We start from the raw sequence: 57,671 nt of genomic DNA on the forward strand, positions 1-57,671 counted from the left end.
ATGGCGCGGGCGAGGCCGGCTTCCCCATCGCCTCCAACGGTGATTTCGAGGCGGTGTCCGAGATCGCCCGCCGCGCCAAGCGCGCCACCATCGCCGGCCTCGCCCGCGCCATCCCCGCCGACATCGCCCGGGCCGGCGAGGCGGTGCGCCATGCCCAGCGGGGCCGCATCCACACCTTCGTCTCGACCTCCGAGATCCACCTCACCCACCAGATGCGTAAGACGCAGGACGAGGTGGTCGAGATCATCCTCAAGACCGTGGCCCAGGCCCGCGACCTCGTCGAGGACGTGGAGTGGTCGGCCATGGACGCGACCCGCACCGACATCGATTACCTCTGCCGCTGCGTCGAGGCGGCGATCCGCTCGGGCGCCACCACCATCAACCTGCCCGATACCGTCGGCTACGCCACGCCGCAGGAATACGGCGCGATGTTCCGCTCTGTCCGCGAGCGCGTGCCGAATTCGGACAAGGCGGTCTTCTCCGTGCATTGCCACAACGACCTCGGCCTCGCGGTGGCGAATTCGCTGGCCGGCCTGGACGGCGGCGCCCGGCAGATCGAGTGCACCATCAACGGCATCGGCGAGCGGGCCGGCAACGCCGCCCTCGAAGAGGTGGTGATGGCGATCCGCACCCGCAGCGACGTGATGCCCTACGAGACCGGCATCGACACCACGATGCTGACCCGCGCCTCGAAGCTCGTGAGCCACGCGGCGAACTTCCCCGTGCAGTACAACAAGGCCATCGTCGGCCGGAACGCCTTCGCCCACGAGAGCGGCATCCATCAGGACGGGATGCTCAAGCATTCCGAGACCTACGAGATCATGACCCCGGCCTCGGTCGGGCTCACCAAGACCTCGCTGGTGATGGGCAAGCATTCGGGCCGGGCCGCCTTCCGCTCGAAGCTGACCGAACTGGGCATCAGCTTGTCCGACAACCAGTTCCAGGACGTGTTCGAGCGCTTCAAGGATCTCGCCGACCGCAAGAAGAACGTCTACGACGAGGATATCGAGGCTCTGGTGGACGAGAAGCTCGCCACGGCGCACGACCGCATCAAGCTGGTCTCGCTCTCGGTCATCGCCGGGACGCGCGGGCCGCAGCGCGCGACCATGAAGATCGAGATGGACGGCCGCACCTTCACCGAGGAGGCGGACGGCAACGGCCCGGTGGATGCGGTGTTCAACGCGATCCACGGCATGGTGCCCCACGACGCGGTACTGGAACTCTATCAGGTCCACGCCGTGACCGAGGGGACCGATGCGCAGGCCGAGGTGTCGGTCCGTCTCAAGGCCGGCGAGCGCTCCGTCACCGCCCGCGGCGCCGACCCGGACACCCTGGTCGCCTCGGCCAAGGCCTATCTCTCGGCCCTCAACAAGCTGGCGGCGACCTCCGTCCGGCTGCACGCCCAGCACGCGGCGGTGGTGTGATTCACCACTGATCTGACCCGGCGCCTCATCCCGAGGTGCTTGCGCGTGAGCGCAAGCCTCGAAGGATCCTCCAGTTCACGCGCGAGATCTGGAGGATCCTTCGAGGCCCGCTGCGCGGGCACCTCAGGATGAGGGATAGATTTGGACGAACGGTCACGCGCCGGCGTCTCGCAACATCGCTGAAGAACCCAAGACATGCCCGCCTATCGCTCCCGCACCACCACCCATGGCCGCAACATGGCCGGCGCCCGCGGCCTCTGGCGCGCGACGGGCATGAAGGATTCCGATTTCGGTAAGCCGATCATCGCGGTGGTGAACTCGTTCACCCAGTTCGTGCCGGGCCACGTCCACCTGAAGGATCTCGGCCAGCTCGTCGCCCGCGAGATCGAGCAGGCGGGCGGCGTCGCCAAGGAGTTCAACACCATCGCGGTCGATGACGGCATCGCCATGGGCCATGACGGGATGCTCTACTCGCTGCCGTCGCGCGAACTGATCGCCGATTCCGTCGAGTACATGGTCAACGCGCATTGCGCCGACGCCATGGTCTGCATCTCGAATTGCGACAAGATCACCCCCGGGATGCTGATGGCCGCTTTGCGCCTCAACATTCCGGCGGTGTTCGTGTCCGGCGGGCCGATGGAGGCCGGCAAGGTCATCATGAACGGCGTCACCCGCAAGTTCGACCTCGTCGACGCGATGGTGGCCGCCGCCGACGACCGGGTGTCGGACGAGGACGTGGCGGTCATCGAGCGCTCGGCCTGCCCGACCTGCGGTTCGTGCTCCGGCATGTTCACGGCCAATTCCATGAACTGCCTCACCGAGGCGCTCGGCCTGTCGCTGCCCGGCAACGGCTCGGTCCTGGCGACGCATGCCGACCGCAAGCGCCTGTTCGTCGAGGCCGGTCACCTGATCGTCGATCTCGCCCGCCGCCACTACGAGCAGGACGATGCCAGCGTGCTGCCGCGCTCCATCGCCACGATGGCCGCCTTCGAGAACGCGATGACCCTCGACATCGCCATGGGCGGCTCGACCAACACGGTGCTGCACCTGCTCGCCGCCGCGCATGAGGGCGAAGTGCCCTTCACCATGGCCGATATCGACCGGCTCTCGCGCCGGGTGCCGGTGCTGTGCAAGGTCGCGCCCGCCGTCGCCGACATCCACATGGAGGACGTGCACCGGGCCGGCGGCATCATGGGCATCCTGGGCGAACTCGACCGCGCCGGCCTGATCGACTCCTCCGTTGGCAATGTCGGTTCGGGTACCCTCGGTGAGGCGCTCAACCGCTGGGATGTGAAGCGGACCCAGAGCCAGGCGGTCCAGACCTTCTTCAAGGCCGCGCCCGGCGGCGTGCCGACCCAGGTCGCGTTCAGCCAGGAATCGCGCTGGGACGACCTCGACCTCGACCGCGAGGCCGGCGTCATTCGCGACGCCGAGCACGCCTATTCCAAGGATGGCGGCCTCGCCGTGCTCTACGGCAACCTCGCCGAGGACGGCTGCATCGTGAAGACGGCCGGTGTCGATGCCTCGATCCTCACCTTCACCGGCACGGCCCATGTCTTCGAGAGCCAGGATGCGGCGGTCGACGGCATCCTCAACGGTCGGGTGAAGGCCGGCGAGGTGGTGCTGATCCGTTACGAGGGGCCCCGCGGCGGGCCGGGCATGCAGGAGATGCTCTACCCGACGAGCTACCTCAAATCGAAGGGGCTCGGCAAAGCCTGCGCGCTCGTCACCGACGGCCGCTTCTCCGGCGGCTCGTCGGGTCTCTCCATCGGCCACGTCTCCCCCGAGGCGGCCGAGGGCGGGCTGATTGGCCTCGTCGAGCAGGGCGACCGGATCGAGATCGATATTCCGAACCGGCGCATCCACCTCGCCGTGGACGAGGCGGTGCTGGCCGAGCGCCGCGCCGCCCGCGAGGCCGAGGGCTGGAAGCCGGCCGCCCCGCGCAAGCGCAAGGTCAGCACCGCGTTGCGCGCCTACGCGATGCTCGCCACCAGCGCGGCCAAGGGCGCCGTGCGGCGGATCGAGCCGTAAGGCGCGCTGGAAAGCGCGATCCTTCTCTTGCTGAGGCGATCGCGAAGCGGGCCTCGAAGCGATGACGGAATCCGTCCGGGATGCTTCGGGGCCCGCTTCTCTTGGCGCCTCACATGCGTGCATGGAACGTTGCCAGGAGAAGGGATCGAACGGTTCTAGAACCCATGCGTCAGCCAAGCGGCCGCCTGCGATAGCCCGACCAAGATCCGCTCCCGAACGGCGGGAGAGGTGCAGACATAGGTCGGGCTCGGATGCGGGATCGGCACCACCGGCAGATCCGGGCGCACCTCCTTCAGCGGCGCTGCCGCGGCCTGCGCGAAGCGCCCGGCCGGGACGACCACGGCGAGCTGCGGCAGCAGGACCAACAACGGCGCGAGATAGGGGGCCGCGGCCGCCGCCTCCGAGCGGCGCGGGGCGCGGTTGAGGGCGCCGGGGGTGTGGATGACCCAGGGCACGGCATTCCAGATCAGCGTGTCCCGCCGGGCGATGCCGGCTTCCCGCAGGAAGCGGAACAGGTTGGCGGCGGTGCCGGTGGCGTTGTCGCGGGAGACGAAGCCGGTCCGGCCGATGGAGGGCCCCGGCGTTTCCAAGAGCAGGAGCAGCCGCGCCTCCACGCCCCCGTCGAGGGGATCGGGATCCGGCACTTCGGCATGGCACTCCTCGGCGATGCGGCGGGCCAGGGCGCGCAGGGGCCGGATATGCGGCGCATCGGCCATCGCCCGGCGCGCCGCGAGGGCGGCGGGATCTCGCAGGCTCTTGGGCGCCTCAGGCGAATCCGGCATCGCGCAGATCGGTTGGCAGGCTTCCCAGCAAGCGGAAGCGTTCGATCCGCTTCTCCGCCGCTAGGCGGGCCTGCAGCCCTTCGAGGCCACCGAACTGGAAGCCGATCTGCGAGGCGTAGGCGGCGCAGGCCTCCTCCTTGCGCCGCTCGGCGTCCGAATCGAGATGGACGATCTGCTCCGGGAGACGCGCGAAGAGGGCCTTGAGCGGCTCCTTCGGCTCGGTGGTGCGCACCGTGTAGGGAAAGTCGCGCCACCACAGAACCGGCAGTGGCGGCTGGGCGCCGCGCAGGGCCCGCACCACCTGCAGGTGATCGACATGGCCGCCGACGCCCTGCGGCGCGAGGATCAGATCGGGGCGGGTATCGCGGATCAGCCGCTCGAACGCGTCGGCGAGGTTCGGGCCGATCCTGTCGTCGGGACTGAGCTCGGCGAAGAGTTCGGGCGCGGAGCCGTAGCCCCGGTGCGGTGCCTCGCGGAACGGCAGGTGGACCGGCTCGTCGATGCCCAGCGCCCGGGCGGCGGCCCGATCCTCCTCACGGCGCAGGGCCATGTAGTCGATCTCGGGGGCCAGCCCCTTGTCGAGCTGACAGGCCAGAGCGAAGCCTTGCGGATGGTCGACCGAGGCGGTGAAGATCGTCGCCATCACGACCTGCCACCCGCGCGCGGCCAGCCGGGCCAGGGTGCCGCCGGCCGAGAAGGCGGCGTCGTCGAGATGCGGCGAGAGGGCGAGCGCGGTTCGCGTCACAGCAGGTGCGGCTCCTTGCGGAAGCGGCACGTCGGATCGGCGGGCAGCGTCTCGGCGAAATCCGTGTGCGGTGGCTCCCCGGCGACCTGAGCATAGACCTCCATGATCTGCCGCCCGACGGCCGTCCACGAATAGACCCTGCGGCACTCCTCGAGGCCGCTCTCGGCGAGGCGGGTGCGCAACTCCTCATCCTCCACCACCCGGCGCAGGGCGCCGGTCAGGGCCCGGACGTCGCCGGGATCGACCAGCAGGCCGTTCTCGCCGTCACGCAGGCAATCCGACACGCCGACGGAATGGGTCGAGACGACCGCCAGCCCCGAGGCCATCGCCTCCAGGATCGTATTGGAAAAGCCCTCCGCGTAGGTCGGGGAGACGAACACGTCCGCCTCGCGGTAGAGATCCGGCACGGTGTCGTAATCGGCATAGCCGGTGAAGCGGACCTGCGCCGAGGTGAACCCGATCTCGTCGGCCCTGGCGCGAGCGGCCTCGACATCCGGCCCGATGCCGGAGATCACCGCGTCGAACGGCACGCCGGCCTCCCACAGGCGCTCCAGCGCGTCGAGGAAGTCGATCACGCCTTTCCGGCGGTCGACTCGGCCGTGATAGAGCAGCCGCACCGGCTCCTCGTCCTCCAGTTCCCGGCCGCCCGGCGTGAAGCGCGCGGTGTCGACCGCGCCGGGGACGATGGTGAAGCGGGCCGGATCGGAGCCGAGCCGGTCGCAGACCTCGCCGACGAAGGAGCGGCCGCCGATCAGCAAGGCGTTGGCATGGGCCAGCACCTCGACCATGGCGACGCGGTGGGTCTCGCAGCACGAGCCGACCCAGTGGCCGTCGCCACCCTGAATCGAGACCACGGTCGGCACGCCGAGGCGCTTGCCCGCCAGTAGCACCGCCCAGCCGGTCGGGTAGCCGTACTGCGCGTGCAGCACGTCGAAGGGCTTCTTCCCGTGCTCGGCGCAGATCGTCTCGACGATCTCGTCGATGTCGCGCTCGAAATCGCCGCCTTCCTGCTCGCCGCGTTGTTCGAGGCCGATCACCCGCACACCCGGCACCGGAGGCGGCGGCCCGCCGCCATAGACCCGCGTTCCGAACGCGTCGCCGCGATACTGCGAGATCATCGTGACGTCGTGGCCGGCGCCCACCACCTCCCGCAACAGGTTCTGGGCGTAGACGCTCATGCCGGAGATCGCCGGAAAGTAGCGGCGGCTGACGAAGCAGATTCTCATGGTGTCGGCAGCCCCGGAACGGCGGTCTCGCGCGGCGCGGTGTCCGGCGCCGGAAGGCCGGGACCGGGACGGCGGCAGGTGCGCAGGTAGTCGAGAGCTTGGCCCACCATCACGTCGGCGCGGTGCGAATCGCGCGACAGCTCCACGCAGACGAGTTTTTCGAAGTTCACCGCGTCGAGGGCGTCGAGCACGGCGGGCACGTCCATGTCGCCCTCGCCGAAGGGCAGGTGGATGTGCTCGCCCCGCTTCATGTCCTCGATGGCGACGGTGCCGAGGCGGGCGGCGAATTCGTGCACGGCCTGCGCCGGGTCGCGCTCCTGCGTCACGAGGCAATGGCCGGTATCGAGGGCCAGCGACAGGCCGGGTAGGTCGAGGCCGGCGAAATCGTCGAGGGTCTCGATCAGCATGCCGGGCTCGGGCTCGAGCGCCGCCACCACGCCCTTCTCCGCCGCGAAATCGGCGACCTCGCGCAGGCCCTCGATCAGCCAGCCGCGGGCCTCGTTCCGGTCCACTCCGGGCTTCGGCACGCCGGCCCAGAACGAGACGGCCTCCGCCTGGAGGATCTTCCCGATCTCGATGGACCGCTTGAGGAACCCGACACGCCGCGCCCGGCCCGACGCATCGGCGGTCACCAGCGTCGGCTCGTGCTTGGCGGTTGGATCGAGCAGGAAGCGGGCGCCGGTCTCGATGACGGAGCCGAGGTCGAGGCGGTCGAGGAGGCTGGCGATCCGGTCGGCCTCGACCACCCAGGTCTCGGCGAAGGGGTCGAGATGGTGGATGTCGAGCGTCAGCGCCACGCCGTCATAGCCGGCATCCTTGATGAGGCGGATCGCGTCCTCGATGCGGTGATGGGCGGTGCCGTTGGTGTTGTAGGCGAAGCGCAGGGTCACGGTTGCACCTCTCCGTTGGCTGTCCGTCCAGCCCCGCTCCTCATTCTGAGGTGCCGCGCAGCGGCCTCGAAGGATAGTCCAGTGCTCGCGCGGGATCTGGAAGATCCTTCGAGGCTTCGCTGCGCTCCGCACCTCAGGATGAGGGCGAGAGCGGGATAAGCCGGGATGGCGGACTCGATCATGCCGGCCTCCCCTGAGCGCGACGGCCCTGGCGCTCATAGCGGAACGGGGCGTGGTGCGATTCCGGCTCGCGGTAGAGCGGGTAATGCGAGCCGACGATCTCTTCCGCCAGCGCCACGTCGAAGAGCGGTTGTCCGCCGAAGCGCTCCAAGGCCTCCGGCGTCAGGCGCACGGGCAGGAGCGTCTCGGTCGGCGTGCCGAAGCGGATCAGCGGGTGGTCGCGCTCGATCAGCTTGCGGGTGTTGCGCTCGCCGATGCGGTAATAGCTCATGGTCTCGACCTCGAGCCCCGGCACGATGGCCTTGACGACGCCGACCCCGCCGCCCGGCGGCGAGCAATCGACGTAGAGCACGTCGAACCCCGCCTCTTCCAACCGCTCGCGGGCGATGCGGCCACGGGCATGCCCGTCGGGGGCTGGCGTGGTCGGCAGTTCGGAGAACGCCTTGGTGCTGCGCTCGGAATAGACGGTCGCGCGCAGCACGTCGCGCAACTCGGCCGGCGAGAGATCGATCCAGGCGAGCATGGCCTGAAGCGCGCGGCTCTCCTCCAGATCGAGACTCGGCAGCGCCTTCTGGATGAAGGCTTCGACGTAGCCGGGAGGCGCCACCGTATCGGCCAGGGCCAGCGGTCCGTGCCCGAAGGTCTTGCGCACCCGCGCCGCCTGGAACTCCAGCAGGGCCTTGCGCAGGGCCCGCTCGCGATCGGGATCGCAGGCCTCGCCGCAGGCCGAGAGCGCGATCGGGCAGGGCGTCCGGGCCGGATCCGTGTCGTAGCCGACGACGTAGAGGTTGGTGAGGCCGAACTGGTCGGTGGCGAATTTCGGCAGCGCTCGGATGCCGAGGCTCGCCAGCCGGTCGAGCATCGCGCGGTTCTCGGGGCCGATGCCGTCGAGATCGAGCATCACGCCCTGGTCGAGGGCGCGGAACAGCAGGCCGTTGCCGTCCCGCTGCAGCAATTCCAGCAGGCCGTGACCGAGGGCGAATTCCACGTCAGGCCCGGCGCCGAGCCCGTTGGTGATGAGGTTGGTGAAGGGCTGATAGCCCTTGTGCAGCTCGAAATAATCGGTGGCCGCGATGTCGAGCGGCATCCAGACGGATTCGCCCGTGCGGGCGCGGATCGCTTTGGTCCAGTCGAGGGGCGTGTCACGGCCGACCGGCGAACCGGCGGGCAGGCAGAGCGTCAGCGGATCGGCCACCGAGGCGGCGCCATGGACCCGCACGAGATCGTCGTAGGAGCGGGCGATCTCGTTCTCGCCCCGGCGCGGCAGCAGGGCGACGGAGGGCATCAGGTTCTCGGCGATCTCGGCCACGGCGCCGATCAGCGCCTCGTCGTCGGTGGCGCCGTAGCCGATGCCGGAGGGCATCGCGCCGACATAGAACGGATCGTCGAGGAACAGGGCGACGAACCAGACCGGAATGCCGGTGCGGTCGAGTCCGGCGAGGTTGAAGCCGACGACGCGGCCCTCCGGCAGCACGTCGAGATAGGCGCGCACCGCGTCGGGCAGCCGCTCGGGCAGGCCCTCGATGCGGCGAGACGAACCGCGACGATAGGGTCGCGGGGCCGCCAGGCTGTCGTGGCGGGCGCGGTCGTCCCGGTCGAGGGCATCGGTCGCTGTCATGGGTGTCCCGTTCGCGGCTGACCGGCTCTGTCCCAACCCAGAACCTCATCCTTGGGTGCCGTAACGCGGCACCTCAGGATGAGGCGTGGGGTGGATGATCCGGTCTCCTCCCAAATCGTCGTCAGGCCGCGTCGCGGCCGGCCGGTGCGCCTGCCGCCGCGTAGGCGCGGGCGATCAGGCGCATGGTGTGAAGATCCCGCTCGGCATCCCAGGCGGAACGGGCCTCGCGGTCCCGCAGGGCGCGGCCGAAGGCGCGCACCTGTTCGAGGAAGGGTGAGGCTTGGCGGTCGAAGGCGATGGTCTCGGTGCGGCCCTGCGCGCCCTCGGTCAGGGTGAGCGACCCGCCGGCGGTCTGACCCATCGTATCGATGGCAGTCAGCATCCCTCGGGTGCCGACCACTTCGAGCCGGCGGCGGGGGAGCGCGTCGGGGCAGTTATAGGCGACGTTGAGCTGGGCGAGCGCCCCCGACCCCGTCCGGCCGATCAGCAAGGCGCCGTCATCGACGGCGTAATCCTGGGCGCGGGCCTGAGTCATGGCGGCGATCTCGACGATGGGTTCGCCGAGCAGGAAATCGACGAGGTCGATGCCGTGGGGCGCGAGATCCATCAGCGCGCCGCCGCCGGCCTGGGCCGGATCGATGCGCCAATTGTCCTGGCCCTCGAACGAGGTCCAGCCCCGGTCGAGCCAGCAGGCATAGACGATGCGGATCGCTGTCACCGTGCCGATCCGGCCCTCTCGGATCAGGGCCCGCATGGCGCGGTGGCCGGGGTGATGGCGCTGGTCGAAGGCGGTGCCGTAGAAGGTGCCGGAGCGGCGCGCGGAAGCCGCCATCGCCTCGGCATCGGCGAGGGAGGCCGCCATCGGCTTCTCGCACAGAACCGCCTTCCCGGCGGCACAGAGCGCCTCGACGGCGCCGCGATGCAGGTGATTGGGGGTGGCGACGTAGACCGCCTCGACCTCGGGCTCGGCGATCAGCCCGGCGAGATCGGCATGCGCCTGGGCGCCCTCCTTCTCCGCCGCCGCTCGGGAGACCTCACCCGGATCGGCCACCGCCACGAGGCGGTGACCGGCGGCGCGAATCGCGGGTGCCATGTAATCGCGGGCGACCCAGCCGTAGCCGACGATGCCCCAGCCGATGTGTTCCTCCATCACCAGCGCTCCGGCAGATCGACATATTCGCGGCGGCGCACCCGCTCCGCCTCCGGCGCGTCAGGTTTGCCCGCCCAGGCGATGGCGTGCGGCCCCTCCGAATGCAGCGGGTAGGTCGCCAGGGGCGCGTATTCCGCCTCGTACCGTTCGGACGGCCAGCGGATCGCGAAGGCGCCATCATCGGGTTTGTAGAGCGGGTTGAGCCGCAAGGCCGCCTCGGCCGGCGGCAGGGTGATGCCGTCGACGATCCGGCGCGGCGCCGGGCGCATTCCCGGCCCGGCCACCACGGAGAAGGCCTCGCAGCCGCGCAGCTCACGCGGCTCGCGCGGCTGCGGCGCGCGCGCCTCCACCAGGGCGCGGGTCAGTTCGGCATCGTCGTAGACCAGCCCGTCGGGAAACAGCTCCTCGATCTCGGCCGCCGAGATCGCCTTGCCGGCGGAGAAGCCGGGCCGGCCGCTGTTGTGGATGTGGCTGATGGCGAGCCAACCCTCTTCCCCGGCGGTCTGGCGCAGGCAGGAGAGCACGCACGGCTTGTCGTCGAGGAAATAGAAGGCGTCGTTGCAGATCGCGAGATCGACCGGCGCCTCGGGAATCGGCCAATGCGGCGAGGTCGCATCGAAGCAGAAGAGCTGCGTGCCCTTGCCGACCACCCAGTGCCGGGCGACCCAGAGCTTGGCGAAGACCACATCCGCGCCGGCGACCTTCACCCCGTGCCGCTTCAGCTCGCGCAGGTACTGGCCGATGCCGCAGGCCAGCTCGAAGGCGCAGGCAGGGCTGTTCCAGTGGGCCTCCAGCAGGCTCAAGCCTGCCAGGAAGGTCGGATCGGTCCAGCGGTTGACGAAGTAATCCCCGACCCGGCCCCAGCCGAGCCAATCGACCGCCTGGCGCAGGGTGGCGTTCTGGCGCTCCCGGATCAGCCGCCGCAACGCCTCGGGATCGGCGGGCGGGCCCGTCCACCAATCGTCCTGATCGGCCAGCAGGAGAACCAGAGCCTCCTCCTCGCGGCCGGCATCGAGATGCCGGAGAACCGCCGTGACGAGGCTGTCGCGACCGGTGCGCAGATACGGGATGCCGTCGATGACCGGCCAGCGCGCCCCGGTCTCGACATCGCGCAGGGCATGCGCGCCGTCGGCCTTCAGCGGGTGGCCGGTCTCCGGCGAGAGGAGATCGAAGGGGATCATGATCCTGGATTCTGCCGGAAAGCGCGGGACGTCACGGGATGCGCATATCGGTCAGAACGCGATCCTGGAAAGCCTTGACCGGTCCGTCATGGACCAGCTCCATCTCGCCGAGCACCGTGTCCATGGTGAGCGTCGCCGCCCGCAGGTGCTGAGCGATCTGAAGCACCCGATCGATCGAGTCGGCGGCGTGGAAGGCCCTCCCCTCGGCGGTGGCATCGTCCGGCAGGACGAGCCGGGCGGCACGGACGCTGTCCCTCAAGGGAGGATCCAGTTCGTCGAGGGCCCATTCCGAGCAGCGCCCGACAATCGGCCAGAGATGGTCGCCGAGGAGCATCTCGCCGGTGAAGCCGGCATCCGGCATCGCCGCGTTGTGGAAGTGATGCGCCATGGCGGCGAGGAACACCGTGGTCGGATCCGCGCGGTAGAAGGGGCTGAGCAGGACGCCGTAGACCGCCACGACGAGGCAATGCTCGGCATGGTTCTCCGGCGGCTCCAGCAGGATGCGCGGCTTGCCGGGGCAGGTGACGCCCGCCCGCGGCTGCTGCGCCAGAGCCCCGACGAAGCCGGGAACCGGCCCCGCCGGCAGGGCGGCCGGCTCGCGCAGGCCGGCGCGCAGCCGCTCCCGAAGGTCGGGATCGACCGCGCCTGCCACGGCGTCGAGCCCGGCCACCAGCACGTCGGAGGCCTGCCCGGCCTCGAGACCGGCAGCGGCGAGGAACGCTGCGTCGAGATCGCAGAGCCGCGCCGCGGCCAAAGCCTTGGCGGTGATGTCCAGGGCGACCGTTTCCGGCGCGGCGCCCCCGGTGAGCGCCGACCATCCTTGTGCGAACAGGCGTTCGGCGATGGAGCCTTGGCGGCCCGCCGAGCGGACCCGCTTCAGGTCACCGAGTTCGACCAGCAGCTCCCGCAGGGCGACGGGAGCGGCCGGTTCCGTATGAGAGACGGTCGCCACGGAACCGGCGCCTCAGTGCTGCGCGCCCAGCCAGTCGAACAGCATCCGCTGCTGCTTGCCGAAATCGTGCTCCGGGCCGCGGCCGTTCTTCACCATCGGTGCCTTGAAGAAGGTCGAGAGCTGCTCCTGCACGCCACCGTCGCCGCGGCTCTTGGCGAGGTCGAGCACGCGGGCGATCTCGATGACGAGGGGCGCGGCCAGGATCGAGTCCTTGCAGAGGAAGTTCACCTTGATCTGCATGCGCTGGCCCATGAAGCCGGTGACGTCGATGTTGTCCCAGGCTTCCTTGTCGTCGCCGCGCGGGCGGTAATAGTGGATGTGCACGAGGTGATCCTCGACCGGGTAGCCGAGGATGGAGTCGAGCACCGTGCCCTTGGTGTTGAGCTTCGATTGAAGCGAGTTCGGGTCGTTCAGCGCCAAGCCGTCGCGGTTGCCGAGGATGTTGGTCGAGAACCAGCCGTCTACGTGGAGCGAGCGGGCCTTCAGGGCCGGGGCCAGCACCGTCTTCATCATGGTCTGGCCGGTCTTGCCGTCCTTGCCGGCCACCGGCACGTTCATCTCACGGGCGAGTTCGAGGAGAGCCGGCACATCGGCGGCGACGCTCGGCGTGAAGTTGGCGTAGGGCACACCGCTCTTGATGGCCGCATAGGCGTAGAGCATGGCCGGCGAGATCGACTCGTCGCTCGCATCCAGACCCTTCTCGAAGGCTTCCACCGAGTTCAGCACCGGGGCCGACAGATCGGGCCATCGCTCGGTCGAGGCGAGGTTGACGACGACGACCTCATCGAGATTGCTCTCCTTGCGGAAGCGGTTGAGATCGCTGGCGATGACCGAGACGGTCTCGCGGTGGTCCTTGGCGACGATGCGGTTGGCGCCATCGATGTTCTTGCAGAACTTGGCCGAGCCCACCGCTGGCCAGGGAGTGATGCCCTTGAGCGCCTGGGCCCCGTTCTCGATGTCCTCGCGGGAGAGGACGCCGTGTTCCGTGGCGGCCGAGGCCAAGTCGTCGCCATTCAGATCCCAGCCACCGAAGACGAGATCCTTGTAATCGGCCAAGCCTGCGACCGACACGTTGGCAAGAGGCAGCCCATCCAGACGGTTCGAGCCGGATTTGATGGTCTCGATACCGGCGATAGCGGTCGTCGCGACGGCTCCGCCCATGCCAACGAACGCCACTCCGACGCGTCGACCGGTCTGAATGCCCATGGGAACACGATCTTTCTGCTGTTGTGGCGCTGACGTCTTTGGATGAGCCCAAACTGGCCGCCGCGCGGCCCATGACAACTGTGACCATCCTGGACCGTTCCGGCTGCCCAGCCGCCATCTTTGCCGCAGGGGCACGCCGCACCCGCCCGGCGGTATTGGTTAATATCTCATTAAAACAGTGACTTAACGCCCCGTTAACGGGAACACGTTTGGATCACGGGGTGGTCCCATTGTGGTCACACCCGGCGGCGAAACCTCCGCCGGTCAAAACAAAGCCCGGCCCTCAAGAACGCCGCGGCATCAACAAGGAAGACCGATGGGGGTTTACCCGGAGCCGGCGCTCTGCGCCGACGACGTGAGCCGATTCGTGCCTTGCGGTTCGGCTGTCAGCAACGAGGCCTTCTCGCGGCGCTCGCTCGGCCGCTTCACCCGTGGCCTCGCGGCCGTGGCCGCGACCGTGACGCTGCTGATGGCCGCGCCGCACGGGGCCGCCGCCTACGAGAACACCGCCGTCACTCCGGCCTCGATCCCGCTGATGGTGCGCGCCGACCTGCGTCCGGCCGGTTCCGAGGCGGAATGGGGCGGCACCGCCCTGCTCGGCCAGGACGGTGGCCTCACGGCGCCAATCGAGCGGATGCAGGCCTCGCTGGCCAATCCGCGCCTCGACGGCGATGACGATATCCTGCGCTTCGGCGACATGAGCGTGTCGCGCCCCCTGGTGGAGACCATCCTGCGCGCCTCCGAGGTGACCGGCGTCGACCCCGTCTACATGATGGCGCTCGCCGACAAGGAATCGAGCTTCGACACCAGCGTGAAGTCCTCCGCCTCCTCGGCGCAGGGATTGTTCCAGTTCGTGACCGGCACCTGGCTGGAGATGATCCGGCAATACGGCGCCAAGCACGGGCTCGCCGACGAGGCCGCCGCGGTGAAGGGCCAGGGTGCCGGCATCACCATCGCCGATGCAGGCCTGCGCAAGCGGGTGCTCGATCTGCGCAACGATCCCTACATTTCCGGCCTGATGGCGGGCGAGCTGATCAAGCGCGACCGCAGCCGGATCGAGGCCCGGATCGGCCGCGAATTGAAGACCACCGAACTCTACCTCGCGCATTTCCTCGGCACCGCGAGCGCCGGCAAGTTCCTGTCGCTGAGCGCCGAGGACCCGGACAAGGTCGCCAAGGCCGCCTTCGGCCGCGCCGCGCGGGCCAACCGCGCCATCTTCACCGAGAAGGAAGGCGGCAAGCGCCGCAGCCTCACGGTGGCGGAAGTCCACGAGAAGCTCGACGGCATGATCGACCGGCGCCTCAGCCAGTATCAGGCCATCGCCGACCTCGCCGCGCAGCAGGCCGAGGCACAGGCGGAGCCGATTCTCGATGCCCGCCTGCGCATCAACGAATCCGTCCCGCCGTCACTCGCACTCCACTCGGTGCAGTAGGCGTCACCCCCACAGCTCGGGAGGCGGCGGGAAGACCGTACTGCCCTCGTAGCGCAGGGCGGGCTCCCGGTCGCGGGCGAGCAGCAGCGGCCCGTCGAGATCGACATAGGCCGCGTGGTGGGCGATCAGCATCGCCGGCGCCATGGCGAGCGACGAGCCGACCATGCAGCCGACCATGATCTCGAAGCCGCGCGCCCGCGCCTCGTGGGCGAGCTTGAGCGCCTCGGTCAGGCCGCCGGCCTTGTCGAGCTTGATGTTGATGGCATCGTAGCGCTTCGCCAGGGCATCGAGTCCGGCCCGGTCGTGCAGGCTCTCGTCGGCACAGATCGGGATGGTCCGGTCGATCTCGGCCAGAAGCGCGTCCTCCCCCGCCGGCAGCGGCTGCTCGATGAGGCCGACACCGGCCGCGAGGCAGGCCGCGAGATTGTCCTGAAGCGTCTCCGGCCGCCACGCCTCGTTGGCATCGACGATGAGGCGGGAATCCGGCGCGCCCCGGCGCACGGCGGCGATCCGCTCGGGGTCGCCCTCGCCGCCGAGCTTCACCTTGAGGAGAGGCCGGTGCGCCGCGTTGCGCGCCGCCTCCTCCATAGCCTCCGGCTCACCGAGGCTGAGGGTGTAGGCGGTGGTGACCGGACCCGGCGCGGCGAGCCCGGCAAGGGCATAGGCCGGCGTCCCGCTGCTTTTGGCCTCGAAATCCCACAGGGCGCAGTCGAGGGCGTTGCGGGCCGCGCCCGGCTTCATGCGCCCGGCGAGATCGAAGCGTCCTCTCCCGCCTGCGATCCAGCCGGCCTGCTCCTCGAGGGCGGCGGCGACGCTCTCCACGCTCTCGCCGTAGCGGGCATAGGGCACGCATTCGCCCCGGCCCCGCACCTCGCCGTCCTCGACGGTGGCGACGACCACCACCGCCTCGGTGCGGCTGCCGCGGGAAATCGTGAAGGCGCCGGCGATGGGGAAGCGTTCGACGGTGACGGAGAGGCGGCGCGGCATCGGCGAAGATCCTCCCTCAGGCCGGAAACTCGGCGGCGATCCGGTCGACGAGGCCCTCGACGCCGAACCGCACCGGATCGGTCGCGGGCAGGCGGTGGGCCGCCTCCGTCTCGGCCAGCAATACCCGCGCCTGCGGCTCGGCCAGGGCCTGGGTGTTGATCGCGATTCCCACCGGGCGGATGCCCGGATTGGTAAGCGAGCCGCAGCGGATCGTCAGGTCGATCACCTCCTGAATCGTCGGCAGGCTGGCCTCGACCCCGCGCATGCGGGTGCGGGTCGGCTCATGGCAGACCACGAAGGCATCGGCCTGGGCCCCGTGTAGCAGGCCGAGGCTCACTCCGGCGAAGGACGGATGGAACAGCGAGCCCTGGCCCTCGATCAGGTCCCAGTGATTCGGTTCGTTGGCCGGAGAGACCCATTCGACGGCGCCGGAGATGAAGTCGGCCACCACCGCGTCGATGGCGACACCCCGGCCGGAAATGAACACGCCGGTCTGTCCCGTGGCGCGGAAATCCGCGTCGAAGCCGCGCTCGCGCATGCCGCGCTCCAGCGCCAGGGCGGTGTATTTCTTGCCCACGGAGCAATCGGTGCCGACGGTGAGCAGCCGCCGGCCCGGCCGCTTGGTGCCCTTGCCGGTGGGGAAGGTCTCGGTGGTGTGGCGGACATCGTGCAGGGCGCGGCCGTTGCGCTGCGCGGCTTCGGCGATCGCGGGAACCGAGCCGAGGCGCACATGCAACCCGCTCGCCACGTCGAGCCCGGCATCGAGGGCGGCGACGATTTTCTCCACCCAATGCTCGGGCAGCACGCCGCCGGCATTGACGACGCCGACCACCATGGTCTTGCAGCCCTGGGCGACCGCCTGCTCCAGCGTCAGGTCCGGAATGTCGAGATCGGCGGCGCAGCCCTCCATCCGGAACTGCCCGACACACCATTCGTGCCGCCAATCGTTGATGCCGTAGGCGGTCTTGGCGGCGAGCCGGTCCGGCACGTCGCCGAGGAACATCAGGTAGGGCGTGGCGATCTGCATGGCTCTCACAGTCTCCCGTCCGGCGCGAAGCACCGCCTGAGACACCGTCTATGCGCGATCCGCGCCCGCCGCGCGAGGGGGAGCCCGGCCCGTTGTTGCCACCCATTCCGGCGCTTCAGCATGAGGACCGTCATGGGTGCCATGACAGGTCGCATAAACAGGCCTTTGGATCGGAAGGGCGCGACGGTATTCGCGGTGCAGGGCAGGGCTGTGGCGGCGGTCCGTCGCTGGCCTTTGGCGGGCGAAGCGCCTAAATGCCCTGGAGGCGGGTCATGATTGACACCGCTGCGGGCGCCCAGGGCACAAGGCGCGGGCGACCAGCGGAGGCGGACGCCGTTCTCACATGAATTCTGCCGGGAAGCACAGGACGGTCGCCAAGGCCGAGCCGGCCGAGGCGAGCCGTGAGGCTGCCGCCGCGCCGACATCCGGGTCGAGGCGCGGCCGTTTCGCCTGGTTCGGAACGCTGGCGAGTCTCGTCCTCATCGTCGCCTCCCTCGGCGTGCTGTGGAAGCTCTCCGAAGAGATCACCTGGGCCGAGTTGCACCGGGCCTTCACCGCCGTCACCGGAGCGCAGCTCGTCGAGGCCTTCGCCGCCGTTGCCGTCAGCTACCTGTTCCTCACTTGCTACGATGCCCTGGCCCTGCGCCAGCTCAGGCTGAAGGTGCCCTACCGCATCACTGCGCTCGCTTCCTTCACGAGCTACGCGGTCAGCTTCACCCTCGGCTTCCCGCTCATCACCGCCGCGACGATCCGCTACTGGATCTACTCGAAGCGAGGGCTGTCGGCGGCCAAGATCGCCGCACTCACGGTGATCGCCGGATTCACCTTCTGGCTCGGCATGGGGGTGGTGCTGGGCTTCAGCCTCATCATCGAGGCGGGACAGCTCGCGAGCCTCACCTTCACGAGCATCGGCGTCAACACCAGCGTGCGCCTCAATCAGGTGCTCGGCTTCGGCACGCTCGCCCTCGTGCTAGGCTATCTCGCCTGGGTCTCGGTGAAGCGGCGCTACATCAAGGTCCGGCACTGGCAGCTCGAATTGCCGGGCGCGACGGTCTCGTTCAGCCAGATGGTGGTCGGCATCGGCGATGTCTGCGCCGCGGCCGGCGTGCTCTACCTGCTGATGCCCGAGGGCCTAAATCTCGGCTTCACCACCTTCCTGGCGATCTATGTGCTCGCCGCCATGCTCGGCATCGCCTCCAACGCGCCGGGCGGCATCGGGGTGTTCGAGGCGACGGTGCTGCTCGCCCTGTCCTACCTGCCCCGCGACGCGGTGCTGGGCTCGCTGCTGCTGTTCCGCGTCTGCTACTACCTCGTTCCCTTCATCCTCGCCCTGCTGATGCTCGGCCTCTACGAAGGGGCACTGCGCCTGCGCCGCCGCCGGGCCGCGAACGATCCGTGACCCGGCCGGACTGCTAGACCATGCTCACGCACACGACCCGTCCGGCATGGCTCGGCGCGACGATGGCGGTTGCCGTCATCGTCTTCGCGGAGGCGATCGGCGGAACGGTCGATGTCGCTCTGATGCTCTCCGCCGCCCTCGCTCTCCTTGTCGGCGGCCTGCTCGGGCGCAGCGGACACGCGTCGAGCCTGCCGCTGACGGAAACCGGCGCCCCCCGGCGCCATGCCATCGCCGAGGCCCTGCTCGCCAACATTCCCGATCCCGTCATCCTGGTCGATCGCCGGGTCGTGGTGATCGAGGCCAACCCCGCTGCCCGGCGACTTCTGCCGGGCCTGAAGCTGCGCCACCCGCTCTCCTTCTCCCTGCGCTCGCCCGATGTGCTCGACGGCATCGAGGAGGTGCTGCGCACCGGAAACGCGGTGAGGACCGAATACGCCACCCGGGTGCCGACCGAGCGCGCCTTCGAGGTGCAGATCGGCGCCCTGCCGATCCCCGAGATTCCCGGCAGCGGCGAGGCCAACATCGTGCTGTTCCTGCGCGACCTGACCGCCGCGCGCCGCCTCGAGGCGATGCGGGTCGATTTCGTCGCCAATGCCAGCCACGAACTGCGCACGCCGCTCTCGGCGCTGCTCGGCTTCATCGAGACGCTTCAGGGTCCCGCGCGGGACGATGCCCGTGCCCGGGAGAAATTCCTGGGCATCATGCGCAGCCAGGCCCAGCGCATGACCCGGCTGATCGACGATCTGCTTTCGCTCTCCCGGATCGAGCTGCACGAGCATGTCGCGCCGACCAAGACCGTCGATCTCGGCCGCCTCGCCCGGCAGATGGTCGACATGCACGCTCCGCTCGCCCGCGAGCGCGGCGTGGAGTTGAAGGTCGAGCGGCCCGAGATCCCGCTGCCCGTGCTCGGCGACCGGGACGAGTTGCTCCGCGTCATCGAGAACCTCGTCGAGAATGCCGTGAAATATGGCGGCAGCGGCGGCGTGGTCGCCGTCTCGCTCCACCGCATCGAGAGGCCGAACGGACGCACCGCCTGGATCGAGTTGCGGGTGCGCGACGAGGGGCCGGGCATCGCCCCCGAGCATATTCCGCGCCTGACCGAGCGCTTCTACCGGATCGACACCGCTTCGAGCCGCCAGCAGGGCGGAACCGGGCTCGGCCTCGCCATCGTCAAGCACACCCTCAATCGGCACCGGGGAAAGCTCACCATCGAGAGCGAGCCGGATCGCGGCACCACGGTTCGCGTCAGCCTGCCGGAACACCGGCCGAACCCGGAGGCCGAGGGAGCGGTCGACGTCGTCGAGGGCGGATAGCCTTCGGGCCTTGACCTTCCCATCATGGGAAGGCCCATCTGAGGCGGTATGGATCATGTTCTGAACCGCCCGACCTCATCCTCCGCATCTCCCGACAGGGGAAGGCTCACCCGCGTGACCCTCCCCGTCGAGGGGATGAGCTGCGCCTCCTGCGTCGGCCGGGTCGAGCGGGCGCTCGCCGCCTTGCCCGGTGCTGCGGATGTGGCGGTCAATCTCGCCACGGGACGGGCGAGCCTCAGCCTCCCACGCGAAGTGTCCCCGGCCCAGGCCGTCGAAACGATCCGCGATGCCGGCTACGACGTGCCCGAATCCGTCACCGCCATCGGTGTCGAGGGCATGAGCTGCGCCTCCTGCACCGGCCGGGTCGAGCGGGCGCTCGCCTCCCTGCCCGGAGCCGTTTCGGCGAGCGTCAATCTCGCCACCGGCCGGGCCGAACTGCGCCATGCCGCCGGCCTCGTTTCGATTGAGCAGATCGAGGCGGCGGTACGGGAGGCGGGCTACGAGCCGCGTGCCCTCGATGCCGCGCCGGATCGCGCGCAGGAGGAGCGGCAGGAGCGGGAAGCGGCGGCTCTGCGCCGCGATCTCGTCCTCGCAGCCCTGCTGTCGACCCCGGTCGTCATCCTCGACATGGGCAGCCACCTGTTGCCGGGCTTCCACCATGCGGTGACCGGTCTCGTCGGGATCGGCGGTTTCGCCTGGCTCCAGGCCGTGCTCGCGACCCTGGTGATGGCGGGGCCCGGCCGCCGCTTCTTCCGCATCGGCGTGCCGAACCTGCTGCGCGGCCATCCCGACATGAACGCTCTGGTCGCCCTCGGCGCCGGAGCGGCCTACCTGTTCTCACTGGTCGCGACCGCCGCGCCCGGCCTGCTGCCGGAGGGAGCGGCGCATCTCTATTTCGAGGCGAGCGTCCTCATCGTCACGTTGATCCTGCTCGGGCGCAGCCTCGAAGCACGCGCCCGGGGCAGGGCCGGCGCGGCCATCGCCCGGCTGATCGACCTTTCGCCCAAGACCGCCCGGCTGGTCGAGGCAGAGGGCGAGCGCGACGTGCCGGCCTCCGCCCTCCGCCTCGGCGACCGGGTGCGGGTGCGCCCCGGCGAGGGCGTGCCGGCGGACGGCACGGTGGTGGCCGGTTCCTCCTTCGTCGATGAGGGCATGATCACCGGCGAACCCGTGCCGGTGGAGAAGGGCGAGGGCGCCCGCGTCGTCGCCGGCACTCTCAACACCACCGGCAGCTTCGATCTCGTCGTGGACCGCATCGGCGCCGACACGGCGCTGGCGCGGATCGTGCGGATGGTCGAGGAAGCGCAGGGGGGAAAGCTGCCGATCCAGGCCTTGGTGGATCGTGTCACCCTGTGGTTCGTGCCCGCCGTCATCGCCATCGCCGCGCTGACCTTCCTCGCATGGCTCGCCTTCGGCCCGGCCCCGGCCCTCGGCCATGCCCTGGTCGCCGGGATTGCCGTGCTCATCATCGCCTGCCCCTGCGCCATGGGGCTGGCGACGCCGGTCTCGATCATGGTCGGCACCGGCCGGGCGGCGGAGCGCGGCGTGCTGTTCCGTCAGGGTGCCGCGCTCCAGGGCCTGCGGGACATCGCCGTCATCGCCCTCGACAAGACCGGAACCCTGACCGAGGGCCGTCCGCGCCTGACCGATTGCGTCACTGCCGCCGGCTTCTCCCGTGACACGGTGCTGGCCCTGGCGGGCGCCGTCGAGGCCCGCTCCGAGCACCCGGTCGCCCGCGCCATCGCCGAGGCGGCGCGGGAAGTTGGCGCCGTGCCCGCAGCCGAGGCGTTCGAGGCGGTGCCGGGCCACGGCGTCTCGGCAACCGTCGAGGGGAGACCGGTCGCCCTCGGCAACCGCCGCTTCATGTCCGAACTCGGCATCGGCACCGCCCCCCTCGATGCCGAGGCGGCGCGGCTCGCCGGGGAAGGCAAGAGCCCGATCCTCGTGGCGGTCGATGGCGGTCTCGCGGCGCTGCTGGCGGTGGCCGATCCGATCAAGCCGGAGGCGAGGTGGGCCCTCGACACTCTGCGTGCGAGGGGGCTGCGTGTGGCGATGCTGACGGGGGACGCCCGTGCCACCGCCGAGGCCGTCGCCCGCGCGCTCGGCATCGACGAGGTCGAGGCGGAGGTGCTGCCGGAAGGCAAGGTGGGCGCCTTGCGGGCCCTTCGCCAGCGGTACGGGCCCGTGGCCTTCGTCGGCGACGGCATCAACGATGCCCCGGCCCTGGCGGAGGCGGAGGTCGGCATCGCCATCGGGACCGGCACCGACATTGCGGTCGAGAGCGCCGACGTGGTGCTGATGTCCGGCGCCCTCGGCGGGCTGGTCGAGGCGGTGGCCCTGTCGCGCGCGACGCTCGCCAATATCCGCCAGAACCTGTTCTGGGCCTTCGCCTACAATGCCGCGCTGATTCCGGTCGCCGCCGGGCTGCTCGCAGTCTTCGGCGGGCCTCGGCTCTCCCCGGTCCTGGCGGCGGGAGCCATGGCGTTGTCCAGCGTCTTCGTCGTCGGCAATGCGCTGCGCCTGCGCCGGGCAGGAGCCAGCTCATGACGGCCGGCGAGCGCACCGTGACTATCGGCGAGGCGGCCCGGGCGACCGGCGTCTCGGCCAAGATGATCCGCTACTACGAGGAGACCGGCCTGCTCGGCCCCGCCGGCCGGACCGCTTCCGGCTACCGCCTCTACGGGGAGAGCGACCTCCACGCCCTGCGCTTCGTGCGCCGCGCCCGCGATCTCGGTTTCTCCATGAGCGAGATCGCCGAGCTCCTTGCCCTCTGGCACGACCGGTCCCGCGCCAGTGCCGCGGTCAAGGCGGTGGCGCTTGCCCATGTCGCCGACCTGCGTCGCCGTATTGCCGAGTTGGAGGCAATGGCCCGCACCCTCGACCATCTCGCCGAACGCTGCTGCGGCAACGAGCGCCCGCATTGCCCGATTCTGGACGATCTGGCGGGCGGCGCCGAATCCGCGTGATAGGATCGCCCGCGAACGGGAAGCGCAGCCTGCTTCAGCCTCCGTGCAACCCTTCGGCTCAAGCGTGGCCGTTGACCCGCCGTTGGCCTTCTGCTTGCTGGGGCTGATCCCGAAAGGTTGGATCCATGCCCGTCCTCGACCGCATCGCCGATCTCACAGCGGAGATCACCGCCTGGCGGCACGATCTCCACGCCCATCCGGAGCTGCAATACGACGTGCACCGCACCGCCGGCATCGTCGCGGAGAAGCTGCGCGCCTTCGGCTGCGACGAGGTTGCCACCGGCATCGGCCGTACGGGCGTCGTCGGCGTGATTCGCGGCCGGTCGCATGGATCGAACCGGGCCATCGGCTTGCGCGCCGACATGGACGCGCTGCCGATCCAGGAGGTGCGCGACCTTCCCTACCGCTCCTCGGTGCCGGGAAAGATGCATGCCTGCGGCCATGACGGACACACCGCCATGCTGCTCGGCGCCGCGAAATACCTCGCCGAAACCCGCAACTTCGACGGCAGCGCCGTGCTGATCTTCCAGCCGGCGGAGGAGGGCGGTGGCGGCGGTGAGGCCATGGTGCAGGACGGGATGATGGAGCGCTTCGGCGTCGAGGCGGTCTACGGTCTGCACAACATCCCCAACCAGCCCCTCGGCACCTTCGCGATCCGCCCCGGTCCGATCATGGCCTCGACCGATCGCTTCACGATCACGATCGAGGGCAGGGGAGGGCACGCGGCCCTGCCACAGGCGGCCATCGATACGGTGCTGGTCGCCAGCCACATCGTCATCGCCCTGCAATCCATCGTCGCCCGCGCGGTCGATCCGCTCGACTCGGCGGTCGTGTCGGTCTGTGCCGTCGATGCGGGCGAGGCCTTCAACGTGCTGCCGCAGACCGCCGAGCTGCGCGGCACCATGCGGGCGCTGACCCCCGCCGTGCGCGACCTGCTGCGCACGCGCCTGCGCAGCATCACGGAGAACGTCGCTGCGGCTTTCGGCGCCACGGCGGAGATCGATTTCGCCAGCGGCTATCCGGCGACCGAAAACCACCCGGCGGAGACCGATTTCATGGCCGACGTGGCGGCTCAGGTCGTCGGCGCGGAGAAGGTGGAGCGTGATGTCGCGCCGATGATGGCGGCCGAGGATTTCTCCTACATGCTCGCCCACCGGCCCGGCGCCTACATCTTCATGGGCAACGGACCGTCGGCCGGGCTGCATCACCCGGAATACGACTTCAACGACGCGGCGATCCCCTACGGCGCCTCCCTCTGGGCGCGGATCATCGAGACCGGGCTGCCGATCCGGGAGTAGTGGAGAGCACGGTGTCGGGGCATTGCCCCGACAGGCGGTCTCAGGCGGCGTGGACGCGCGACAGGAAGGTGGCGATGGCGGCCTGAAGCGCCGCGCTGCCTTCGCCGACCCGCCCTGCACCGGACCGGACCTCGTCCGAACGCTCTTCGTTCGAGAGCGCTGCCGCGCGCACCCCCACGATGCTTTCCGAGACCGTGCGGGCATCCGCCGCCGCGCCCGCGATGGAGCGGGCGATCTCGTGGCTGGCCTGTCCCTGCTGCTCGGCGGCCGCAGCCACTTCGGAAGCGATCAGGTTGAGTTGGGCGATTGTCCGCTCGATTCCGCCGATGGCGCCGCTCGTGCCGCCCGCGGCCTGCTGGATCGCGGCGACCTGGGCCGCGATCCGGTCGGTCGCCGCCGCCGTCTGGTTGGCCAGCGCCTTCACCTCGCCCGCCACCACCGCGAAGCCCCGGCCGGCCTCCCCGGCCCGGGCCGCCTCGATGGTCGCGTTGAGGGCGAGCAGGTTGGTCTGCTCGGCGACGGTGCGGATCAGCGCCACCACCGTGCCGACCTCCTCGGCTGCCCGAGACAGGCTGGCCACGGTCGATTCGAGGCCTCGGGTATCCGTGAGCGCCGTCTCGGCGATCTGGCTCGCATGCCGAACGCGCTCGCCAATCCCCTGGGCCGAACTCGACAATTCCTCCGCCGCTCCGGCGATGCTGTCCACCACGCCGGCCGACTGGTCGGAGGCCGAGGCGACTTGCCCGGCGCGCAGGGTGGTGTCGCTCGCCGTCTCGCGCAGCCGGTCCGCCGCCGCGCGCATGGCCTCCGCCGATTCCGTGAGTTCGGCGACCGCGCGCCGCGTCTCCTCCTCGAAGATCTGCGTCGCCGACTCCAAGCGCGCCCCGCGCTCCCCATCCGCCGCCAGCCGCTCGCGGGCGGCTTGATCGAGATGACGCTTTTCGATCAGTGCGGCCTGGAAGTGAGCGATGGCCCTGGCCATTTCGCCGACCTCGTCACGCCGGCCGGTGAACGGCACCATGTCGTCCAGGCGCTCTTCGGCCAACGCCTGCATCGTTGCCTTCAACCGGTGCAGAGGACTCTGGATCTGGGTGCGAATCATCCAGAAGGCGGCGAGCAAAGCCAGCACGAGGGCTGTGGCCGGGGCGGCGACGAGGGTGATGAAGGCCATCCGTTGCGCCGAGGCTGCCGCCTCGCGCTGGCCGTCGAGACGGGCCAGCACGTCGCGTCCGAGGGCACCGATCTCCGCCACCATGTGCTCGCGATTCTTCACCGTCGCCTCGTCGCTGGCCTGGATCAGGGCGGCGCGGGGGGAGACGGTCAGGCCGAGTTCGGCCGTCTCGGTCTGGTAGGCCACGAATTCCTTGACCGCGAGGTCGAGCCGCCGCCGCCGGTCGGAGGGGAGATGCCTCTCCATTGCGGTCAGAAACGGACCGCGGGCCGCCTCGACCTCGCCGAGGGCCGTCTGAAGGGCGGCGAGACGCTCCTTCGCTTCCGCCGTATCCGAGGCAGTATAGACCGCCGTCGCCTGGACGACCGCGTGTTCGATGGCCTGGGAGAGGCTGCGCGCCTGCAATCCCGCATCCCAGAACGACTCGGTGACGGCGGCGCGGGCCTGTTCCTCCGCCGCCTGTTGCAGGGCGAAAGCCGAAATGCCGGCTCCGACGAGCCCGAGCAGCCCGACGATCGTCGCCAGCTTGAGTCCAAGAGATACGCGCATAAAGAAGCCCGCCGATCTGGAAGATGACGGGCTTCTAGAATACTTGAGCTTGACTGTAGGTTAAATGGAGCTGGCTATCAAAGCAACGGTCGGGCCCTAAGTTTGCGTCTTTTGCTCATTGCTCAAATTTTAGAGGAATTAGCAGAGCATGGTCTTGAGTTCAGTTCCGCTGCGGTGCTGTTCCGCCGAGGTGAAACACCCGGTGCGGCACCAGCTCGCCACGCGCCACATCGCCGACCGCGACGAGGACGCCGCCGCAGGTGGCGAAGGCCTTGCCCTCCATCGGAGCGTCCTGCCCGCGCAGGATCACCGGCTGCCCGCGCATCAGGCGAAGCCCCATGTCGCGGCTCACTGCCACCGAGGGAATCTCGTCCAGGGCCGTCTCGACCGAGTGGAGGTGCATCTCCGTGCTCTCCTCCAAGGCTGCGACGCTGCAGGCGCTCGCCTCCTCGAAGGGGCCGACGCGGGTGCGCCGCAGGGCGGAAACGTGGCCGTAGCAGCCGAGCATCCGCCCGAGGTCGCGGGCCAGCGCCCGGACATAGGTTCCCTTGCCGCATTCGGCGGCCAGCACCGTGCGGTCACCCTCATGCTCGATCACCGAGAGGTGATCGATGCGCACCGCGCGAGCCACGAGTTCCACCACCTCGCCGTCGCGGGCGAGATCGTAGGCGCGCTCGCCCTGGATCTTGATGGCCGAGAAGCGCGGCGGCACCTGCTCGATCTCGCCGACGAAGGACGGCAGAGCCGCCTCGACCGCCTCGCGGGTCGGACGGACGTCGCTCGTGGCGATCGGGCGCCCCTCGGCGTCGTCGGTATCGGTCTCGATGCCCCAGGTCACCTCGAAACGGTAGGCCTTGCGTCCGTCCATGACGAAGGGAACCGTCTTGGTCGCCTCACCGAGGGCGATCGGCAGGATACCGGAGGCCAACGGATCCAGGGTGCCGGCATGGCCGGCCTTCTTGGCGTTGAACAGGCGCTTCACCACCGCCACGGCCTGGGTCGAGGTCATGCCGACGCCCTTGTCGAGCACCACCCAGCCGCTCACGTCATTCTTCTTCGGGCGATCCTGGCGCGGCCGACCGCGTTGGGGCCGGCGTCCGCCGCGCGGCGGCCCATCCCGGCGGACATCACCGCGCGGCCCCTGCGGCACCTCGACGGCGCGTTCGGAAGAAATCTCGTCCTGCATCCTGTCCTCGATCGACGGGTATTTTTGAGGGACTCGTCCCGTCACAGGCCTATCCAGGCCCGGTTGGCGTGGGGCGGCCCGGCGGGGCCGCCCGAATTGGAGTCAATCGCGCGAGGGCGAATCCGGTTCGGCCTCGTCGTCCTCGCGGGGGGCGTTCTCGAGATCCCGCTGCACCTTGTCGCTGCGGAGCAGGCGGTCGATGCGGGCGGCCTCGTCGAAGGTCTCATCCCGACGAAAGCGCAGCTCGGGAGCATATTTCAGGTTCACCCGCCGGGCCACCTCCTGACGGAGGATCTTTTTATGGCGCTCCAGCGCGGCGATCACCGGCGTTTCGTCCTGGCCGCCGAGCGGCATGACATAGGCGGTGGCGAGCTTGAGGTCCGGCGACATGCGCACCTCCGGCACGGTGACGACGTGGGAGGCAAGCACCGGATCCTGGATGTCGCCGCGCTGGAGCACCTCGGCCAGAGCGTGGCGCACGAGTTCGGCCACGCGCTGCTGGCGCTGCGAGGGGCCGGAGGGGGTCTGCTTCTGGGCCATCGGCTGATCGACACCGCTGAGCCGTCAGGCTCGGTCTTGGAAAAAAGTCTCTGGAAACAAAGGGGGCCGCAGCTTTCGCTGCGGCCCCGCTTCCGTGGAGCGGAGGGAGGAGGCCGCTTAGAGGGTGCGGCGGATCTCCTCGACCCGGAAGCACTCGATGAAGTCGCCGACGCGCATGTCCTGATAGTTCTCGAAGGACATACCGCACTCGTAGCCGGCGGTGACTTCCTTGGCGTCGTCCTTGAGGCGCTTGAGCTGAGACAGCTTGCCCTCGTGGATCACCACGTCGTTGCGGAGCAGGCGGACATGAGCACCGCGCTGGACCACACCCTCCATGACGCGGCAACCGGCGATCTTGCCGACCTTCGACACGTCGAAGATCTGCAGGATCTGCGCTTCGCCCAGGCGCTCCTCGCGGAGCGTCGGCGGCAGCATCCCGGACAGCGTGGCTTTGATGTCGTCCACGAGGTCGTAGATGATGCTGTAGTAGCGGATCTCGGTGCCGTCCCGCTCGGCCGCGTTGCGGGCTTCCTTGTGGGCCCGCACGTTGAAGCCGATCACCACCGCCTTGGAGGCGTTGGCGAGGGTGATGTCCGACTCGGTGATGCCGCCCACGCCCGAGAGCAGGATACGGACGCCGACCTCGTCGTTGCCGAGCGCGGTGAGGGCCCCGTTGATGGCCTCGACCGAGCCCTGCACGTCGCCCTTGATGACGATTGGCAGTTCCTTGCGGCCGGAGCCCTCCTTGGCCTCGCGCATCATGTCGACGAGCGAGCGGTTGGCACCGCCGGTCCGAGCGTTCAGGCGCTCGCGCTTGATCCGGGCCCGGTACTCGGTGACCTCGCGGGCGCGGGCCTCGTTGGGCACCACGATCACGCGGTCGCCGGCATCGGGAGTGCCGTTGAAGCCGAGCACCTCGACCGGGACGGACGGACCGGCATAGGGGATATGCTTGCCGGTATCGTCGATGAGGGCGCGGATGCGGCCCCATTCGGCGCCGGCGACGACGATGTCGCCGGTGAACAGCGTGCCGCGCTGAACCAGAACCGTCGCCACCGGGCCACGGCCACGGTCGAGCTGGGCCTCGATCACGGTCCCTTCGCCGTCGCGCTTCTCGTTGGCGCGCAGGTTCATGATCTCGGCCTGGAGCTGCAGACCTTCCAGCAGCTCCGGCAGACCGTCGCCGGTCTTGGCCGAGACCTCGAATTCGAGGGTCTCACCGCCCATCGACTCGACCTGGATGTCGTGCTGCAGCAGTTCCGTGCGCACCCGCTGCGGGTTCGCGTCGGGCTTGTCGATCTTGTTGATGGCGATGATCATCGGGACGCCCGCCGCCTTGGCGTGCTGAATCGCCTCGATGGTCTGGGGCATCACGCCGTCATCGGCCGCCACCACAATCACGACGATATCCGTCACCTTGGCGCCGCGGGCGCGCATGGAGGTGAAGGCCGCGTGGCCGGGAGTGTCGATGAAGGTGATGAGGTCACCCGAAGGCGCCGCCACCTGATAGGCACCGATATGCTGGGTGATGCCGCCGGCCTCACCCTCGACCACGTTGGCCCTGCGGATCGCATCGAGCAGCGAGGTCTTGCCGTGATCGACGTGACCCATGATCGTGACGACCGGCGGACGCGGCTCGAGATCCTCCTCGAGATCCGGCTCGTCGGAGGTCAGACCCTCCTCGACATCCGACTCGGCGACGCGGCGGACCGTATGGCCCATATCCTCGGCGATGAGCTGGGCGGTGTCCGAGTCGATCACGTCGGTGATCTTGTGGATCTGGCCCTGCTTCATCAGCATGCGGATCACGTCGACCGCGCGTTCGGACATGCGGTTGGCGAGTTCCTGGATGGTGATCGTCTCCGGGATCGTGACTTCGCGGGCGATCTTCTCCTTGGCCTCTTCGTACCGATGGCCGCTCATGCGCTGCTGCCGGCGACGGAAGGCCGCGACAGAACGCGTGCGCTCCTCCTCGCCCGCGGTGGCATTGGCGATGGTGAGACGGCCACGGTTGCGATCGCCCCCCGGCGACTTCGGCGTCTTGGGCGGGGTGATGATCTTGAGCGGCATGCCGGGACGGCGGATCACCCGCTTGGTGTCCGACTCGTCTTCCATCGCCGCACCGGCAGTCCGTCCGGCGGGACGGGCCGCGGTGGCTGCACCCGCAGGACGGGCCGCCGTGGTCGGGCTCGGAGCCTTCTCGGGCTCCGGCGCCGGAGCCGGGCGTGCCATGAAGTTCAGGTCGCGCGGCTTGCGCACATCGGCCGTGATGGTCCGACGCGGCTCGGCGGGCGGCTGCGGTGCGGGCGGACGGGGCGCGACGGGACGGGCTGCGGCAGGCCGAGCGGCGGGCGAACCCGGACGGGCCGGCGCTGCCGCGGGGCGCTGCGGAGCGCCGGCAGCGGCCGGGCGCGGCGGCGCCGGACGGGCAGCCGGAGCGGCGGCGGCCGGCCGGGGTGCCTGCGGCGCAGCCGCCGTGGTCGGAGCCGGAGCGGCGGGCGCTTCGGAGGTTTCCGCAACCGGAGCCTGCGGAGCGGCGCGGGCGGCCTCCTCCTCGGCACGGCGGCGGGAATCCTCGGCGGCCTTGCGGCGCAACTCGTCTTCCTGGCGGCGGCGCTCTTCCTCTTCGCGGCGGCGCGCTTCGGCGGCCTCGCGCTCGCGGCGCTCGGCTTCCTCACGCTCACGGCGAGCCTGGACCTCGGCCTCGGCGCGGGCACGCGCCTCGGCCTCACGACGCTGCGCATCGGCGAGGGCGGCGGCGCGGGCGTCCCGCTCCTGCTCGCTCAGCGTGCGCAGCACGACGCCGGAGGCGCTGCGTCCAGCCGGACGCGTGGCGGCGGACGGCGCGGGGGCCACGGAAGCCGGGCGCGGCGGCGGCGCGGCGGCCGGCTCGCGCGGCGCGACCGTTCCGGGCGCGGCACCGATCGTGCGCCGCTTCACCGTCTCGACCACGACGGACTTCGACCGCCCGTGGGAGAAGCTCTGACGAACCGTTCCCTGCTCGACCGGGCGCTTCAGCGACATCGGCTTCGAAGGGGCTCTGGTCTGCGTCTTGTCACCCGGATTGTTCGTATCGCTCATTCAGTCTGAACCCTGAGGGCTTCCATCGTCCCATCGACCGGCGGCGGACATGCCCGGCCGATAATCAACTCATGTCGTCGTCGTGCGAATCGAAGGCGGCCGCGCCAGCATCGAGCGGGGCGTCCTCCCTGGACGCCGACGCCATACCCTCGAAGGTGCGGAACCGACGCCAACGCGCGAGACAGCCGGTTGTGCCGGCTCCCGCGATGAGGGCAGCGTGTATCACATGATCCCGGCCCAATGCCATGTCCAATTCGGCGTTGGACAGGTCATCGACAACCGGAATACGCGATATGGCATCGCCGTAGCGCCGCCGCAAGGCGGCGCCGAGCTTGCGCCGGCCGTCCGGCATGGCGTCGCTGGCATGAATCAGCGCCCCGACGCCCTCGCTGCCGAGGATCGCCGACTCAACCTTGCCGAAGCCGGTGACGACGCAGCCGGCCTTGTTGGCCAGCGCCAGAGCCTGCCGCAGATCCGTGCGCAGCCCCTCCGCCACCTGATCCGCGAGATCGGGATCGACCTTCACCTCGCCGGTTTTGAAGGCGCGGTTGAAGGCGCGGCGCTTCACCGCCACCTCGATGGAGACGCGGTTCGCGCTCACCCAAGCCCCGCGACCCGGCAGGCGGGCGCGCAGATCGGGCACCACCCGGCCATCGGGCCCCCGCACGAAGCGGATCATTTTCGCGGGTGGCTGCGCCTCACGGGTGACGATGCAGGTGCGCACGGGCTCTCGGCCGCGGCCGGGGCCACGGTCGAGGATCGGACCGGCTTCGGTCTCCTCGTCCTGTGCGATCATATCCTGCACCGTCCCGTTCCGATCCCGGCTCAGGCCTGCTGCGTCTCGCCGGTGGTTTCGCCGGGCGCATGCTCGTCGGATGCGTGCTCTTCGGACACCTCGCCCTCGTGAGCCTCACCCTCGGATGCCTCGCCCTCGACGGACTCGGCTTCCGGCTCCGGCGGCGCCTCGATCCAGCCGGCATGCACGCGGGCCGCCATGATGAGGGCCTCGGCCTCCGCCCGCGACAGCTCGAAGCCATCGAGGAAGCCGGCATGGCGCACGGCCTCGGGGCCACGGCCCTCGGTGTAGCCGACGAGGTCGTCGGTGGCGCAGCCGGCGAGATCCTCAACGCTCTTCACGTCGTTCTCGCCGAGCGCCACCATCATCGCGGTGGTCACGCCGTCGATCTCGCGCAGGTTGTCCTCGACGCCGAGTTCACGGCGGCGGTCGTCCTGCTCTTGCTCGATGCGGGCGAGATAATCCTGGGCACGGGCCTGGATCTCGGCGCCGGTCTCCTCGTCGAGACCCTGGATGCCGGACAGTTCCGCCACATCGACATAGGCGATTTCCTCGACGTTGCGGAAACCCTCCGCCGCGAGCAGCTGACCGACGGTCTCGTCGACGTCCAGCGCTTCCATGAAGGCCTGGGTACGCTCGCCGAATTCCTTTTGGCGACGCTCCGATTCCTCGGCTTCGGTGAGGATGTCGATGTCCCAGCCGGTGAGCTGGGAAGCGAGGCGCACGTTCTGGCCGCGGCGGCCGATGGCCAGGGAGAGCTGGTCGTCGGGCACCACGACCTCGATGCGGTCGGCCTCCTCGTCGAGCACCACCTTCACCACCTCGGCCGGCTGCAGCGCATTGACGATGAAGGTCGCCTGATCCTGAGACCACGGGATGATGTCGATCTTCTCACCCTGAAGCTCGCCGACCACCGCCTGAACGCGGGAGCCGCGCATGCCGACGCAGGCGCCGACCGGATCGATCGAGGAATCGCGCGAGATCACGGCGATCTTGGCGCGGGAGCCGGGATCGCGGGCAACCGCCTTCACCTCGACGATGCCGTCGTAGATCTCCGGCACTTCCTGGCCGAACAGCTTGGCCATGAATTGCGGGTGGGAGCGCGAGAGGAAGATCTGCGGGCCGCGCACTTCGGAGCGCACGTCGAACAGGTAGGAGCGGATGCGGTCGCCGGGGCGGAAGGTCTCGCGCGGAATCATCTCGTCGCGCCGGACGATGCCCTCGCCGCGGCCGAGATCGACGATGACGTTGCCGTACTCGACCCGCTTGACCACGCCGTTGAGGATCTCGCCGATGCGATCCTTGTACTCGTCGTACTGGCGGGCGCGCTCGGCGTCGCGCACCTTCTGCACGATGACCTGCTTGGCCGATTGCGCGGCGACGCGGCCGAAATCGAAGGGCGGCAGGGTGTCGGAGATCACGTCGCCGACGAGAGCGCCCGGATTGTAGCGGCGGGCCTGGTCCAGGGTGATCTCGCGGGCGTCGTTCTCGACCTGATCCACCACGAGCAGGTGGCGCGACAGGCGCAGGGCCCCGCTCTTCGGATCGATCTCGGCATGCACATCGGTTTCGGCGCCGTAGCGGGAGCGGGCGGCCTTGGCGATCGCCTCCTCCATCGCCTCGATGACGATCTGGCGGTCGATCACTTTCTCGCGGGCCACCGCGTCGGCGATCTGCAGGAGTTCGAGCCGGTTGGCGCTGACGACGGCCATGGGGTCTGGTCCTTCTTCTCGGTCGTGTCTTCCGCTGCGGGAGCGGGAAATCCTGTCTCGGGGCCTTGTCCTCACCGGCGAGCCGGTGGCCGGAGATGCACGGCGCCGAGGGTTAGTGCAGGGTGTCTCGGTTCTTGAGCCGGGCGGCCTTGGTGACGATCGGCCCGCCGGGCTTGGCCTTGTTGACCTTCGCCTTCACCGGCTTGTCCGCCTTGGGCTTCGGCCGCTTCGGCTGCGGGATGAAGCGGACCTGCGGCGCCTCGTCCTGTGCCTCATCCGCTTCTTCCTCGTCCGCCGCGTCACCGTCTTGCGGCGGGGCGGAGCCGCGGCGCAGGGATTCGCGGATCAGGTCTTCGGTGAGGACGAGATGCGCCTCGCCGAGATCGCGCAGCGGCAGGTCGATGCGGCTCGGCAGGCCGGGCTTCACGTCCGGCAGATCGATCGGCACGGTGGTGCCGTCGGCGCTCGGAACGCCGAGGATGCCGCGGAAGCGCTTGCGTCCGTCGAGCGGCACGGCCAGCTCCACCTTCGCCTCGTACCCGGCCCAGCGCTCGAAATCGGAGACGCGCACCAGGGGCCGGTCGATGCCGGGCGAGGAGATCTCGAGGTAATAGGCGCCGCCGACCGGATCCTCCAAGTCGAGGATCGGCGAGATCGCGCGGCTGACCGTCTCGCACTCATCGACACCCATGGTGCCGTCCGGCCGCTCCGCCATGATCTGGACGGTGCAGCCGTTGGTGTTCGAGATCTTGACCCGCACCAGACGGAAGCCGAGGCCCTCGATCGGTCCCTCGACGATCTGGGCAACCCGTGCGGCGACGCCGGTTTCGCCGACAAGACGCTTCTCGGTAGGCTCCGCCATACTGTCGTGTTCCGAAAGACTCTCGAGGACTGCTGGTTTGGCAGAACCGATGCAGGCCGGCTTGCGGAAATAAAAAAGAGCGGACCCCGGGGGGCCCACTCCCGCAAGCAGCCTTTCGACTGCACCAGAAATGATGTCTCGTGACTTAAACCCGGCGCGCGGCGAATTCAAGCGCTTCGAGGCACGATCCCTCGCCGTCCGCGCCGCAATCCGGCCATCTCCGCCGGCACACTCGGCTTGGACCGCCAGCCGACGGGGAGGGGACAGTGCCGGCAGCCATGATCGGACCGGACCCGGATCTGCTGCATCCGATGCCGGGGCACACGCGCGTCACCTTCATCCGGAATCTCGATCTGCCGGAGAATGTCGAGGTCGGCGCCTACACCCATTATGACGACCCGGCCGGGCCTCAGGCCTTTCTCGACGCGATTCTCTATCACTTCCCCTTCATCGGCGACCGGCTGGTGATCGGGAAGTTCTGCGCCATCGCATCGGGAACGCGTTTCCTGATGAATGGCGGCAATCACCGCCTCGACGGCCTCTCGACCTATCCGTTCCCGATCTTCGGGGGCGACTGGATCGGGCGCTACGCGGGAGAATTGAACTTCCCGAATCGGGGAGACACCGTCATCGGCCATGACGTGTGGCTCGGCACTCGCAGCACGATTCTGCCAGGCGTGACGGTCGGCGACGGGGCCGTGGTGGCGGCGCAGAGCGTGGTGAGCAGCGATGTGCCGCCCTATGCGGTGGTCGCGGGGAACCCGGCCCGCGTGGTGCGCCGCCGCTTCTCGGAAGACGACGCGGCCCGGCTGCAACGCATCGCCTGGTGGGATTGGCCGGTGGAGCGAATCACCGCTCACCTCCCCCTGATCGGCGGCGGCGACATCGCTGCGCTCGAAGCGGCTTCGAATTGACCGTAGGGGATGACGGGCGGTGAAAGCCGCACCGGTCCCGCCTCCGAGGCGAGGAGGGCGGTGATCCAAGCGAGAAACGCTCCGACATACAGCGCTTCACGGAGGGAAGGGCGAGGCGAGCAGCGGTTGGGGCGTCGTGACACGCGAAGAAGATCCGGCGGGGTCCGGCCGCCGTTCTGCCCTGCGATTGTTTCTTGATTGTGTGGGAGATAATCCCACGTTCGGTTTCGCGTTCACGCGACGTGTTCGAGCGGAAACGGGGTCGGTTGCCAAATCCGTTCGACGGGGGTGCCCATGACGTTCTCCCTCTCCCATTGATGGAGAAGCGCGGCCAGGGCCGCGCGGTCGTTATCCATCAGCGGTTCGCGCAAGGAGCGATAACGGAGAGTTTTCGTTCGCCAGAAATCTTCTGTCGGTAGGTCACCACTGGTGATCTCAGCCTCCAGCTGCTGCCACCAGCATCGTGCCAGCGAAAGATTGCCGAATGCAATATCGTAGATGAGTTGTTCGTAGAAGTCCTTCCCCCATGGGTGCTTCATCCGAGCCTCGGTAAACAAACGACAGGCATCGAGAGTGTTGAGGCTTCGAAAAAGCGGCATCATCTCCTCGATTTGCGACACGAAGTCAGCTGGCATCTCCGGATCGTCCCAATCCCAGCTTCTACGGCCCGCTTCCCGTGCCTGCTGTGATCGCCCCATGAGCACACAACAAAAGCCAGGGTTAGCGGTTGGTCTGGAGGTTGGGAGAAAAAGAGGGGTGAGGAACCATCTTGGGCTGAAATACGAAGCCATCGAGGCCCGTTCCAGCCAAATCTCAATGCCGACATGGGTGAGCGGCGTCATCCATAACGTATGGCTCGTGGCAAGTGTCAGATCTTCGTGGCGTTCGAGAAGGGGGCGAACGAGCTTTCGGATCTGTCGGGCGGTCGTCATAGGCGGGGCTTCACCTGAATCACGATAAGTCGCAACGTTCCAGGAAAATACGCCTTCGCCATGACTGCAAGCCTCGCGGCACGCATGGAGTCTAGCTGCGCATTGCCGGTTTTATAGTCGTAGATACAAGTTGTCCCACGACTGCTTCTTTCTAGTAGGTCGAGTCTCACCGAACCTGCAGATCCGTATAAGGTTTCGCTTGAACTGCGATCAAGAGAGATTTCAGCCTTGAAGTCGGGATCGTTAAGGCTTTTTACCTCCTTCGCGATTTCAAAATGAACTTTATTGCCAAAGTCCTGTGGTGATGTATAGAGGCCTGTGGCATGGACACGCCGCGCCACTCGGTTGGTCATCTCTTCGACTTGGGCATTGCGCCTGCAGGCTTCGTCGAGCTTGTCTTGCGAGATGGGGCCGACCCATATTACGGGTTTATTGCCTCCTTCCGGGTTCGGCATGAAATCATGAGCCGAAAGGCCAAGTACAGTCCTGCTATAGAGGCTGTTCCGACTTGACAGGACGGCGAACAGCGAAAGAGCGAGTTCGACCGTCGCGACGCCCAAAGGTACTGCCGGAGCGAATGCCGGCTGAGCAAAGGCCTCCGGCTCAGCCCCGTTGGCCGTAAAGGTGCTTCGCCCGAGGACGGCTCCTGTCGCGCCGTCGCGGATCGTTTGGGTCAGGCCCGAGGTTTCGAAGATCCGGCTTTGGCCGTCCGGCGCGGTGACGATGTCTTGCCTGTCGTAGTCCCGCTGCCCTGACCGGATGCGCAGCGTCAGAACCCGCGTTCCGTCATCCAGAAGGGTTTGGCTCCGGCTGGTGACGTCGCCTTCGGTGCCGCGAGAGCTGTCAGCATCGCCGGAGCCCGCGCCACCCGCTGGAATCCATCGGCCGCCGTTCGGCTGGCCTGCGGGCGCGCGAGGTTGATCGGGCGAAAACTTGTGTCGCAAGGCTCGCTCGAGGCGGAGTATCCTCACGTCGAGGGCAGCACCGGCGAGCAAGCCTCGTATGGCCGCGATCTCCGAACGGAGGGTCGTTCCTTGCCTCATGCCGCATTCCTCCCATCGACTCGACAGGAAAATATGCATATTAGGAATGACCGCAGATTACAAGATTTAATTCCTATTTTGGCTGTGCCATCCCTCATCGATCGGCTTTCGCGGATGCGGGCCTCCAGCCCAAACAAAAACGCCGCCCCCGAGGGGGGGCGGCGCTGTGATCGGTGGCGGGAGCGAAACGCTTATGCGGCCTGACGCGCCTTGGTGAGGAGCTTGCGGTTCACCAGCACCTCGGCGATCTGCACCGCGTTCAGGGCCGCACCCTTGCGCAGGTTGTCCGAGACGCACCAGAAGTTCAGGCCGTTCTCGATGGTGGCATCCTCGCGGATGCGGGAGATGTAGGTGGCGTCCTCGCCCGCCGCCTCGTGCGGGGTCATGTAGCCGCCGTTCTCGCGCTTATCGATCACCAGCACGCCCGGTGCTGAGCGCAGGATCTCGGTCGCCTGCTCCGGCGAGAGCGGGCGCTCGAACTCCACGTTCACGGCCTCGGCATGGCCGATGAAGACCGGCACGCGCACTGCCGTCGCCGTGAGCTTGATCTTGGGATCGAGCATCTTCTTGGTCTCGGCGACCATCTTCCACTCTTCCTTCGTGTAACCGTCTTCCATGAACACATCGATGTGCGGGATGACGTTGAAGGCGATCCGCTTGGTGAACTTCTTCTGCACGACCTCGCCCGCCGTGAACACGGCGCGGGTCTGGCTGAACAGCTCGTCCATGGCGTCCTTGCCGGCGCCGGAAACGGATTGATAGGTCGAGACCACGACACGCTTGATCGTCGCCGCCTCGTGCAGCGGCTTCAGCGCCACCACGAGCTGAGCGGTCGAGCAGTTCGGGTTGGCGATGATGTTGCGCTTGGTGAAGCCCACCACCGCGTCGGCATTCACCTCCGGCACGATCAGCGGCACGTCGGCGTCGTAGCGGAAGGCGGACGAGTTATCGATCACCACGCAGCCCTGCTGGCCGATGCGCGGGCTCCACTCCTTGGAGGCATCGCCGCCCGCCGACATCAGGCAGATGTCGGTGTCGGAGAAGTCGTAGGTGTCGAGCGCTTTGACCTTGAGAATCTTGTCGCCGAAGGAGACTTCCTGGCCCAGGCTGCGGCTGGAGGCCAGCGCGACGACCTCGTCGGCCGGGAAGGCGCGCTCGGCCAGAATGTCGAGCATCTCACGGCCCACATTGCCCGTGGCTCCGACGACGGCGACCTTGTAACCCATCTCATCAAACTCCGCTGCGCGGGCGGGATGTCACCGACCCGCCTCCTCCCACGGCCGGCGGGCGCACCGCTTCGGACCGTTCGACTGGGAAGATTCCATAGGCGGAAGAACCCGCCCTGATCGATCGTTCAGGTGGGCCCTTCGCGCGACGGGAGCAAGGCGCCCGGTGGGCGCGGCTGTCAAGAGGAGAGGCGAGTTCGGGACGGTCGCGATGTGACAGGCGGCCCGATCCGAAAGAGCGGGACGGAACCGCTGATTCACCATCGGCCGAGAATCCCGAGGATAGCGGCGGCCTCCGCAACCGTGCGGTGGGGGAGGCTGGGGCAGAGCTGGAGCATGGCGAGGGCCGTTCGGGCCCCGCGGACCCGGCAGAGGATTGCGCATGCTCCCCCACCCGGACGACGCCTTCGACCGACATGAGGACGGAGGCGACCTCCACGCCCTGTCCTGTCCTCACCCGCGCCGCAGGCTTCGGCTTGCGGGCAAGCTCATCGCCTGCGCCGCGCTGATCGCCGGCCTGTCCCTGGTCGCTCGTGACCGGGCCGGGGCGCCCGAGCCGTCCCGCGCCTGGAGCGAGCCGCCGCGCGCCGAAGAGGGCGCGCGCCGGGCGGTCGCGGCGACCGAGCCGCTCCTGACCCTGCGCGAGGATGCGGCCGCGCTTCCGCCGCGCTCAGAGCTGACTCGCTGGAATGCGAGCCTCGGCCAGCGCGAGGACAGCGTGGTGCAGGGCAGCTTCGATACGATCGAGGCGCCCTACCTCCTGATCACCGCCACCGATGCCGGCGGACAGGGCGAGGCAAGCCCGAGCCTGTTCGTCACCCTGGTGCGCCGGGCGGCGGACGGGCGAGGATTGTCCGTCCCCCGCACCGGCGAGCGCGGCGTGGTGAAGACCCGGCTCGGCGGGTTCGAGACCGTCGAGATCACCTTGTCCGGCGCGGGCAAGCGCAGCTGCACCGGCTTTCGTAGCCTCGAGCTGAAGAGCGTGGCCGTCGACGGCTGGCTCTGCGGCATCCTCGGGCAGGCGCCGGAGCCGGAGGCCCTCGCCTGCGCCCTCGACAGAATCGCACTCGCCGGTCGCGTCTCGGCGACCCTCGGCGCCGACGTTCTCGCCGGGCCAAGCGCGTGCCGGACCGAGGATCTGGCGGGGGCGGGAGTGGGCGACCGGACCGGGTCCATCGCCGTCGCCGACGCCGCACCGAGCACACCGAGAGACAATGCGGCAAAATCGCGGCGAAAATAGCGAAACGTGGCCATATTACGGGAACAACGGCCACGCCGGAACGTCTACTCTGCAACAAGCGGGATTCTTAACGAAGGGCCCGTACCGTCGCCTCACACACCATAAGGTCCACCATGCGCTGCACCAAGCTCGCCCTTCTGGGCGCCATGACCCTCACCGCGATCGGCTTCGGTACCAGTGCGGAGGCGCAGGGCCCCTACGGCAATCCGGGCTATGTCCGCGTGAGCCAGCCGCTGCCGATCCGCATCCGTCCGCGTTCGTGGCTGGATGCCGGCAACGTGGTCGAGCAAGGCAACGGTTCCGTCTCGAACCCGGCCACCAATCCGGCCTTCATCGCCGCCTCGACCCAGCTCAACCCGCCTTACGGCCGCAACGACCGTTACGGCACCGGCGTGCTGCCCGACCCGATCACCAACGGCCCGTTCATCGGCGCCCGTTCCACGGCGATCCGCAACGTCGATCTCTCGGCCTTCGACGCGATCGACCCGACCTCCTACGTGGCGCGCTACGGCAACCCGTACCGGTAAGATTTCCTGTTTCAGAGCGGCGGAAAGGAGCGGGCCCTTCGGGGCCCGTTCTCGTTTGCGGGCCGCCCCGTTTCAGGTCTTCAGCACCGGCTCGGTCACGTCGCCCGCTCCGCGCTCGGCGAGGTAGTGGGGCTGGAACAGGCACATGCGCACGGCGTCGCGGTAGCGGCCGTTGACGAAGAACTCGTCCTTGAGGATGCCCTCGGAGCGGAAGCCGCAGCTCTCGTAGATGCCGGCCGCCCGCTTGTTGTCCTTATCCACGTGCAGATACAGCTTGTGGATGTTCAGCACCTTGAAGGCGTAGTCGATGGCGATGCGAGTTGCGCGCTTGGCGTAGCCCTTCCCCTGATGGTCGGGATGGATCGCGATCTGGAACTCGCAACGGCGGTGGAGGTGGTTGATCTCCACCAACTCGACCATGCCCGCCGGCTCACCGCGCTCCGTGGCGATGATGAAGCGGCGCTCGGTCTGGTTATGGATGTTGCGCTCATAGAGCTGGGCCAATTCGGCGAAGGACTCGTAGGCCTCCTCGAACCAGTAGCGCATGATGCTGTCGTTGTTGTTGAGCTGGTGCACGAAGAGCAGGTCTTCGCGCTCCAGCGGTCTGAGTTTGATCGTCATGTCCATGCTCGGCCGGGGGCGGGTGCCTCCCGACATGCCCGCTGCCCGGTGGCGTCTAAAGACGGCATCCGTGGCCCGGCATTCCGTGAGGCACCGCGAACAGGGTGTCGCCCCAGGCCTACTCCCACACGCCTCACGACGAAATGATGAAAGCCGGCTCTCAACCGGCCCGGAGCAAGGCCTCCTCGGCGGCCAGGGATGCCGCGGCGGCCTCGTCGACCGCGTCGAGCGGGCCGGCGATCCGCAGGGCCCGGGTCGGCTCGCCGGCCCGCATCACCAGTACGACGGTCTCCACGTCCGGGCAGCCGGGATCCGGGCAGGCGATCTCGTTGACCGAAAGCGCGTCGCCCTCGCCCAGGCCAAGCGCCGGGCGGATCAGATCCTTGGCGCGGGCCGCCGCCCGCGCCAGCCCGGCCGAGCGGGCGCGCCAATCCTTCAGGCTGACAAAACCCATCGTCACAACCCGAACGGTCAGGCCGCCGCCCGGCGCCAGGCCGGGAACGGATCTATCAGGTGGCGATAGGCTTCCGGGTCGAAGCGCCTTGCCTCGGCCTCGCCGAGCAGGCAGGCATCCAGCGCGGCGGTGATCGCTTCCTTGTCCATGCCGCGGCCGATGAAGACGAGTTCCTGGCGCCGGTCACCCCAGACTTCGCTCCAGACGCTGTGGAGGCGCTCGCGAAACATGTCCTCCTCCGGCCAGCGCTTGCGCGGCACCGCCGCCCACCAGAATCCCATGGCGCCGATATGCGCCACCGCCCCGGCGAGGGAGAATTCGCCGACCCAGTCCGGCCGGGTCGCGAGCCAGAAATGCCCCTTGGCTCGGATCAGCCCCGGCCAGGTGGTGTTGACGAAGGCCTGGAACTTCTGCGGGTCGAAGGGCCGCCGCGTCCGGTAGACGAAGGAGCCGATGCCGTATTCCTCGGTCTCGGGCACGTGCTCATGGGCGCCGTAGAGTTCCTTGAACCAGAGCGGATGTTCCTGTGCCTTCTCCTCGTCGAACAGCCCTGTATCGAGGATCGCTTCAGGCGGCACCTGCCCGTGCGAGGCCTCGACGATCCGCGCATCGGCGTTGAGGCCCCGCACGACCGAGCGCACGAGGTCGAGCTGCTCGGGCGGGACGTCGCGCGCCTTGTTGATCACCACGACATCGGCGAACTCGATCTGCTCGACCAGCAGATCGACCAGGGTGCGGGTGTCCTCGGAGCCGGCCGTCTCGCCGCGCTGGCTCAGGAAGTCGTTCGAGCCGTAATCCTTCAACAGATTCACCGCATCGACGACCGTCACCATCGTGTCGAGCCGCGCCACGTCGCTGAGCGCCCGGTCGTCCTCGTCACGGAACGAGAAGGTGCTCGCCACCGGCAGCGGCTCGGCGATCCCAGTGCCCTCGATCAGCAGGTAGTCGAAGCGGCCCTCGGCGGCGAGGCGGCGGACCTCGGCGAGCAGATCGTCGCGCAGGGTGCAGCAGATGCAGCCATTGGTCATCTCCACCAGCTTCTCGTCCGTGCGCGAGAGGTTGGCGCCTCCGTCGCGGACGAGGTCGGCGTCGATGTTCACCTCGCTCATGTCGTTGACGATCACCGCGACGCGCCGGCCCTCGCGGTTGTTGAGGATATGGTTGAGCAGCGTCGTCTTGCCGGCGCCGAGAAAGCCGGACAGCACGGTGACGGGAAGGCGGTGATCGGTCTGAGACATCGGCAATCCTGCGAATTGTTATTTTATAACGTTGCATCTTGTGTCCGACGTCAACCCGGTTGGGCGGAAAAGATGGTCGACTCGTAGACCGACTCGCGAGAAAAGGCCGGGAAGCGTCGCCGCGCCGAAACGAAGGGCGGGTGTCACGCGTCACGATAGAGGAACCGGACGGTCGACGAGCCGCGCGGTCGGCCAGCGGAGGAGGTTGAGGTGCGACCCTGGCGCGAGGGACCGGGCGACCGGCGGGGCTACCACCACGGCAACCTCAAGGAGGCGCTGATCGAAGCCGCGCGCCGCTTCATCGCCGAACGCGGCATCGGCGGTTTCACCCTGGTCGATGCGGCTCGGCTCGTCGGAGTGACGCCGGCGGCGCTCTATCGTCATTTCCGCGGGCGTGAGGCGCTGTTGGAAGAGGTGGCGGGCCGCGGCTTCGCCGATCTCGCCGACCGGCTCGCCCGCGCGCTTACCGGGCGCGGCACCCCTCTGGAGCGCTTCACCCGCATGGGCGAGGCCTATCTCGCCTTCGCCGAGGAGGAGCCGGGCTATTACGCTGCGATCTTCGAGGTGCGCGGGCAGGCGGCCCCGGCCCCGGCGCCGGACCGGCCGAATCCGTTCGATCTTCTGCTTGAGGCGCTGCGCGCGACCTTCCCTGACGGTTTCGACGGTGTCGACCCGCGCTTCCTGGCGCTGGAGGTCTGGGCGCTGTCGCACGGCATCGCCACCCTCTCGGCCGCCGGACAGCTGCCGAAGCCCGGACCGGACAAGTACGAATTGCTGCGGGCGGGCGTTCTGGCCCTGGTTCATGGTGCCGGAGGCCGTGCGAAGGACAAGCTGTAAGGGGCAGCCCTTGAAACGGCCGAGGCGCACCCGCATGTGAATGTTGTTCACATTCACACCCCGGAGCCTTCAGCCGTGAACACGTCCTCCACCTCTCCCTGGTCCTGCGGCGCGTCTCACCGCAGCGGCCCTTTCCCCAAGCGATCCCTGGAGATCGGCGCGATCGTCGTCGGCTTCATCTACTGGTGGCCGATCGCCGTGGCCTATGTCGCCTGGAAGATCGCGGGCTATCCCGCGCTCAGCCAGATGAAGGAGTTCGCCAATAGCGGCAGCTTCAGCTTCGCCGGCGGCAGCGGGCCGTCGCGCTTCGCCCGTGCCTTCGAGGCGGCGAAGGGCTCCACGGGTGCCGGTGCCACGTCCGGCAACTGGGCGTTTGAGGAGTATCGGCGCGCCGAGCTCGAGCGCCTGGAGGCCCGCCGCCGCGCCCTTCAGGAGGAGAGCCGCGCCTTCGCCGAGTTCGTCGAGGAGCTGAAGCGGGCCAAGGACCGCGAGCAATTCGACGCCTTCATGGCCAAGCGTCGCTCGGAGGGCGGGGGGCCGACCCTCAACGCCTGATCGCAAGGCCTGAAACGCAGAACTCGCAACCTATGAAGGCCTCCTTGCCGACCCCGGCGGGGAGGCCTTCGCATGTCCGGGGTGACCCGCGTGCAGCGCAGCGATTCCGCAACACCGGACGGTTGCCGCAGCCCGCCGGCGCCATAACTGCCGGCTCCGGGAACAAGCGGGCGCCGGGAGCCTTGTGAGACACAGAGAAGCGGCCGCCCAGCCTGAACGACAATCGATTTTCCAGCGGAGACCGGTGGCCTCATGCGGCGCGCCCATGCGATGCGGTTCGGCAGCGAGATTGCCGAGGACGGTGTGCGGTTCGCTCTCTGGGCGCCCACCGCCAAAGATGTGACCCTGGTGGTGGATGGGGCCGACCATCCGATTCCTGAGACCGGTGAGGGCTGGCGCCGCACCACGCTGCCGGGGGTGAAGTCCGGCGCGCGCTACGGCTTCCGCATCGACGGCGATCTCGTGGTCCCCGATCCCGCCTCCCGCTTTCAGCCCGAGGATGTCTCGGGGCCGTCGGAGGTCGTCGATCCCGCCGCCTTCGCCTGGACCGACGACGCCTGGAAGGGTCGCCCCTGGGAGGAGGCCGTCGTCTACGAATTGCATATCGGCACCGCAACGCCCGAGGGCACCTATGCCGGGCTGGAGAAGCGGCTCGACGATCTGGTCGATCTCGGCATCACGGCGATCGAGCTGCTGCCGCTCGCCGACTTCAAGGGCACCCGCAACTGGGGCTACGACGGCGTGCTGCCCTATGCGCCCGATTCCGCCTATGGTCGCCCGGACGAGCTGAAGCACCTGATCGACACCGCCCATTCCAAGGGGCTGATGGTGCTGATCGACTGCGTCTACAACCATTTCGGACCGGCCGGGAATTACCTCCATTCCTACGCTAAGACCTTCTTCACCGAGCGCCATCAGACGCCTTGGGGCGCCGGGATCAACTTCGACGGCAGGGAGTCCGGCCCGGTCGTGCGCGACTTCTTCATCGAGAACGCGCTGTACTGGCTGGAGGAATATCATTTCGACGGCATCCGCTTCGATGCGGTCCACGCCATCCTCGACGATTCCGAGAAACACTTCCTGGCCGAACTCGGCGAGACGATCCGCCGGGCCTTCCCGGACCGTCATGTCCACCTGATCCTGGAGAACGAGGCCAATCAGGCCCGCTGGCTGGAGCGCGACGGCAACGGGCAGCCGATCCTGCACAGCGCGCAATGGGCGGACGACCTGCACCATTGCTGGCACGTGCTGCTGACCGGCGAGAAGGCCGGCTACTACGAGAGCTTCGCCGACAGGCCGGTCGAGCATCTCGCCCGCTGCCTCGCCGAAGGCTTCGCCTATCAGGGCGAGCCCTTCCCGACCCTCGACAACCACCCGCGCGGCGAGCCCTCCGGCCATCTGCCGCCCTCGGCCTTCGTCACCTTCCTTCAGAACCACGATCAGGTCGGCAACCGGGCGCTGGGCGAGCGGTTGAGCCACCTCGCCGACCCGGCGAAGCTGGCGCTCGCCCGCGCCGGGCTGCTGCTGGCGCCGCAGATTCCGATGCTGTGGATGGGAGAGGAATGGTCGGCCTCGGCGCCCTTCCTGTTCTTCGTCGATTTCGCGCCGGACGAGGAGCTGAACAAGGCGGTGCGCGAGGGGCGGCGCCGGGAGTTCAAGAGCTTCGCCGCCTTCGCCGACGACACGTCGGTGATCCCCGATCCCACCGAGGCGAAGACCTTCGAGGATTCGAAAATCGCTTGGGACGAGGCCGAGACCGAGCCGCACCGCGCCATCTGGGCCGATACCCGCAACCTGCTTCAGATTCGCCGGCAGAGCGTGGTGCCGCTCACCAAGACGCGCTTCCTCGGCGCCAAGGCCGAGATCCCCGTGCCCGGCGTCGTGGATTGCACCTGGCGCTACGAGGGCGGCTGGTTGCGCTTCATCGCCAATGTCGGCGACGAGGACTTCGCGGCGACCGCCGAGGGCGGTCAGGTGATCTGGTCGAACGGGGTGTCACGACAGGCCATGCAATTGCCTTCCTGGACCGGCGTGTTCCTGATCGGGGGCGCCAAGTGAGTGACTTGGAAGTGAGTGCCCTCGAACGGCTCGCCAACCTCGTCGGCATCGCCGACGGCTTCACCGATGCCTTCGGTCAGCGGGTCGAGACGCCCCTCGATGTCCGCCGCGGCATGCTCGAAGCGCTCGGCTTCGCGGCCGGTGACGATGAGGCGATCCGGCAGAGCCTCGCCTCGGTCGAAGCGGTGCGCGGCAACATCGTCCCCCCGCTGCTCGCGGCGGAGGCGCGGCGCGGGGTGCGCGTGCCGGTGCGGGCGGGAGCCATCTCGGGCGCCGTGTCCTGGCGGCTGGTGGACGAGCACGAACGCTCCCGCGAGGGACGCGGCACGCTGACCCCCTCGGAGGACGGCACCGGCTTCGATCTGCCGCCGCTCACCCCCGGCTATCACCAGCTCACCGTCAGCATCGGCGAGCGCCGGGCGCAGGCCTGGATCGTCTCCGCGCCCCAGCGCTGCTGGCGGCCCCGCGCCTATGCCGAGGATGGCGCCCGCGATTGGGGCTTGGCCGCTCAGCTCTACGGCCTGCGTTCGCCGGACAATCTCGGCATCGGCACCTATGCCGATGCCGGCCGCGCCGCCCGCGACGCGGCCCTGCGCGGCGCCTCGTTCCTCGGCTTGAGTCCGGCTCATGCCCTGTTCCCGACGGATCGGGCGAAGATCTCGCCCTATTCTCCGTCCTCGCGGCTGTTCCTCGAAACCCTCTACATCGAGCCGGGCGCCCTGCCGGGCTTCGCCGGCAGCCCCGCGGCCGAGCTTCTGGAGCGCAACCGCGCCCGCATCGAGGCGTTGCGCGACACCTCCCTGGTCGATCATGCCGGCGTCTGGGAGGTGCTCTCACCGATCCTCGAAGCCTATTGGGAAGTCTCGCAGGCACGCGCCGGTAGGGATGCCGGCTTCGCGGCCTTCCGCGAGGAGGGCGGCGAAAACCTGGAATCGCACGCGACCTTCGATGCGCTCTCCGAGCATTTCCGGGCGCAGGGCGCTCACTGGCTCGGCGACTGGCCGGAGGAGTATCGCCGCGCCGGCACGGAGGCGGTGCGCGCCTTCGCTGACAGCCACGCCGAGCGGATCTCCTATCACGTCTTCCTGCAATACCTCGCCGACCGCCAGCTCAAGGCCTCCTCCGAGATGGCGCTCAAGGCCGGCATGCGGCTCGGGCTGTATCGGGATCTGGCGGTCGGGGCCGATCGCGGTGGCTCCGAGATCTGGTCCCATCCCGAGCGCTTCGCCAACGGCGTCTCCATCGGCGCACCGCCGGACCTCCTCGCTCCGAAGGGCCAGGATTGGGGGCTTCCCGCCTTCGATCCGCTGGAAATGGAGCGCGACGGGCTCAAGGCGTTCCGCGCCCTGGTGAAGGCGAATATGCGCCATGCCGGCGCGATCCGCATCGACCATGCTTTCCAACTCGCCCGGCTGTTCCTGATCCCGCTCGGCAAATCCGCCCGCGAGGGCGCCTATGTGGCGATGCCGTTCGAGCCGATGCTGGCGGTGCTGCGGCTGGAGAGCCACCGCGCCAAGTGCCTCGTCATCGCCGAGGATCTCGGAACCGCGCCGGAGGGCTTCTCCGATGCGCTGATGCACTCGGGCATCCTGAGCTATCGCATCCTCGCCTTCGAGCGCGAGCAGGGCGGTGCCTTCAAGGCCCCCGAGGCCTATCCGAAGGATGCGCTGACCGCGATCACGACGCACGATCTGCCGACCTTCGTCGGCTGGTGGCGCGGGGTCGATACCGATACGCGCCAGTCGCTCGGCCTGTACGACGCCGACCGGGCCGAGGCCGAGCGCAACGAGCGCGTGGCCGAGCGCTGGCGTCTGTCGGAGGCTTTGGCGAGCCAGCAACTCCTGCCGAGTTCGGAGCCGCCGGAGCACGCACCGTTCGAGGCCGCCGCCCGCTATCTCGCCCGCGCCCCCTCGATCCTCACCGCCGTCCAGTACGAGGACGTGGTCGGTGAGTTGAGCCAAGCCAACGTGCCGGGCTCGACCGAGGGCTACCCCAACTGGCGGCGCAAGCTCGACCGGAATCTGGAGGCCATCGCGGCGCCCGGCGGTCCGCTGGCCAAACTCGCCGCCGCCCTCTCGGCGGAGGAGCGCGGCCCGCGTTCCGGTGCCGCCCGCCTCGCTTCGGCACCGCCGCGCGCGACCTATCGCCTGCAATTCCACGAGGGCTTCACCTTCGCGGATGCGGAGAGGATCGTCCCCTACCTGGCGAAGCTCGGCATCAGCCACGTCTACGCCTCGCCGCTGCAGCGGGCCCGGCCCGGCTCGACCCATGGCTACGACATCGTCGACCATTCGCAGATCAATCCGGAGATCGGTGGCGAGGAGGGGTTCCGCTCCTTCACCGATGCCCTGCACGCGCACGGGCTGAAGCTGCTCCTCGACATCGTGCCCAACCACATGGGCGTCGGCGGCGCCGACAATCCCTGGTGGCTTTCCGTGCTCGAATGGGGAGGCCTGTCACCGGCCGCCAACGCCTTCGACATCGATTGGGAGCGCCTCGGCGCCAACGGCAAGCTCGTCATCCCCTTCCTCGGCGAGCGCTACGGCGAGGCGCTGGAGAAGGGCACGCTGGAGCTGAAATTCGACGAGGAGGCCGGCGCCTTCAGCGTCTGGCATTACGAGCATCAATTCCCGGTCTGCCCGCTGCACTATCCGACGATCCTCAATCGGGCGCTCGCGGCGCTCGGCGAGATCGGTGACGACATGTCGGCGGAGGTGCTTTCGATCACCGAACGCCTGCGTGCCATGGGCGAGGAGACCAATCCCGAGCGGCGCCGGGCGATGCCGGAGACCGCCGAGGAACTGAAGCGCCAACTCGCCGGCGCCGTGCGGGCCTCGCCGCAGATCGCCGCCTCGATCTACCGGGCGCTGCATCTTCTCAACGGCAACCGCGACTATCCCGATTCCTTCGGACCGCTGCACCGGCTCCTGGAACAGCAATCCTACCGGCTGGCCCATTGGCGGATCGCGTCGAGCGATATCAATTATCGCCGCTTCTTCGACGTGAACTCGCTCGCGGGCCTGCGGGTCGAATTGTCGGACGTCTTCGTGAAGTCGCACGACCTGCTGTTCCGCCTGATCGGCGAGGGCCGGATCGATGGCCTGCGCATCGACCATATCGACGGGCTGGCCGATCCGCTCAACTATGCCCGCGCCTTGCAGGCCGCCGTCGGCCCCGGCTTCTACATCGTCGTGGAGAAGATCCTGGAGCCGGGCGAGAAGCTGCGCGACTGGCCGGTGGCCGGGACCACCGGCTACGACGTGCTGAACCAGCTCGACGGCATCCTGGTCGATCGGGCCCTGAAGCCGCGCATCGAAAAATTCTACCGTTGGGCCACGGATATGGACGAGCCCTACGGCTTCCAGTTCCGGGCGGCCAAGGCCGAGATCCTCGAGATCAGCTTCGCCTCGGAACTCGAGGTGATGACCGGCGATCTCAAGCAGATCGCCGATTCCGACCGGCGCACCCGCGATTTCTCCACCAACGCGATCCGCCGCGCCTTGATCGAGATCGTCGCCCGCTTTCCGGTCTATCGCTCCTATCTGCCGGGCGATCTCGACGAGAGCGAGATCGAGCCGGAGGATATCCGCCTGATCGAGGGCGCGGTGCGCAAGGCCAAGCGCTGGAGCGCCCTGCCGGACCGGTCGGTGCACGACTTCGCTGCCAATGCTCTTCTCGGCCGGATCGAAGTCGGCGGAGCAGGGCAGCCCGATCCGCAGGTGGTGCTGCGGTTCCGCCGCCGCTTCCAGCAGCTGACCGGCCCGGTGATGGCCAAGAGCCTGGAAGACACCCTGTTCTACCGCTTCGTGCCATTGCTCGGGCTGAACGAGGTCGGCGGCGATCCGGGCGAGTACGGCCTCGACCCGGAGCATTTCCACGCGCTCCAGGCCGCCCGTGCCCGCGACTGGCCGAACGCGATGATCACGACGGCCACACACGACACCAAGCGCGGCGAGGATGCCCGCTCGCGCCAGCTCGCCCTGTCTGAGTTGCCGGAGGAATGGGCCCGGGCCTGGGACACGTGGCGGCGCGCATCCGAGCCCTACGTCAAGCCGCTGGAGGGCGAGCCCTCGCCGGATGCCAACGACCAGTGGATGTTCCTTCAGGCCATCCTCGGGGCTTGGCCGCTGGAATTGTTGGAACGGGACGACGCGGCGGAGATCGAGGATTTTCGCAAGCGCCTCGACGCCTACGCGGAGAAGGCGCTGCGGGAGGGCAAGCGCCGGTCGAGTTGGGTCAATGTCGATGAAGCCTATGAGGGGGCCGTCCACGGGCTGTTCGCGGCCCTCGTCGCCCCCGGCTCGGATTGCCTTGCCCGGCTGCGGCCGCTGGTGCGGCGGCTGGCCTTCCTCGGCATGATCGCCGGGCTCGGACGCACGGTGCTGAAATGCACCCTTCCTGGCATCCCCGACACCTACCAGGGCACGGAGTTCTGGGATTTCTCCTTCGTCGACCCGGACAACCGCCGGCCCGTCGATTACGAGGCCCGGGCGCGGGCCCTCGAAGCGGGCGATGCCCCCGCCGCCTTGATCGGCTCCTGGTCGGACGGCCGGGTGAAACAGGCGACCCTGGCCCGTCTTCTGGCCGACCGGGCGGCACGGCCGGCCTTCTACGCGGATGCGGATTACCGTCCGATCCCGGCGGAGGGGGAGCGGGCCGAGCATGTCATCGCCTTCAGCCGCTCGGCGGCGACCTCCGGCGAGGACGACCTGCTCGTGGCGGTGCCCCGGCTCGTCGCACGGCTGACGCCCGAATCGGGTTGGTCGGGTGAAGCCTTCGCCGGCACCGTCCTGCCGGTCCCGGAGGGCAGCCGCTGGACCGACGTGATCGGTGGCGGCGACGTGGCAGCGGATGGCAGCCGGCTCGACCTCGGTCGGCTCTTCGCGGACCTGCCCTATGTGGTGCTGCGGCGGACCGCCTGAGGGTGGCCCGCACGAAACGGAACGCGCAAGGCGTGAAGCGACAAGACGGAGGCGAGCCATGAACGCACCGAACACCGCGATGACGCCCGCGACGCGGACCGGGGCGGAGACGGTGGCCCTGCCCGCCGCCTTCGCTCCCCGCGCGGAGGGGCCGCGCATCTACAACCTGTTCCCGCTCCTGGTCGGCACCGTCTCGGCCTGGACGGCGGAGCTGCCGCGCATCGCCGGGCTCGGCTTCGATTGGGTTTACCTCAACCCGTTCCACCAGACGGGGGGCTCGCGCAGCCTCTACGCCGTGGCCGACCTCGACCGCCTGGACGAACGCTTCCGCGACAACGACGGCACCCCGGACGACGAGCAGATCGCCCGCTTCTGCCGGGCGGCGGAATCGCACGGCGTGGCGGTGATGAGCGATCTCGTGATCAACCACACCGCCGACAATGCCCGTCTGTTTCACGAGCGGCCGGACCTGTTCGTGCGCGATTCCGAGGGCAAGCCGGTCAGCCCCGCGGCCATCGACCCCGACGATCCGTCGAAGCGCACGGTCTGGGGTGACCTGATCGAGCTCGACTACCATTCCGAGCACGCGCGGCACGAACTCACCCGGATCTTCGACGGCTATATCGCCAAGCTTCAGCGGCTCGGCATCCGCGGTTTTCGGTGCGACGCCGCCTACAAGGTGCCGGCGGATGTCTGGCGCGCCCTGATCGAGGCGGCGAAGAAGCGTGAGCCGGAGACGCTGTTCGCCGCCGAGACCCTCGGCTGCACCTTCGAGGAGGCGCAGGCCACGGCCGGGGCCGGTTTCGACTACCTGTTCAATTCCTTCGCGTGGTGGAACCTCAAGGCCCCCTGGGCCCTGGAGCAATACGAGCGCCTGCGGGTGGTGGCGCCCTCCATCGCCTTCCCCGAGAACCACGACATGGCCCGCCTCGCCGCCGACATTCCCGGCGGCGCGGAGGCGGTCGCCGAGCGGCTGAAGACGCGTTACGCCTTGGCCGCGTTCTTCTCGGCCGGCGTGCTGATGCCCATCGGCTACGAATGGGGCTATCGGCGCGCGCTGCACGTGGTGGAGACCGATCCCGGCTCCCGCGAGCACGACACCGGCATCGACATCTCCGCTTATGTGACGGCGATCAACGCGCTCAAGGCCGAGATCCCCGCGGCCAATGTCGAGGGCGCGCAGATGCGTCTCTCGGCGCCGGACGCGCCGTTCGTCGCCCTGTTCCGCACCGATACCGGCCATCCCGCCTCCGCCCATTCGGCGACGCTGGTCCTGTTCAATCCGGGCGAGACCCCGGCGCCCGTCGATGCCGGCCGCCTGATCGAGCGGACCGGTGGCCAACTCGGCACCTTCGTCGACCGCACGCCGCAGGCGGAGCCCATCGCCTTCCATCCGGGTGCGGCCATCGACCTGCGGCCGGGCGAGCTGCGCATCCTCGTCGCCGAGCGGGCGAAGGTGGCGGCGCCCCCGCCCGCGACCGCGCCGGACGGCAAGGGCCGTGTCGTCATCGAGGCGGTGACGCCGGAAATCGATGGCGGGCGCTCGGCGGTGAAGCGCGTCGTCGGCGAGCAGGTTCGGGTCGAGGCCGACATCTTCTCTGACGGTCACGAAATCATCAACGCGGCTATCCTCTCCCGCGTCGTCGGCGAGGAGACGTGGCGGCGCGATCCGATGGTGTTCGTCGACAACGACCGCTGGGCCGGGCATTTCCCGCTGGAGAGAAACGCCCGCTACGAGTTCACCATCGAGGCATGGCGCGACGGCTTCTCGTCGTGGATCCGCGATACGCTGAAGAAGCGCGATGCCGGCGTCGATGTGCGCCTGGAGACCATCGAGGGCGTCGAGCTGGTGCAGATCGCGCAGGATCTGGCCACCGGCGCCGACAAGCAGCGGCTCGAAGCGTTGATCCGCTCCCTGGCGGCCGAGCCCGAGGGTTCTCCCGCGATCCTCGCCAAGATCCTGGCCCCGGAGGCGACGGCCCTGATCCGGCGCAATGCGGAGCGGGTGAACGCCTCGCGCTATCCCGTGAACATCCCGGTGATCGCCGACCGGCTCGCGGCCCGGTTCTCCGCTTGGTACGAGATCTTCCCGCGCTCGCAATCGGGCGATCCGAACCGCCACGGCACCTTCAAGGATGTGATCCGGCGCCTGCCGGAGATCCGCGAACTCGGCTTCGACGTGCTTTACTTCACCCCGATCCATCCGATCGGGAAGACCAACCGCAAGGGCAAGAACAATACCCTGAAGGCCGAGCCCGGCGATGTCGGCTCGGTCTACGCGGTGGGCTCCGAGGAGGGCGGCCACGAGGCCGTGCATCCGGAACTCGGCACGCTGGACGATTTCCGGCAGCTGGTGGCCGCCTCCCATGCGCATGGCATGGAGGTCGCCATCGATTTCGCGATCCAGTGCTCACCCGACCATCCCTGGATCAAGCAGCATCCCGAGTGGTTCGAGTGGCGCCCCGACGGCACGCTGAAATTCGCCGAAAACCCGCCGAAGAAGTACGAGGACATCTCCAACGTCCATTTCTACGGCGGCGCGCTGCCCTCGCTCTGGATCGAACTGCGCGACATCGTGCTCGGCTGGTGCGCCCACGGCGCCCGCATCTTCCGCGTCGACAATCCGCATACCAAGCCGATCCCGTTCTGGGAGTGGATGCTCAGGCAAGTGAACGCCCAGTACCCGGACGCGATCTTCCTCGCGGAGGCCTTCACCCGGCCGAAGATGATGAAGAAGCTCGCCAAGGCCGGCTACCAACAGAGCTACACCTACTTCACGTGGCGCAACACGAAGCAGGAATTGACCGACTACGCCCTGGAGCTGGCCGGCGAGATGGGCGAGTATTATCGTCCCAACTTCTTCGCCAACACGCCGGACATCAACCCGTACTACCTCCAGACCAGCGGCCGGCCGGGCTTCATCGTAAGGGCGACGCTCGCGGCGACGCTCTCCTCGATCTACGGCATCTATAACGGCTTCGAACTGTGCGAGGCCACGCCCTATCCCGGCAAGGAAGAATATCTCAATTCGGAAAAGTACGAGCTGAAGGCGTGGGACTATCACCGCCCCGGCAACATCCGAGACCACATCATCAAGCTCAACCAGATCCGGCGCGACAACCCGGCCCTGTGGGACTTCCGGAACATCCACTTCACCGGTGCCTGGAACGACAACATCATCGCCTATGCGAAGGTGACGCCGGAGCGCGACAACTGCGTGTTCGTGATGGTCAACCTCGACCCGAAGAACCGTCAGGAATGCACCTACGAGGTGCCGCTCTGGCTGCTCGGTCTGCCCGATGACGGGGCGGTCGAGGTCGAGGATCTGCTGCTGGGCTATACGTTCGAGCTCTACGGCAAGAACCACCGGATCGCCCTCGATCCGGCCGACCGCTCGGCCATCGTCTGGCGCTTGCGCCCGCGTCGGGGTGCCTGACGGCACTTCGGCGCCCGAGCGTGACGCTCTCTCGCAGACCCGATCTCCACTTTCGGTAGAGATCGCTCTAGATCGGGCGGAATGCGACGTTCCCCGTCGTGTTCTCGCCAAGAAGCGAGCCGAGGAAGCTCGCAGTCCGGCGCCGCAGGGCCCGGTTCCGCTCTCGAAAGTGACGTGAGGCAGCGACGGGATGATCGATCGCAGCGATCCGCAGTGGTACCGTGACGCCATCATCTACCAGATCCACGTCAAGTCGTTCTTCGACTCGTCGAATGACGGGATCGGCGATTTCGAGGGGCTGACACAGAAGCTCGACTATGTCCGCGACCTGGGGGTCACGGCGATCTGGCTGATGCCGTTCTACCCCTCGCCGCTGCGGGACGACGGCTACGACATCGCCGATTACCGCGACATCAACCCGTCCTACGGCACGATGGACGATTTCCGCCGCTTCGTGGACGCCGCCCACGAGCGCGGGCTGCGGGTCATCACCGAGCTCGTCATCAATCACACCTCCGACCAGCATCCCTGGTTCCAGCGCGCCCGCGAGGCGCCGGCCGGATCACCGGAGCGCGATTTCTATGTGTGGTCGGACACGGACGACAAATATTCCGATACGCGCATCATCTTCCTCGACACCGAGGTGTCGAACTGGACCTGGGATCCGGTCGCCAAGCAGTATTTCTGGCATCGCTTCTACAGCCACCAGCCCGACCTGAACTTCGACAACCCGGCGGTGCTGGAAGCGGTCATCGAGGTGATGCGCTACTGGCTCGACATGGGCGTGGACGGCCTGCGCCTCGACGCGATCCCCTATCTGATCGAGCGTGACGGCACGAACTGCGAAAATCTCGCCGAGACGCACACCGTCATCAAGGCGATCCGCGCCGCGCTCGACGCCGAGTATCCGGACCGGATGCTGCTGGCGGAAGCCAATCAGTGGCCGGAGGAGACGGCGCAGTATTTCGGCGACGGCGACGAATGCCACATGGCGTTCCACTTCCCGCTGATGCCACGCATGTACATGGCGATCGCCCGCGAGGACCGGCACCCGATCACCGACATCATGCGCCAGACCCCGGAGATCCCCGAGGGCTGCCAATGGGCCATCTTCCTGCGTAATCACGACGAGCTGACGCTCGAGATGGTGACGGCGGAAGAGCGCGATTATCTGTGGTCGTTCTACGCCGCCGAGCGGCGTGCCCGGATCAATCTCGGCATCCGCCGCCGCCTCGCGCCGCTGCTGGAGAACGACCGGCGCAAGATCGAGCTGATGAAGTTCCTCGTCCTGTCGATGCCCGGCACGCCGGTGCTCTATTACGGCGACGAGATCGGTATGGGCGACAACATCTATCTCGGTGACCGCGACGGCGTGCGCACGCCGATGCAATGGTCGCCGGACCGGAACGGCGGCTTCTCCCGCGCCAATCCGCAGAAGCTGTTCCTGCCCGCGATCCAGGACCCGATCTACGGCTACGACGCGATCAACGTCGAGGCCCAGACCCAGGCGCAGACCAGCCTGCTGAACTGGACGCGGCGCATGATCGCGATCCGCAACAACTCGACCGCCCTCGGGCGCGGCGCGATCCAGTTCCTCTACCCGACCAACCGCAAGGTGCTGGCCTGGATCCGCGAATTCGAGAACGAGCGCATCCTCTGTGTCGCCAACCTGTCGCGGGCACCGCAGGCTGTGCAGCTCGACCTCTCGGATCTGCGCGGCGCGATCCCGATCGAGCTGACCGGCGGCAGCGCCTTCCCGGCCATCGGCGAGCTGCCCTACCTTCTGACCATGCCGGCCTACGGCTTCTACTGGTTCTCGCTCTCCGTCGCGAATTCCGGCGAGATCGGGCCGCAGCCGCAGAGCCCCGAGCTGTTCACCCTGGTTCTGACCGGCGGCATCGAGACCCTGATCAAGGGCCGCGAGCGCACCGCCTTCGAGCGCACGGTGGCCCCGCCCTTCATCAATTCGCGCCGCTGGTTCGGCGCCAAGGGCTCGCGCATCAAGTCGGTGCAGGTCGATGACAGCGCCATCGTCAAGGACGAGACAGGCCAGGGCAAGTTCCTGCTGCCGCGGGTGGCGGTGACCCTCGCCAACGGCGAGCGCCAGGACTACTTCATCCCGCTGGCGGTGGACGAAGGCCGCGAGGACGAGTCTCTGCTGGACCACGCGGTCGCCCGCGTGCGCCGGGGCCCGCGCACCGGCCTGCTCTACGAAGCCGCCGCCGCGGCGCCCTTCGCCGTGTCCCTGATCGAGGCGATGCGGGACGGGGTGACGATTCCCTCCGAGCGCGGCAGCCTCGTCTTCTCCACCACCTCGGCCTACGATCCCGAGGTGCCGTTCGAGGCCGCCGATGTGCGGCGCCTTTCGGCGGAGCAGAGCAACACCTCCATCGCCATCGGCGCGCGGATGATGCTCAAGCTCCTGCGCCGTCTCCAGCCCGGCACCCACCCGGAAGTCGAGATCGGCCGCTTCCTCACCGAGGAGGCCCATTTCGCCAACACGCCGGCCCTGCTCGGCACGCTGGAACACGTCGCCGAGGATGGCACCCGCACGGCCCTGGCCCTGCTGCAGAAATTCGTCCTCAACCAGGGCGATGCCTGGACGCTGATGCTCGAAGGCCTGCGCCGGGACTTCGACCTCGTGGTGCTGGCGCCCGAGAGCGAGGCGCCGACGCCGGAAGAGGCGTTCAACGCCCATCTGCGTTGGGCCACCCTCCTCGGCCAGCGGACGGCGGAACTGCACCGCGCCTTCGCCATCGAGACCGACGATCCGGCCTTCACGGTCGAGCCGTTCGGCGAGGCGGATCTCGCGGCGCTGGCGGAGGATGCCCGCCATCAGGCCGCCCGCGCCTTCAAGGGCCTCGACGCGATCACCGCCTGGTCACCGGGTTCCGCCAGCGAAGCCCTGGCGGCCCGTCGCGGCGAAGTCACGGCGCTGATCGACGAACTGGCCTCCGGCCCGCTGCGGGGCGCCACCAAGACCCGCATCCATGGCGATTACCATCTCGGCCAGGTGCTCGCCTCCGAGGGCGATCTCATCATCGTTGATTTCGAGGGTGAGCCGTCGCGGCCGGTGGAGCAGCGCCGGGCCAAGTCGACGCCCCTGCGCGACGTGGCGGGTATGCTCCGCTCCTTCGCCTACGGCGCCGAGACGGTGGTGCGCGAAATCGCCGCCCGCTTCGGCGACAGCGAGGAGCGGGCCCGCAACGCGGCGATCGCATGGCGTGGCATGATCGATGCTGCGTTCCTCGACGGCTATCAGCAAGCCATCCTCGGCAGCCCGGCCGCGGTCGAGGATGCCGAAACCCATCATCGGCTGCTGCGCCTGAGCCTGCTCGCCAAGGCGCTGTACGAGGTCGATTACGAGGTCAACAACCGCCCCGACTGGATCGAAATCCCGGCACGAGGTGTTCTCAACATACTGGACGAAGCCAAGCGCGACCGCGCTTCGCTTTAAAACCGCGTGCTCTCGGCCAGGCTGTCCTCCAGCTCGGCTCGCGAGCATCCCCCGAGAGAGGTGACTGGATGACGGCTCTGGACGACAAGGCCACGGCTCGCAACGAGGGCCAGGCGGCGGCCAACGTCCCGAACAGGTCAGGGTCGACCGAGGCGCCCCCCGCGCCCCGGTCGGCGGATGCGCTGGGCGGCGCCCAAGGAGGGCCCCGTCCGGGCCGCTCCGCCGCGCCGACCCGCGACACGCATCCGCACCCCGATGCCATCGCCTCCGCCATGGCCGCCGATCACGGCGACGCGTTCGGGTTGCTGGGTCCCCATCAGGTCGGTCCGGGTGTCTGGGAGGTCCGCGCGATCCTGCCTGAGGCGAAGGCCGCCCGGCTGATCACGGCGGGGCAGAGCATCCCCTTCGAGCGCGTCCATCCGGACGGGTTCTACGTCGCCAGCGTGAGGAGCGAGGGCCGGCCGCTCTACGAGATCGAGGTCGAGGCCTGGGACGGCACGGCCACCC

General features: G+C 68.6%; 42 protein-coding genes (1 of these 42 running past the window's edge). 18 read left to right on the plus strand and 24 right to left on the minus strand.

What is annotated here, in order from left to right; all coding sequences use genetic code 11:
- Window positions 1–1,424: 2-isopropylmalate synthase (locus tag MZTS_RS17705; RefSeq protein WP_192284828.1), on the plus strand; the 1,424-nt coding region annotated here is incomplete at its 5' end.
- Window positions 1,425–1,619: 195 nt separating this feature from the next.
- Window positions 1,620–3,455: a dihydroxy-acid dehydratase gene (gene ilvD / locus MZTS_RS17710; protein ID WP_192284829.1), complete on the plus strand. Its 1,836-nt coding sequence runs from the start codon at window positions 1,620–1,622 to the stop codon at window positions 3,453–3,455.
- Window positions 3,456–3,610: 155 nt separating this feature from the next.
- On the opposite strand, the gene MZTS_RS17715 is transcribed toward ilvD, so the two are convergent.
- The 9 genes from MZTS_RS17715 to MZTS_RS17755 all read right to left on the minus strand — a co-directional run bounded on the left by MZTS_RS17715 (window position 3,611) and on the right by MZTS_RS17755 (window position 13,385).
- Complete coding sequence (locus MZTS_RS17715; protein ID WP_192284830.1) at window positions 3,611–4,237, minus strand: uracil-DNA glycosylase; 627 nt, start codon at window positions 4,235–4,237, stop codon at window positions 3,611–3,613.
- Window positions 4,221–4,982 (minus strand): PIG-L family deacetylase, encoded by a 762-nt coding sequence (locus MZTS_RS17720; protein ID WP_009865817.1) that lies wholly within the window; start codon window positions 4,980–4,982, stop codon window positions 4,221–4,223. Before MZTS_RS17720 ends, MZTS_RS17715 begins: the two co-directional genes overlap by 17 nt.
- Complete coding sequence (locus MZTS_RS17725) at window positions 4,979–6,208, minus strand: glycosyltransferase family 4 protein (RefSeq protein WP_192284831.1); 1,230 nt, start codon at window positions 6,206–6,208, stop codon at window positions 4,979–4,981. The genes MZTS_RS17720 and MZTS_RS17725 overlap by 4 nt, the downstream gene beginning before the upstream one ends.
- Complete coding sequence (locus MZTS_RS17730) at window positions 6,205–7,098, minus strand: TIM barrel protein (protein WP_192284832.1); 894 nt, start codon at window positions 7,096–7,098, stop codon at window positions 6,205–6,207. Before MZTS_RS17730 ends, MZTS_RS17725 begins: the two co-directional genes overlap by 4 nt.
- Window positions 7,099–7,276: 178 nt before the next feature.
- Window positions 7,277–8,896: a YcaO-like family protein gene (locus tag MZTS_RS17735; protein WP_192284833.1), complete on the minus strand. Its 1,620-nt coding sequence runs from the start codon at window positions 8,894–8,896 to the stop codon at window positions 7,277–7,279.
- Between the two features lie 121 nt (window positions 8,897–9,017).
- The gene (locus MZTS_RS17740) at window positions 9,018–10,046 is read right to left on the minus strand and encodes a Gfo/Idh/MocA family protein (RefSeq protein ID WP_192284834.1); all 1,029 of its coding nucleotides are present in this window, start codon (window positions 10,044–10,046) and stop codon (window positions 9,018–9,020) included.
- Window positions 10,046–11,227: a class I SAM-dependent methyltransferase gene (locus MZTS_RS17745; RefSeq protein ID WP_192284835.1), complete on the minus strand. Its 1,182-nt coding sequence runs from the start codon at window positions 11,225–11,227 to the stop codon at window positions 10,046–10,048. Before MZTS_RS17745 ends, MZTS_RS17740 begins: the two co-directional genes overlap by 1 nt.
- 31 nt (window positions 11,228–11,258) lie before the next feature.
- Window positions 11,259–12,137 (minus strand): HD domain-containing protein, encoded by an 879-nt coding sequence (locus tag MZTS_RS17750; RefSeq protein ID WP_192284868.1) that lies wholly within the window; start codon window positions 12,135–12,137, stop codon window positions 11,259–11,261.
- A gap of 54 nt (window positions 12,138–12,191) precedes the next feature.
- The gene (locus MZTS_RS17755; RefSeq protein WP_192284836.1) at window positions 12,192–13,385 is read right to left on the minus strand and encodes an inositol-3-phosphate synthase; all 1,194 of its coding nucleotides are present in this window, start codon (window positions 13,383–13,385) and stop codon (window positions 12,192–12,194) included.
- 316 nt (window positions 13,386–13,701) lie between these two features.
- Here MZTS_RS17755 and MZTS_RS17760 point away from each other — a divergent pair, with 316 nt between their 5' ends.
- Window positions 13,702–14,817 (plus strand): transglycosylase SLT domain-containing protein, encoded by a 1,116-nt coding sequence (locus MZTS_RS17760; protein ID WP_192284837.1) that lies wholly within the window; start codon window positions 13,702–13,704, stop codon window positions 14,815–14,817.
- Between the two features lie 3 nt (window positions 14,818–14,820).
- On the opposite strand, the gene dgcA is transcribed toward MZTS_RS17760, so the two are convergent.
- Both dgcA and dgcN read right to left on the minus strand, forming a co-directional pair.
- Entirely contained in the window at window positions 14,821–15,804 is a 984-nt protein-coding gene (gene dgcA / locus MZTS_RS17765; RefSeq protein WP_192284838.1) for an N-acetyl-D-Glu racemase DgcA, read from the minus strand.
- Window positions 15,805–15,820: 16 nt separating this feature from the next.
- Window positions 15,821–16,831 (minus strand): N-acetyltransferase DgcN, encoded by a 1,011-nt coding sequence (gene dgcN / locus MZTS_RS17770; RefSeq protein WP_192284839.1) that lies wholly within the window; start codon window positions 16,829–16,831, stop codon window positions 15,821–15,823.
- A 343-nt stretch (window positions 16,832–17,174) separates the two neighbouring features.
- Between dgcN and MZTS_RS17775 the strand changes: the two genes are divergently transcribed.
- The 5 genes from MZTS_RS17775 to MZTS_RS17795 all read left to right on the plus strand — a co-directional run bounded on the left by MZTS_RS17775 (window position 17,175) and on the right by MZTS_RS17795 (window position 23,807).
- Window positions 17,175–18,230, plus strand: coding sequence for a lysylphosphatidylglycerol synthase domain-containing protein (locus MZTS_RS17775; protein WP_192284840.1), 1,056 nt, complete (start codon window positions 17,175–17,177; stop codon window positions 18,228–18,230).
- Between the two features lie 20 nt (window positions 18,231–18,250).
- Window positions 18,251–19,543, plus strand: a complete 1,293-nt coding sequence (locus MZTS_RS17780) for an ATP-binding protein (protein WP_192284841.1) — start codon at window positions 18,251–18,253, stop codon at window positions 19,541–19,543.
- A gap of 48 nt (window positions 19,544–19,591) precedes the next feature.
- Entirely contained in the window at window positions 19,592–22,090 is a 2,499-nt protein-coding gene (locus MZTS_RS17785; RefSeq protein WP_192284842.1) for a heavy metal translocating P-type ATPase, read from the plus strand.
- A complete protein-coding gene (gene cueR, locus MZTS_RS17790) occupies window positions 22,087–22,509 on the plus strand; it encodes a Cu(I)-responsive transcriptional regulator (protein WP_192284843.1) in 423 nt (140 codons plus the stop codon). Before MZTS_RS17785 ends, cueR begins: the two co-directional genes overlap by 4 nt.
- A 125-nt stretch (window positions 22,510–22,634) precedes the next feature.
- Complete coding sequence (locus MZTS_RS17795) at window positions 22,635–23,807, plus strand: M20 aminoacylase family protein (protein WP_192284844.1); 1,173 nt, start codon at window positions 22,635–22,637, stop codon at window positions 23,805–23,807.
- Window positions 23,808–23,847: 40 nt separating this feature from the next.
- Here MZTS_RS17795 and MZTS_RS17800 read toward each other — a convergent pair whose 3' ends face one another.
- From MZTS_RS17800 to rimP, 7 genes are all read right to left on the minus strand, one after another.
- The gene (locus MZTS_RS17800) at window positions 23,848–25,527 is read right to left on the minus strand and encodes a methyl-accepting chemotaxis protein (RefSeq protein ID WP_192284845.1); all 1,680 of its coding nucleotides are present in this window, start codon (window positions 25,525–25,527) and stop codon (window positions 23,848–23,850) included.
- A 160-nt stretch (window positions 25,528–25,687) separates the two neighbouring features.
- Window positions 25,688–26,713, minus strand: a complete 1,026-nt coding sequence (truB, locus tag MZTS_RS17805; protein ID WP_009865947.1) for a tRNA pseudouridine(55) synthase TruB — start codon at window positions 26,711–26,713, stop codon at window positions 25,688–25,690.
- 102 nt (window positions 26,714–26,815) lie between these two features.
- The gene (rbfA, locus tag MZTS_RS17810; RefSeq protein ID WP_192284846.1) at window positions 26,816–27,253 is read right to left on the minus strand and encodes a 30S ribosome-binding factor RbfA; all 438 of its coding nucleotides are present in this window, start codon (window positions 27,251–27,253) and stop codon (window positions 26,816–26,818) included.
- Window positions 27,254–27,370: 117 nt separating this feature from the next.
- Window positions 27,371–30,334: a translation initiation factor IF-2 gene (gene infB, locus MZTS_RS17815; protein ID WP_192284847.1), complete on the minus strand. Its 2,964-nt coding sequence runs from the start codon at window positions 30,332–30,334 to the stop codon at window positions 27,371–27,373.
- A gap of 64 nt (window positions 30,335–30,398) precedes the next feature.
- Window positions 30,399–31,130 carry an RNA-binding protein gene (locus MZTS_RS17820; protein ID WP_192284869.1) on the minus strand — a complete coding sequence of 244 codons (732 nt, stop codon included), beginning with the start codon at window positions 31,128–31,130 and terminating at the stop codon, window positions 30,399–30,401.
- A 29-nt stretch (window positions 31,131–31,159) separates the two neighbouring features.
- A complete protein-coding gene (nusA, locus tag MZTS_RS17825) occupies window positions 31,160–32,842 on the minus strand; it encodes a transcription termination factor NusA (protein ID WP_192284848.1) in 1,683 nt (560 codons plus the stop codon).
- Window positions 32,843–32,954: 112 nt separating this feature from the next.
- On the minus strand, window positions 32,955–33,704 hold the full coding sequence (gene rimP, locus MZTS_RS17830; protein ID WP_192284849.1) for a ribosome maturation factor RimP: 750 nt from the start codon (window positions 33,702–33,704) through the stop codon (window positions 32,955–32,957).
- A 278-nt stretch (window positions 33,705–33,982) separates the two neighbouring features.
- Here rimP and MZTS_RS17835 point away from each other — a divergent pair, with 278 nt between their 5' ends.
- Window positions 33,983–34,618 (plus strand): CatB-related O-acetyltransferase, encoded by a 636-nt coding sequence (locus tag MZTS_RS17835; protein ID WP_192284850.1) that lies wholly within the window; start codon window positions 33,983–33,985, stop codon window positions 34,616–34,618.
- 233 nt (window positions 34,619–34,851) lie between these two features.
- Here MZTS_RS17835 and MZTS_RS17840 read toward each other — a convergent pair whose 3' ends face one another.
- The 3 genes from MZTS_RS17840 to MZTS_RS17850 form a co-directional block, all read right to left on the minus strand.
- Window positions 34,852–35,460: a hypothetical protein gene (locus MZTS_RS17840; protein ID WP_192284851.1), complete on the minus strand. Its 609-nt coding sequence runs from the start codon at window positions 35,458–35,460 to the stop codon at window positions 34,852–34,854.
- Window positions 35,461–35,546: 86 nt separating this feature from the next.
- Window positions 35,547–36,593 (minus strand): hypothetical protein, encoded by a 1,047-nt coding sequence (locus MZTS_RS17845; RefSeq protein WP_192284852.1) that lies wholly within the window; start codon window positions 36,591–36,593, stop codon window positions 35,547–35,549.
- Window positions 36,594–36,784: 191 nt separating this feature from the next.
- Entirely contained in the window at window positions 36,785–37,819 is a 1,035-nt protein-coding gene (locus MZTS_RS17850; RefSeq protein ID WP_192284853.1) for an aspartate-semialdehyde dehydrogenase, read from the minus strand.
- A gap of 382 nt (window positions 37,820–38,201) precedes the next feature.
- Between MZTS_RS17850 and MZTS_RS17855 the strand changes: the two genes are divergently transcribed.
- Window positions 38,202–39,059 (plus strand): hypothetical protein, encoded by an 858-nt coding sequence (locus MZTS_RS17855; protein WP_192284854.1) that lies wholly within the window; start codon window positions 38,202–38,204, stop codon window positions 39,057–39,059.
- Between the two features lie 113 nt (window positions 39,060–39,172).
- The gene (locus tag MZTS_RS17860; RefSeq protein WP_192284855.1) at window positions 39,173–39,586 is read left to right on the plus strand and encodes a hypothetical protein; all 414 of its coding nucleotides are present in this window, start codon (window positions 39,173–39,175) and stop codon (window positions 39,584–39,586) included.
- A 72-nt stretch (window positions 39,587–39,658) separates the two neighbouring features.
- Here the strand turns inward: MZTS_RS17860 and speG are convergent, their stop codons facing one another.
- The 3 genes from speG to zigA form a co-directional block, all read right to left on the minus strand.
- The gene (gene speG / locus MZTS_RS17865; protein WP_192284856.1) at window positions 39,659–40,207 is read right to left on the minus strand and encodes a spermidine N1-acetyltransferase; all 549 of its coding nucleotides are present in this window, start codon (window positions 40,205–40,207) and stop codon (window positions 39,659–39,661) included.
- Window positions 40,208–40,367: 160 nt separating this feature from the next.
- The gene (locus MZTS_RS17870) at window positions 40,368–40,661 is read right to left on the minus strand and encodes a hypothetical protein (protein ID WP_192284857.1); all 294 of its coding nucleotides are present in this window, start codon (window positions 40,659–40,661) and stop codon (window positions 40,368–40,370) included.
- Between the two features lie 17 nt (window positions 40,662–40,678).
- Complete coding sequence (gene zigA, locus MZTS_RS17875; RefSeq protein WP_192284858.1) at window positions 40,679–41,899, minus strand: zinc metallochaperone GTPase ZigA; 1,221 nt, start codon at window positions 41,897–41,899, stop codon at window positions 40,679–40,681.
- Between the two features lie 210 nt (window positions 41,900–42,109).
- Between zigA and MZTS_RS17880 the strand changes: the two genes are divergently transcribed.
- The 7 genes from MZTS_RS17880 to glgB form a co-directional block, all read left to right on the plus strand.
- The gene (locus MZTS_RS17880) at window positions 42,110–42,736 is read left to right on the plus strand and encodes a WHG domain-containing protein (protein ID WP_192284859.1); all 627 of its coding nucleotides are present in this window, start codon (window positions 42,110–42,112) and stop codon (window positions 42,734–42,736) included.
- A gap of 75 nt (window positions 42,737–42,811) precedes the next feature.
- On the plus strand, window positions 42,812–43,291 hold the full coding sequence (locus MZTS_RS17885) for a DUF2852 domain-containing protein (protein ID WP_192284860.1): 480 nt from the start codon (window positions 42,812–42,814) through the stop codon (window positions 43,289–43,291).
- A 252-nt stretch (window positions 43,292–43,543) separates the two neighbouring features.
- The gene (gene treZ, locus MZTS_RS17890) at window positions 43,544–45,349 is read left to right on the plus strand and encodes a malto-oligosyltrehalose trehalohydrolase (protein ID WP_192284861.1); all 1,806 of its coding nucleotides are present in this window, start codon (window positions 43,544–43,546) and stop codon (window positions 45,347–45,349) included.
- Complete coding sequence (locus MZTS_RS17895; protein ID WP_192284862.1) at window positions 45,346–50,271, plus strand: malto-oligosyltrehalose synthase; 4,926 nt, start codon at window positions 45,346–45,348, stop codon at window positions 50,269–50,271. Before treZ ends, MZTS_RS17895 begins: the two co-directional genes overlap by 4 nt.
- A 58-nt stretch (window positions 50,272–50,329) precedes the next feature.
- Window positions 50,330–53,707 carry a maltotransferase domain-containing protein gene (locus MZTS_RS17900; RefSeq protein WP_192284863.1) on the plus strand — a complete coding sequence of 1,126 codons (3,378 nt, stop codon included), beginning with the start codon at window positions 50,330–50,332 and terminating at the stop codon, window positions 53,705–53,707.
- Window positions 53,708–53,897: 190 nt separating this feature from the next.
- Window positions 53,898–57,164, plus strand: a complete 3,267-nt coding sequence (gene treS / locus MZTS_RS17905; RefSeq protein WP_192284864.1) for a maltose alpha-D-glucosyltransferase — start codon at window positions 53,898–53,900, stop codon at window positions 57,162–57,164.
- Between the two features lie 68 nt (window positions 57,165–57,232).
- A protein-coding gene (gene glgB, locus MZTS_RS17910; RefSeq protein ID WP_192284865.1) for a 1,4-alpha-glucan branching protein GlgB crosses the window boundary here: on the plus strand, window positions 57,233–57,671 show its start. Its footprint extends 1,919 nt past the window's final position; only the first 439 of its 2,358 coding nucleotides appear in the window; the start codon lies at window positions 57,233–57,235; the stop codon falls past the right edge of the window.

Source organism: Methylorubrum zatmanii (genome assembly GCF_014845115.1).
In the GTDB taxonomy this organism is placed as follows: Bacteria; Pseudomonadota; Alphaproteobacteria; order Rhizobiales; family Beijerinckiaceae; genus Methylobacterium; species Methylobacterium zatmanii.

Coding starts and splice junctions, on each gene's coding strand:
- ilvD (WP_192284829.1), top strand. CDS start 1,620: ATGCCCGCCTATCGCTCCCGCACCACCACCCATGGCCGCAACATGGCC.
- MZTS_RS17715 (WP_192284830.1), bottom strand. CDS start 4,237: ATGCCGGATTCGCCTGAGGCGCCCAAGAGCCTGCGAGATCCCGCCGCC.
- MZTS_RS17725 (WP_192284831.1), bottom strand. CDS start 6,208: ATGAGAATCTGCTTCGTCAGCCGCCGCTACTTTCCGGCGATCTCCGGC.
- MZTS_RS17735 (WP_192284833.1), bottom strand. CDS start 8,896: ATGACAGCGACCGATGCCCTCGACCGGGACGACCGCGCCCGCCACGAC.
- MZTS_RS17740 (WP_192284834.1), bottom strand. CDS start 10,046: ATGGAGGAACACATCGGCTGGGGCATCGTCGGCTACGGCTGGGTCGCC.
- MZTS_RS17745 (WP_192284835.1), bottom strand. CDS start 11,227: ATGATCCCCTTCGATCTCCTCTCGCCGGAGACCGGCCACCCGCTGAAG.
- MZTS_RS17755 (WP_192284836.1), bottom strand. CDS start 13,385: ATGGGCATTCAGACCGGTCGACGCGTCGGAGTGGCGTTCGTTGGCATG.
- MZTS_RS17760 (WP_192284837.1), top strand. CDS start 13,702: ATGGGGGTTTACCCGGAGCCGGCGCTCTGCGCCGACGACGTGAGCCGA.
- dgcA (WP_192284838.1), bottom strand. CDS start 15,804: ATGCCGCGCCGCCTCTCCGTCACCGTCGAACGCTTCCCCATCGCCGGC.
- dgcN (WP_192284839.1), bottom strand. CDS start 16,831: ATGCAGATCGCCACGCCCTACCTGATGTTCCTCGGCGACGTGCCGGAC.
- MZTS_RS17775 (WP_192284840.1), top strand. CDS start 17,175: ATGAATTCTGCCGGGAAGCACAGGACGGTCGCCAAGGCCGAGCCGGCC.
- MZTS_RS17780 (WP_192284841.1), top strand. CDS start 18,251: ATGCTCACGCACACGACCCGTCCGGCATGGCTCGGCGCGACGATGGCG.
- MZTS_RS17785 (WP_192284842.1), top strand. CDS start 19,592: ATGGATCATGTTCTGAACCGCCCGACCTCATCCTCCGCATCTCCCGAC.
- cueR (WP_192284843.1), top strand. CDS start 22,087: ATGACGGCCGGCGAGCGCACCGTGACTATCGGCGAGGCGGCCCGGGCG.
- MZTS_RS17795 (WP_192284844.1), top strand. CDS start 22,635: ATGCCCGTCCTCGACCGCATCGCCGATCTCACAGCGGAGATCACCGCC.
- MZTS_RS17800 (WP_192284845.1), bottom strand. CDS start 25,527: ATGCGCGTATCTCTTGGACTCAAGCTGGCGACGATCGTCGGGCTGCTC.
- truB (WP_009865947.1), bottom strand. CDS start 26,713: ATGCAGGACGAGATTTCTTCCGAACGCGCCGTCGAGGTGCCGCAGGGG.
- rbfA (WP_192284846.1), bottom strand. CDS start 27,253: ATGGCCCAGAAGCAGACCCCCTCCGGCCCCTCGCAGCGCCAGCAGCGC.
- infB (WP_192284847.1), bottom strand. CDS start 30,334: ATGAGCGATACGAACAATCCGGGTGACAAGACGCAGACCAGAGCCCCT.
- MZTS_RS17820 (WP_192284869.1), bottom strand. CDS start 31,130: ATGATCGCACAGGACGAGGAGACCGAAGCCGGTCCGATCCTCGACCGT.
- nusA (WP_192284848.1), bottom strand. CDS start 32,842: ATGGCCGTCGTCAGCGCCAACCGGCTCGAACTCCTGCAGATCGCCGAC.
- rimP (WP_192284849.1), bottom strand. CDS start 33,704: ATGGCGGAGCCTACCGAGAAGCGTCTTGTCGGCGAAACCGGCGTCGCC.
- MZTS_RS17835 (WP_192284850.1), top strand. CDS start 33,983: ATGATCGGACCGGACCCGGATCTGCTGCATCCGATGCCGGGGCACACG.
- MZTS_RS17840 (WP_192284851.1), bottom strand. CDS start 35,460: ATGACGCCGCTCACCCATGTCGGCATTGAGATTTGGCTGGAACGGGCC.
- MZTS_RS17845 (WP_192284852.1), bottom strand. CDS start 36,593: ATGAGGCAAGGAACGACCCTCCGTTCGGAGATCGCGGCCATACGAGGC.
- MZTS_RS17850 (WP_192284853.1), bottom strand. CDS start 37,819: ATGGGTTACAAGGTCGCCGTCGTCGGAGCCACGGGCAATGTGGGCCGT.
- MZTS_RS17855 (WP_192284854.1), top strand. CDS start 38,202: ATGCTCCCCCACCCGGACGACGCCTTCGACCGACATGAGGACGGAGGC.
- MZTS_RS17860 (WP_192284855.1), top strand. CDS start 39,173: ATGCGCTGCACCAAGCTCGCCCTTCTGGGCGCCATGACCCTCACCGCG.
- speG (WP_192284856.1), bottom strand. CDS start 40,207: ATGACGATCAAACTCAGACCGCTGGAGCGCGAAGACCTGCTCTTCGTG.
- MZTS_RS17870 (WP_192284857.1), bottom strand. CDS start 40,661: ATGGGTTTTGTCAGCCTGAAGGATTGGCGCGCCCGCTCGGCCGGGCTG.
- zigA (WP_192284858.1), bottom strand. CDS start 41,899: ATGTCTCAGACCGATCACCGCCTTCCCGTCACCGTGCTGTCCGGCTTT.
- treZ (WP_192284861.1), top strand. CDS start 43,544: ATGCGGCGCGCCCATGCGATGCGGTTCGGCAGCGAGATTGCCGAGGAC.
- MZTS_RS17900 (WP_192284863.1), top strand. CDS start 50,330: ATGAACGCACCGAACACCGCGATGACGCCCGCGACGCGGACCGGGGCG.
- treS (WP_192284864.1), top strand. CDS start 53,898: ATGATCGATCGCAGCGATCCGCAGTGGTACCGTGACGCCATCATCTAC.